Source organism: Cryobacterium sp. TMT1-19 (assembly GCF_004403055.1).
Classification (GTDB): Bacteria; Actinomycetota; Actinomycetes; order Actinomycetales; family Microbacteriaceae; genus Cryobacterium; species Cryobacterium sandaracinum.
In genome coordinates, this window is sequence record NZ_SOHB01000029.1 from 1 (window position 1) to 56,042 (window position 56,042).

A 56,042-nucleotide genomic window follows, 5' to 3' on the forward strand; every position below is an offset into this window, starting at 1 on the left:
GGCCGCGGCCGCGGTGCGCGCGGCATTGCCGGCGGCGGTGCCCGCGGTGGTGCCCGCCTTGCGTGCGCTGCGGGCATCCCCCGCCTGGCGCTTGGCGGAGGCCAGGTCGAGGCGCAGACTGCGCATCGCCGCGCTGACTCCCGACCGCACGTCGTCGGCCAGTCGCCTTACGGAGTCGGCGACCTCGGTCTCGAGGTCGTGCAGGTCACCCTGGCGGGCCTGGAGTTCGGCGCGGCCGGCGTCGGTGATCTCGTAGACGGTCTTGCGGCCATCCGTCGATTTGGTCACGAGTCCTTCCTCTTCAAGCTTGGCCAGGCGCGGGTAGATCGTGCCGGCGCTCGGGATGTACGTTCCGCCGAAGCGGTCGCTGAGCGCCTGGATCAGTTCGTAGCCGTGCCGCGGCTGATCGGCGAGCAGGCTGAGCAGGTAGAGGCGAAGGCTGCCGTGGGCGAAGACGGGGGTCATTCTCAGACCTCCCCGTTGGCGCGGGCGTCGCCCGGTTCGGTGTTTGTTCGTTCGCCGGCCGGGCCCGCGGACGCAGGCTCGGTGCTGCGACGCACCACCGTGATGTCGCCCGACACCGAGTTGGCCTGCAGCTCGAGCCAGCTGCCCTCGAGTGTGCCGGTGCTGGACTCGAAGCCCTTTCCGAAGGTGCCGCGAATCGTCTGGTCGTCCAGCTGCAGCGTGCCCGAGACGGTGTTCAGCCGGTAGCGCGTCGCCACATCGGCGCCGAGGCGCACGGTGAGGCTGCCGCTGATCGTGTTCGTGTTGATGGAATCGGGCGTGCCCTCGATGTCGAGGAACACCTCGCTGTTAACCCCGTCGAGACTGAAGCGACGGATGGCCCCGCTCGCCGTGCAATCGCCGGAGACCGTGTGGGCGATGATGCTGCCCTCGAGGCCGCGCACCGACAGCTCGCCGTTCACGGCGTTGAGCTCCAGGTCCCCGGTGACACCGTCAACCACGATGTCGCCCGACACAGTGCTCAGCCGGGCGCCGTTCGTAAGGCCCGAGATCAGGGCCTCGGCCGAGATCACGCCGAGCTTCAGGGCCACGGCGCGGGGGACCAGGATGCTGACGTCTGCCTTCGCGGTGCCGCGGAACGATGCGAAGACCTCGATGAAGTTGTCCCAGCGCAGCTGCGGGTGGTCGATCTCGAGGGTGTCGCCGTCGACCGAGATCTTGAGGTCCTTGCCGGTCACGCTGTGCACCTCGATGCGAGTGCCCGGCTCGTCGTGGCCGATCACGTCGATCTTGCCGCCGATCATGCCCACCTTGAGCGCCCGAACGACCTCGATGTCGATCACCGTGGTCTGCCCGGGGCTGACCAGCCATTTTTCCAAAGCCATGGAATTCTCCTTTTCGGGGGCGGCGTCCGCGCAACGGATGCTCACCACCTGTTCACGATATATCGCGTCTTGTTGAGATTCACGATATATCGCGAGTGGCGAGCGGACAAGCTTCGGCGGGAACTTTCAGCCGGGGTTCAGCTCTCGGTTCAGGCTCCGTACGGCGGTCAACTCTCCGGCTCGATGGTCAGGCCGAGGCGGGCGGCGCGCTCGGCCGATTCGATCGATTCGACCGGGGCGGCTCGCACGGTCAGCAGCGGGATCGGGGCTTTGTTGGCGATCTCCCGGGCCACGCTGCCAAGGAAACGCGAGCGGCGCTGCCGGTGGGAGCCGAGCGCGAAGAGGTCGTAGGCGCCGGAGCCCGCCCGGCGCAGGATCTGCTCGGCGGCGCCCCCGGTGGCCCGGGTGCTGAACGGGTGCACCGCAAGGTCGGCCAGCTGGCCGACGGCGGCGGACTGGATGCCGGCGGCGATGCGGTCGAGCCTGTCGGGGGAAACGTCGCGCGCGACGTCGTAGTCGAGCACCGTCAGCAGCGTCACGGTCTGCAGCCTCGCCCCAAGGAGCAGCACGACAGTGACGGCGGCGTGGTCCGCGGCCTCGGAGCCGTCGATGCAGACGAGCACCCGCACGTCTCCCTCGAGGGATTCCCCGGGAATCACGGCCGCCTCGGCCAATTCCTCCCGCTCGAGGTAGACGGCCAGGCCGGCCAGCGCGATGGCGAAAGGGCCGGCAGCCAGACCGAGAACCACCCAGATCGGGGCGTCGTGGCCGCGGCGGATCATCACGAACGCCGACGCAAGTCCCACCAGGACCCAGCCGACCGCCACCAGAAGCGGTGTCGCCCAGACGCCTTCTGCCCACATGCCCTCAGCATTGGCGGCCCGCGCCGAACTTGCAAGGGGGCGAGGTCCGGCGGCCGGGGCATCCGTCGACCGGCTCGCCGCCTGAGCTTCAGTACAGGAAGATCGGCAGCCAGTCGCGGGTGTGGGCGTGCACGATCACGAGGAAGACGACCGCGTCGAAGAGCAGGTGCACGATCACCACGTAGGTCAGTGATTTGGTGAGCGCGAAGGTGTAGCCCTGCAACAGCGCGAAGGGGAACGTCATCAGCGGCCCCCAGCTCTGGTAGCCCAGTTCCCACAGGAACGAGGTGAAGATCACGGCCTGCAGGAGATTGGCCTGCCAGTCGGGGAAATGACGCCTGAGCAGGGCGAACGCCGTGCAGATAAAGAAGAGTTCGTCCCAGATGCCGACGAAGCCGACGCCCACGAACAGGCGGGCGATCTCGTCGGGGGCGGTCACGGCCGGCCAGTTCTGGTAGGCGCCGGAACGGATGAAATAGGTCGGCAGAATCAGATAGCCCAGCAGCAGCACAAGCGGCAGGTACCAGCGTTCCAGGGAGGTCCAGCGCTGGCCGGTGCGGATCGGGAACCGGATCGCGTGGTCGCCGAACGCGTAGCGGGAGAGCAGGTAGGGCACGAGCACGGCGACGGTCAGCACGGTCCCCATCAGCGCCATATTCGGGTAGCTGATGTCAGCCTCGACCGAGATGGTGCTGATGATCAGCAGCCCGATCGCGATCAGGAGCAGATCCTTGAACAGGGCCCGGTCGATGGCGAAGGCGAGCCCGATGGCCGCGGCGAGTAGCGCGTAGCCGGGCAGCGGCTCGCGCACCCCGAACAGCAGCACGGCGGAGGCGGAGAGCAGCGCGGCGGGGACGAGTCCCCAGGAGGCGCGCGGGCGCATCCGTTCGCTCGACGTTGCCGGTCCGGCGCCGGTGCCGGCGCTCGTGCCGCCTGCGAGTGGGCTGCCCGTGCTCCCACTCGTGCCCGCTGCCCGTTTCGCTGACCCTGCCGCGCCATCGCCCATGAGATATGGTACCCAACTCGGGCGGGGAACGGCCGGTGCGTCTCGCCTCGCGACCGGGCATCGAGGCCCGGCGATGAACCAATTCGACGGAGATTTTGGGAGCAAGGAAGGTTTTCCAAGGTTTAAGGACCGATTCGGACGAAATCTCCGTCGTATTCGTTCGGGGGTGCGGGCGGAACGTGTCGCCGGCTGCCCGGTCGGCCGCCCGGCCGGCTGCCCGGTTGCGAGATCGGGTGAATCGTCGCCGTGCAGCCCTGAAACCGACGTTTCACCCGCTTTCGCGGTCTGCGGCGCCGCTAGGTTGAGGGTGTGAATTCAGAGAGCGAACCGGTGGGCGTGGTGCAGAGGCTCATCGGCATCGATTCCGTCAACTCCGACCTGGTGCCGGAGGCGGCAGGCGAACGGATGATCGCAGCTTGGTGCGCAGACTGGCTCACCGCGCGGGGGTTCGAGGTGCACCGCCTCGAGGAGCATCCTGGGCGGCCTACGATCGTCGGCATCCGGCGCGGCACCGGGGGAGGGCGCTCCCTGATGCTCAACGGGCACCTCGACACCGTCGGCGTCGGCGGTTACGCCGGGGATCCGTTCGGGGGCGAGCTCCGGGACGGGCGCGTCATCGGCCGGGGAGCCTTCGATATGAAGGGCGGCGTCGCGGCGATCCTGGTCGCGGCGGCGCGGGCGACGGGAGTCAGGGGAACCGGGGCCCATGCGGCCGGGCCGGCCGGGGCATCCGATCTCGCCGGAGACGTCATCGTCACCCTCGTGGCGGACGAGGAGTTCGGCAGCCTCGGCACCATGGAGGTGCTGCGCAGCTTCCGCGCCGACGCGGCGATCGTCGCCGAGCCGAGCGAGCTGTGCCTCACGCTCGCCCATCGCGGTTTCGCCTGGTTCGAGGTGGAGCTCACCGGGCTCGCCGCCCACGGATCCCAGCCGGAGCGCGGCATCGACGCCATCGTGCACGCCGGGCTGGTGCTGCGCGCCCTCGATGAGCTCCGGGCCGACATCGAGGCGGCGCCGGCGCATCCGCTGCTCGGCCACGGTACCGTGCGCGTGTCGACCATCGCCGGGGGTTCGGATGCCGCCACCGTCGCCGCCGCCTGCACGCTCACGATCGAGCGGCGCATGCTGCCCGGCCAGAGCCCCGACCGGGTCGAGGCCGAGCTCCGGGCGCTGCTGGAGCGGCTCGCCGACGTCGTCGTCGGGTTCCGCTTCCGGCTGACCCGGCTCGTGGCGCGTGCGGCGTTCGAGGCCGATCCGGAGTGGCCGATCGTGCGTCTGGTGACCGAACGGGCGACGGAGGTGCTCGGACGCCGGCCGGATGTCCGCGGCGAGCCGTTCTGGACCGACGCCGGGCTGCTGCACGAGGCCGGCATCCCCTGCCTCGTCGTGGGCGTGGACGGTGGCGGAGCGCACGCCGACGCGGAGTGGGCGGACGCGGCATCCGTCGACGCGCTCACCGAGATTCTTACCCGCACGATCGCCGATTTCTGCGGGTAGTCCGCGCGCCCGGCGATCCCGCCCGAACCCTGCCTCGGCCCCCATCACCGTCCCTGCCCCGCTGCACCCCGCCGGCCGGGGGGAGTCCATGTGGGCCTCATGGTTGTGCTGATTGTTGAACAATATGTAGGCTGGCTCGACATCAGTGACCGCCGGTGCTGACCTTCCGAGAAGTGAGCGCCCCATGGTTTTCAACGTCGTCCGCGCCAAGATTCGAGCGAAAACCGCAGGCGTGAAGAAGAAGCTGCGCGGCCCGCGCCGGGCGCAGCGCAGCGCGCTCCTCGGCGCCATGTTCCTGATGGCGACCAGCGCCGTCGGACCCGGCTTCATCGTGCAGACCACAAGCTTCACGGTGCAGCTCGGCGCAGCCTTCGCCTTCGCCATCCTGGTCTCGATCCTGGTCGACATCGCGGTGCAGCTGAACGTCTGGCGGGTGATCGGCGTCAGCGGTAAGCGAGCGCAGGAACTGGCCAACACCGTGCTGCCCGGCGCCGGCTGGTTCCTGGCCGCGCTGATCTGCCTCGGCGGGCTCGTGTTCAACATCGGCAACATCGCCGGTTCCGGCCTGGGTGTCAACGTGCTCTTCGGCTTGGACGCCAAGCTCGGCGGCATCCTCTCGGCGGCCGTCGCGATCGTGATCTTCCTCAGCAAACGGGCCGGGCTCGCGCTGGACAAGGTCGTCGTCGTACTCGGGGCCGTGATGATCGTGCTGATCGCCTACGTGGCGATCGTGTCGAATCCGCCCCTCGGCCTCGCGGTCAAGAACACGGTGCTGCCCGACGACATCGACGTCCTCATCATCACCACCCTGATCGGCGGCACGATCGGCGGCTACATCACCTACGCCGGCGCGCACCGGATGATTGACGGCGGCGTAACCGGACGGGCCCACATCACCGAGATCACCCGCAGTTCGGTGCTGGGCATCATCATCACCGGCGTGATCCGGGTGCTCCTGTTCCTCGCCATCCTCGGCGTGGTCGCCGGGGGCGTGGACCTGACCAGCGACAATCAGCCCGCGGAGGCCTTCCAGGCCGCGGCCGGCGAGATCGGGTTCAAACTTTTCGGCATCGTGCTCTGGGCCGCGGCCATCACCTCGGTGATCGGGGCGGCGTACACCTCGATCTCGTTCGTGACCACTTCACAGACCTCGCCCCGCACCCGCAGCATCGCCACCGTCGTCTTCATCGCCGTGTCAACGTTGGTCTACACGCTGCTCGGCCAGGCCCCGGCCACGCTTCTGATCATGGCCGGCGCGGTCAACGGGCTGATCCTCCCGTTCGGTTTCGCTGTCATCCTCTGGGTGGCCTGGCGCCGCCGCGACCTGCTCGGCGGCTACGTCTACCCGAAGTGGCTGCTGGGCATCGGCGTGCTGGCCTGGCTGCTGACGCTGTTCCTCGGCTATCAGTCCCTCGGCGGACTCGCGATGCTTTGGGGCTGACGGATGTCCCCGACCCCCACCCTGCACGGCCCGCCGCGCGCCCCCGCTCCGACGGCCCCCGAAGACCCCTTGAGACTCCCGAAGGCCCCCGAAGATCTCCGAAGATCTCCGAAGACCTCTTGAGACTCCCGAAAGCCCCCGAAGACCTCCGTTTCCCGCTGCTGTCCGCCGACCCGGCGCCCCCTTTCTCCGTCGCCGACATCCACCCCGCTGCCTGCTTGATCGCCCGCCTCTGTGGCTAACTCAGGAGTTTTGTTTGCGTGGTCACCGGCTGGTGCTGGCCGCCGCACTGGTCCGCGGCTGCGGTGCGCAGCCCGGCGGGATCTCCTGAGTTAGCCACAAACCAGCGCAGCGCGGAGGAACAGCGCGGAGGCGCAGCGGAGGAACAGCGCGGACGCGCAGCACAGCCGCACGCAGGCAGCTGAGGGGAGCGGGGCCGGGCAGCCGTGCCGGATACCGCCGGCTAGCGGACGGACTCGGCCACGATCGACAGCAGCTGGGCCTCGGCGCGCTGCAGGTAGCCGGTGAGCAGGGCCGCGGCATCCGTCGACCGGCCGGCCGCCAGCAGCTCGACGATGCGGGCGTTGTCGTCGACGTAGGGCGCGTGGAAGGTGGCCTCCTCGCCCATCGAATGGAAGACCAGGCGCATCTCGGCGAGCACCTGCGCCATCAGCAAATCGAGGCGGTCGCTGCCGGCCAGGGCCACGACGCCGGCGTGGAACTCCTGGTTGGCACCGGCCATGCCCGGGACCGATCCGGCCTCGCGGGCCTTCCGCGCGCTCGCGACGGCCTGGCGCAGTTCGTCCAGCCTCGCCGGGGTGAGCTCCTCGGCCGGTGTGAATGCCAGGGCACCCGGCTCGAGGTAGCGCCGCACCCGGTAGATCTCCCGAATGTCGTCTGCGTTGGGCCGGGCGACGAAGACGCCCTTGTTCGGGACGCGGGTGACCACCCGTTCGGCGCTGAGCGTCGCGAAGGCCTCGCGGAGCGTGTTGCGCGAGACGCCGAGCGCGTCGCAGAGCGGCTCCTCGGGGAGCTTCGTGCCGGGCGGCAGGTGGCCGGCCGCGATCCGCTCGCGTAGCACCCCCGACACCCACTGGCCGGTCTCGGCGTGACGCGCCGACGCGGTGCGGTGACGCAGGTCGGCGAGGGTCTCGGCGAGGGTCATGGTGCCCACGATACCGCCCGGTCGGAGCGGCGGCCCGAGGACGGGCGGGGTGTTCCGGCGGTTCCGGCGGGCAGCCGGAACCGGACGACGGATACGCTCAGTCCCCGATCGAGGCGACCGCGCTGTCCACCGCCACCGTGTCGCCGGGCTGAACCAGCTGGTCCCGCAGGGTTCCGCTGCGGTGCGCCACCACGATCGACTCCATCTTCATGGCCTCGAGTACGAGCACCGGGTCGCCTACGGCCACGAGCGCACCGGATGGGGCCATCCACTTCACGACCGAGCCGCCCATGCTGGCCCGGAGGGTGTCCGGGTCTGCGGCGGGGGCCGAGTGGCCCCCGGTGGGAAGGCCGTCGGCAGCGGTGACAGCGGCCGCACCGCTTCCCGCACCGTTCCCCGTACCGCCCGCACCGCTTCCCGCACCGTTCCCCGTACCGGCCGCACCGGCCGCGCCGCCCAGCCCGCGAAGGAGACTGTCGAGCAGGGCGGCAGGCAGGCCGAGCGCCATCCGTCGCCCGTCGACCTCGATGCTGATGGTGTGGCGGGCGGCCTCCGGCGGCACGGGATTGAACTGGGGGTCGCTGGGCAGTTCTTCGGCGAAGTCGGCCTGGATCCAGCCGGTGTGCACGCCGAGGTGGTCGGGCGCGGTGAATGCCGTCGAAGTGACCACGGCACGGTGGAACGGCAGAACGGTGGGCAGGCCGGTGATCTCGAACTCGGCAAGGGCTCGGCGGGCGCGGCGCAGGGCCTGCTGCCGGTCGGCGCCGGTGACGATCAGCTTGGCGAGCAGGGAGTCGAACCGGTCCGGTACGATGCCGCCTGCCCTGACCCCGGAATCGACCCGGATGCCCGGCCCGGTCGGCACGGTAAAGGTCGCCACGGTCCCGGGGCACGGCAGGAACCCGCGCCCCACGTCTTCGGCGTTGATGCGGAACTCGAACGAGTGCCCGCGCGGTTCGGGGTCGGTGAAGATGGGAACGGGCCCGCCGGATGCGATCTGCAGCTGCGCCAGTACCAGGTCGATGCCGCTGGTCTCCTCGGTGATCGGATGCTCGACCTGCAGCCGGGTGTTCACCTCGAGGAACGTGATGGTGCCGTCCTGCGCGAGCAGGTACTCCACGGTGCCCGCGCCGGTGTAGCCGGCGGCCCGGCAGATGGCCTTGGCCGAGGAATAGATCTGGTTTTTCTGCTCAGGGGTGAGGAACGGCGCGGGCGCCTCTTCGACGAGCTTCTGGTTGCGGCGCTGCAGCGAGCAGTCGCGGGTGCCCACGACGATCACGTTGCCGTGGGTGTCGGCGAGGATCTGCGCCTCCACGTGGCGGGGCTTGTGCAGGAACCTCTCGACGAAGCACTCGCCGCGGCCGAAGGCGGCCGTCGACTCGCGCACGGCCGAATCGAAGGACTCCTCGATCGCATCCATGTCCCAGACGACCTTGAGGCCGCGGCCGCCGCCGCCGAACGCCGCCTTGATGGCCACCGGCAGGCCGTGCTCCATGGCGAAGGCGCGCACCTCGGCGGCGGTCTCCACGGTGCCCTCGGACCCGGCGACCAGGGGAGCTCCCACCCGGATGGCGATCTCACGGGCGGAGACTTTGTTGCCCAGCACCCGGATCGCGGCGGGCGTCGGACCGATCCAGAGCAGTCCCGCGTCGATCACGGCCTGAGCAAAGTCGGCGTTCTCCGAGAGGAAGCCGTAGCCCGGGTGCACGGCGTCGGCGCCGGAGTCCTGGGCGATGCGCAGCAGCTTGGCCACGTTGAGGTAGCTGTCGGTCGGGCTGTCGCCGCCGAGTGCCCAGGCCTCCGTGGCGGCCGAGACGTGCATGCCGTCGGCGTCGACGTCCGCGTAGACGGCCACGGAGTCGAGGCCGGCGTCGTCGCAGGCGCGAGCGATGCGCACGGCGATCTCGCCGCGGTTGGCGATCAGAACTTTCTGCATGGTTCAGCTCTCATTCGGGGCGTGTGTTCGGGGGGTGTTTGGGGCACGCGCGGGGGCTGCGCCGCTCAGCGCGTGGCGTGCCGGCAGCGCAGCGGCGCAGCACCCGCGTAGCGCGTGAGGGTGGGCATCAGGGGGAGGCGGGGACGGGCTCGGCTGGAAGGGGCTCGGCAGGCACGGGCGTGAAACGGATGCGCGCACCCGTCGGCAGCTGCGCCGCGAGGTCGAGGTCCTCGGCGAGCACGACGCCGATCACGGGGTAGCCGCCGGTGACCGGGTGGTCCGCGAGGAACAAAACCGGCAGGCCCGACGGCGGCACCTGGATGGCCCCGCGGGCCGTACCCTCGCTGGCCAGCTCGCCCGGGCGCGACCGGGCGAGCGGCTCACCGGCCAGCCGCAGGCCGATCCGGTTCGACTGATGGGTGACGGTCCACTCCGCGTCGCTGAACCGGTCGACGGATGCCGGCTCGAACCAGTCCGCGCGGGGTCCCGGCACGAAGCGCAGCACGGTGACCTCGGCCGGGGCCGGCGGCGGGGTCTCGGGGTGGTGCACGGCGCTGCCGGGGGCGGGCGGCAGCATCCGGAGCACGGTGCCCGAGGTCAGCGGGGCCGGACCGATGCCGCTGAGGGTGTCGGTGGACCGGCTGCCGAGCACCGGGTCCACGTCGATTCCGCCGCGGAAGGCCAGGTAGCTGCGCACGCCCGAGCGGGGGGCTCCGAGCGACAGGGTCTGCCCGGCGAGGAGGGAGACGGCGGAATCCATCGGCAGCTCGCGGTGGCGGCCGACGGCGTCCGTCACCGTGAGCGGCAGAACGGCACCGGTGACGGCGAGCACCTGGTCTGCCAGCGCGGTCAGGGACAGGCCGCCGAGGGCGTTCTCGAGCACGGCGGCCGTGGCCGGATTTCCAACGACCCGGTTGGCGCGCCGCAGGGCGCCACGGTCGAGTGCGCCGGACGCGGTCACGCCCTGGTCGGCGTAGCCGGGGCGGCCGAGGTCCTGCACGGTCGTCTGCGCGCCGGGGGAGAGCACGCGGATGCCGGTGGCGGGGGTGGGGGCCGCGGTTGCCGCGACATCGGGAGTGGCCGCCGCTGCCGGAGTCCCAACCGCGACTGCGGTCTCCGGTACGAGGACCCCCGCGGCGGCGACCTGCTCGCGCACCGCGCGGAACCGCACCCGGTCACCCGGGCGGATCAGGGCCGGCTGCGAACGCTTCAGGTCCCAGAGCCGGGCGTCCGTGCGGCCGAGCAGCTGCCAGCCGCCGGGGGAGGCGCGGGGGTAGACGGCGGAGTAGTCGCCGGCCACGGCCACGGAGCCGGTGGACACCGAGCTGCGCGGCGAACTGCGCCGGGGCACGGTCAGCACGGCGCTCGCGCCGGTGAGGTAGAGGAAGCCGGGGGCGAAGCCGCCGAACGCGGCGGTCCAGTCCTGGCCGGTGTGCGCGGCGATGACGCCCTCGATGCTGAGGCCGGTGTGCGCGGCGACGTCGGCGAGGTCTTCCCCGTCGTAGACGGTGTCGATCTGCACGAGCGCGGCGTTTGCGGGGGCGGCCGGCAGCACCTGCAGCTGCCGCAGTGCGTCGGCGAATCCCCGTGCGGCGGAGGCGGAGACGCCGGTGATCAGCACGGTTTCCGCGGCGGCGAGCACGTCGAGCTGCCCGGGCAACGGATGCCGCTGCAGGTGTGCCTGCAGGTCGAGCACGTCGGTCAGGGTGGGCAGTCCGACCAGCACGGCGCGGTCGCCGACGGCTCGGATGATGCGAACGGGACCGGACACGGGGCTAGACGAAGCTTCGGATCGGGATGCCGGCATCCTGCAGCGCGGAGCGCACCGCACCGGCCAGCGCGACCGCGCCGGGGGTGTCGCCGTGCAGGCAGATGCTCTCGGCCGTCACCGTGAGGAGGCTGCCGTCGACCGTGCGCACCTGGCGGTCGCCGGCCAGGCGGAGCGCCTGCTCGGTGACAGCGTCGGGGTGCAGCAGCACGGCGCCGGGCCGGGACCGCGAGACCAAGGAGCCGTCGAAGTTGTAGGCGCGGTCGGCGAAGGCCTCCACGACCGTGCGCAGTCCGGCCCGGTCGGCGAGGCGCTGGATCTCGGAATCGGGCAGCACCATCACGGGCAGGCTCGGGTCGACGGCGCGGATCGCGTCGACGACGGCCTGCGCCTGCACCTCGTCGTGCGCGATGGTGTTGTAGAGGGCGCCGTGCGGTTTGACGTAGCTGACCCGGGTTCCGGCGACCGCGGCCAGGGCCTGCAGCGCGCCGATCTGGTAGATCACCTCGTCGGTGAGGTGGCCGGGCTCCATGTCTATGAACCGGCGGCCGAAGCCGGCCAGGTCCCGGTAGCCCGGGTGCGCGCCGACCGTCACGCCGGCTGCGGCGGCGGCCGTGCAGGTGGCGCGGATCGTGCTCGGATCCCCGGCGTGGAAGGCGCAGGCCACGTTCACGCTGGAGACGGAGGAGATGATCGCGGCGTCGTCGCCGAAGGACCAGTTGCCGAAGGATTCCCCGACATCACTGTTTAGATCGACGCTGTCTGAATCGATGCTGGACATCCGGGTCTCCGTCCGTGGAAGTTTGGTTAAGGATGCACCACTTCCGCAGATTGTTCAACAATGTATTGGCGGGTGGAAGCCCGATTCAGCGCCGGAGTCAGTTCGCGGGGCTGTCGATCGAGGGCTCGGAGGGCAGCACGGAACCCTCGAGGGTCTCCTCGAGCCGGGCGTCGTCGTTCTGGGGCAGGGTGATCGCGAAGAACGGGATCGTCCAGTGGCAGAGCGGGCCGACGAGCACGGCGAAGAGCACCGTGCCGATGCCCACGTTGCCGCCGAGCGCCCAGCCGATGCTGAGCACGGTCACCTCGATGCCCGTGCGCACGATCCAGATGCGCCAGCCGGTGCGCTGGTGCAGGCCCGTCATCAGCCCGTCGCGCGGGCCGGGGCCGAAATGCGCGCCGATATAGAGGCCGGTGGCGATCGCCAGCACCAGAAGCCCGGCCGCGAACAGCAGGATGCGCACCCACAAATCCTGCCCCGTCGGGATCAGCCAGAGGCCGACATCCGCCGCCGGCCCGACGAGCAGGGCGTTCAGCACGGTGCCCACGCCCGGCTTCTGGCGCAGTGGGATCCAGAGCAGCAGCACGACGCCGCTGATCAGGATGGTGACCAACCCAAAACCGAGGCCGGTGCGGCCGGAGATGCCCTGGGTGAGTACGTCCCACGGGGCCACGCCGATCTCGCCGCGCACAATCAGCGCGATCCCCAAGCCGTAGAGGAAGAGGCCGATGAGGAGCTGGGCGAGGCGACGGGTCATGGAAGTCCATCCAATTGCACTATCGGCCCGTTATCAAGTTGCCAGGCCGACCCGGCCCGGCGTCGCGGATGCCGCCTTCCGCGCCGCCGGCGACCTGTCGGGCCGGTCGCTCGTGCGCGGACCGTGTCTAGTCGTCGAGAACGAAGGTGACTTCGATCACGACGTCGTACGAGGTGATCTCGCCGTCTGTCACCTCCACCTTCTGTTCCTTGACCCAGGCGCCGGAGACCCCGCGCAGGGTCTTGCTCGCCCGGGCGATGCCGACGGCGACGGCATCCTCGAAGGATCTGTCGGACCGGATGCTGAGTGTTGTTACGCGTGCCACAGACATAATTGCTCCTTGTCGTTCGGGTTGATGGTGCGTCTTGCGGCCGAGGGTACGCCCCTCCGCCTGCCTCGGCCCGACGGATGCCCCGGGCAGGGAAGTCTGCACACCCTGCAATGAGATACTGAACGGGTGCATTTTCTCGCTGTCTTGAGCATGAAGAACCGGGCGCTGATCGCGCTGATCACCATCGTCGTCGCCGTTTTCGGCAGCCTCGCCCTGACCAGCCTCAAGCAGGAGCTGATCCCTTCCCTGCAGCTGCCGCAACTGGTGGTCTCGACGAGCTACCCGGGCGCCTCGCCCGAGGTCGTCAACGACGACGTGTCGACGCCGATCGAGACGGCGATCCAGGGCATCCCCGGGCTCGAATCCACCTCGACGACCAGCAGCACCAACGCGTCGCTGGTCAGCGCCACGTTCACCTACGGCACCGACCTGGTCAAGGCCGAATCGCGCATCAGCCAGGCCATCAACCGCATCAAGTCGACCATGCCTGAGAACCTCGACCCGCAGGTGCTCTCCGGCAGCATCGACGACTTCCCGGTGCTCTCCCTCGCCGTGTCCGGCGGCGACCGCGACACCCTCGCCGACGACCTCAAGCGCAGCGTACTCGGCGACATCCGTGATGTGCAGGGCGTGCGCGAGGCAGCCCTGGTCGGCGACGTCGGCCGCCGCGTGACCATCACGCCGGATGCCGCGAAGCTGGCCGAACGCGGCCTGACCAGCCAGGGCATCCGCAGTGCGTTGGAGCAGAACGGGTCGCTGATCCCGGCCGGTTCGCTGACCGAAGACGACACCACCCTCTCGGTGCAGACCGGCTCGAAGCTCGGCGAGGCCGAGGACATCGCGGCGCTTCCGATCCTCGCCCCGGTGCCCGGCGCGGGCCTGACCACCATCGGCGACGTCGCCAACGTCGCCCTCGCCGAGAACCCGGTCGCGAGCATCTCCCGTGTCGACGGCCAGCCGGCCCTGACCATCGCGGTCACCAAGGTGCCCGCAGCGAACACGGTCGACGTGTCCGAGGCCGTGCGCGCGATCCTGCCCCGGCTGGAGGCGGCGGTCCCCGGCGCGACCTTCACGGTCGTCTTCGACCAGGCGCCGTTCATCCAGGAATCGATCGACGCGCTCACCGAAGAGGGCCTGCTCGGACTGATCTTCGCCGTTCTCGTGATCCTCGTGTTCCTGCTCTCGGTGCGGGCGACCCTGGTCACGGCCATCTCGATCCCGACCTCGGTGCTGATCACCTTCATCGGTCTGCAGGGCGTGGGCTATTCGCTGAACATCCTCACCCTCGGCGCCCTCACCATCGCGATCGGGCGCGTCGTAGACGACTCCATCGTGGTGATCGAGAACATCACCCGCAACCTGGTCGAGGGCGCCGACCGCGCCGCGACCATCGTGCGCGCGGTGCGCGAGGTGGCCGGGGCGATCACGGCATCCACCATCACCACCGTCACCGTGTTCCTGCCGATCGCGTTCGTCGGCGGCTCGACCGGGGAACTGTTCCGGCCGTTCGCGCTGACCGTCTCGATCGCCCTGCTCGCGTCGCTGCTGGTGTCTCTGACCATCGTGCCCGTGCTCGCATACTGGTTCCTGCGGCCGGCCAGGGCGGTCGCGCCCGCCCCGGTGGTTGAGCTCGTCGAAACCCCCCTGGCCCTTACTGCGGAGGTCTCGACAGGCTCGCCGATCTCGACAGGCTCGCCCACCGTCAGCGTCGAGCCCACCACCTCGCGCCGCACCCGCCACAACGGCAGCGCGGACGCCCCGCCCGAGGAGCGCCCGAGCCGCCTTCAGACCGGCTACCTCCCGGTCATCCGCTGGACCCTGAACCACGCCGTCGCGACACTCCTGGTCGCGGTGCTCGTTCTGGGCGGCACGGTGGCCCTGGTTCCCTATATGAAGATCAACTTCCTCGGCTCGACCGGGCAGACCACCTTCCAAGTCACCCAGACACTGCCGGTGGGCACCAGCCTCGCAGCTCAGGACGACGCCTCCACGGTCGCCGAGAAGTCCCTTCGCGGCACCGACGGCGTCGAAATCGTGCAGGTCTCCATCGGTGGCGGCAACGCCCTGGCCGCATTCGGCGGCGGCGTGTCGTCAAACACCGTGACCTACTCGATCACCACCGACGGGGAGGCCAACCCCGACGAGGTTCAGGATGTCGTGCGAGACCAGCTCACGGCCCTGAACGGAAGCGGAGAATTCTCGGTCTCGTCCGGCGGAGGGTTCGGCGGGACATCCGATATCGCCGTGGATGTGACCGCGGCCACGAACGCCGACCTGCAGAGGGCCACCGACGCGGTGCTCGCCTCCGTGGAGGACCTCGACGCGATCAAGGAGAGCTCAAGCAATCTGGCGGCCTCACGCCCCTACATCGCGGTGACCGTCGACCGGGATGCCGCGGGTGCCGTGGGCCTGAGCGAGCTCGCCCTGGGCGCGCTGGTGTCGCAGGCCATGCAGCCGAGCGTGATCGGATCCATCGTGATCGACGAGACGACCCTGTCGGTCTACCTGCAGTCCGAGGCGCCGCCGACGACGACGGCCGAGCTCGCGGCCCTGAGTATCCCGACCCTGGCCGGACCGGTTGCCCTGGACACCCTGGCCACGGTCGAGCAGGTCGAGGGTCCGTCCACCCTCACCACGACGAAGGGGCTGCGCACGGCGACCGTGTCCGCCACCCCCAGCATCGACGACCTGGGTGCGGCCAACGCGCAGATGACGGCAGCCCTGGCCGACACCGCTTTGCCGGAGGGCGCGACGGCGACGCTCGGCGGGGTCACCGCCGACCAGACCGAGGCGTTCGCGCAGCTCGGGCTCGCGCTGCTGATCGCCATCCTGATCGTCTATATCGTGATGGTGGCGACCTTCCGGTCGCTGCTGCAGCCACTGCTGCTGCTGGTGTCGGTGCCGTTCGCGGCGACCGGCGCGATCGCCCTGCAGGTGATCACCGGCATCCCGCTGGGTGTGCCCTCGCTGATCGGCGTGCTGATGCTGATCGGCATCGTCGTGACCAACGCCATCGTGCTGATCGACCTGGTCAACCAGTACCGGCGTCGCGGGCAGTCGGTGCGGGAGGCGCTGGTCAACGGTGCTTCCCGTCGTCTGCGCCCGATCCTGATGACCGCGCTCGCCACGATATTCGCGCTGCTGCCGATGGCGGTCGGCCTCACCGGAACGGGCGGCTTCATCTCGCAGCCGCTGGCCCTCGTTGTCATCGGCGGGCTGGTCTCCTCGACCGTGCTGACCCTGGTGGTGCTGCCCGTGCTGTACTTCCTGGTCGAGGGCGGCCGGGAGCGCCGGGCCGAGCGGCGCGAGCGGCGCGCATCCGCCGGCGCCATCTCCGACGTGTCCCGTGCCTGACTTCTGCACAGTGTGAGCCGCGCGGCGAATGGCCGCATGTTTCCGCGCATCCGCCGGGGTTATGCACGCAACGCTGCGGCTAACTCAGGAAAACCGGTGTCGGCTGCAGCCCCTGCCCCCGGAATCAGGCAACGGATGCCGCGGCCTGGCCCGGATCTCCTGAGTTGGCCACCGTGCGGCCGAAGCCGGCCCGGCTCTAGAAGCTGACCGGGGCCGGGGCCAGCGGGCCGGTGCGCACGAGCACGGTGCTGTCGTCGTCACAGCCCTCGATCGGGTTCGGCGTGGCCACCCGGCTCGCGGTGTCCCAGCCGGGCAGCGTCACGTCGAGGGCGCCGACCGGCACGAGGGGACAGCCGTACGCGCCGGCTTGGCCGAGGTGCAGCAGGCTGTACGCGGATGTCCCGGGCGCCAACGCGAGGACCGCCACCGGGTACCAGCGTCCCGGCTCGGTGTCGGAAACGGACCCGACCGGCACATTCGGGGCCGCGCCGACCAGAGTCGTCACCGGGTAGCCCTCGACCGTGCACGCCGCCGGGCCGGTGTTCGTGAGGCGCAGGTCCCAGTAGAAGTTGCCCATGCCGCTGTCCTGAGGCCGCGACTGCAGCGACAGCGCCAGTTGGTTCGGACCGCAGGTGCCGGCGGAGGCCGAATCGGCGGGAGCGGGCGTCGAGGACTGCGTGGATGGGGAGGTCGGGGTCGAAGTTGCCGTCGGGGTCGAAGTTGCCGTCGGGGTCGAACCGGGCGGCGAGACACCGCCGGTCGGGGGGGAACCCGGCCCCGCGCATCCGGCCAGCACCAACGCCGCCGCGCACCCCAGTCCAACTGCCATTGACCACCCTCGACCCCGCATCACCGTCATAGCCCCAGTTTCACACTGCCTGGGCGTTGTCGCCCAGGGACACGGGCGCGGGCCAAAGATGTGAAACATCCCCCGCGAAGCTGACCTAGACTCATTCCCAAAAAAAGGGGGGGTCCGATGACCACGCAATTTCCGAAGTTCCTGAACGCACGCTACCGGGTTGAGGACCTGATCGGCCGCGGCGGAATGGCCTCGGTCTACCGGGCCACCGACGAGCGTCTGGGTCGGGACGTGGCGATCAAGATCTCGAACTTCGCGCCACCGACGTGCCCAATATTCAGCGCCAGCAAGCCGAGATCAACGTGCTGGCAAGCCTGAACCACCACAGCATTGTCACCCTGTTCGACGTCGGTGTGGACCGGACCGAGGCGGACCACCCGCAGATCTTCCTTGTGATGGAGCTCGTGGACGGCGTCAACCTGCGTCAGCGACTCGACCGGGATCCGATGTCGACGCGGCACATCGCCCAGATCGGTTACGACCTGGCGGAGGGGCTCGACTACATCCACGGGCGCGGCATCATCCACCGTGATATCAAACCGGCGAATATCCTCCTCGCGGAATACAGCTCGGATTCCCGAGCGCGCGCGGCTGACCGATTTCGGCATCGCCCTGTTCCCGGACAGCGCGCGGGTGACCACCCAGGGGATGACGACGGGCACGGCCACCTATCTCAGTCCCGAGCAGGCCCGGGGAGAGAACCTCGGCCCGGCGAGAGACATCTATGCGTTGGGGCTCGTGCTCCTGGAATGCTTCACCGGTGAGACGGCGTTCCCCGGGGAGCCGATCCCGTCGGCCCTGGCCAGACTCCAGCGCGACCCTGCCATCCCGGAGGAGCTCGCCCCGGAGTGGCGGCACCTTCTGTCGACCATGATGCCCCGCAAGCCGGGGCAGCGCCCGCCGACCGCGGAGGTGGTGCTCGCTCTGCACCAGGCTGTTATCGCGGAAACCGGCCGCCATCGTAGTGCCGTGGATCACCACCTCGTCAGCGACGAATCCGTACGGCTGCACGAGGTCGCGCGCCTCGACATTCTCGACACTCCCGCCGACGGCGCCTTCGACCGGATTGCCGCGCTCGCCCCCCCCCCGGTTGTACGATATGCCGATCGCGATCGTCAGTATCGTCGACACCGACCGTATCTGGATCAAATCGCATCACGGCCTCGACCTCGAGGAGATCCCCCGCGATCCGGGCCTNTCCCCCGCGATCCGGGCCTCTGTGCCTCGGCCATCATGTCCGAGGGACCCTGGGTGGTAGAGGATGCCCGCACCGACCCGCGCTCGCTCGCAAACCCACTCGTGGCCGAGGAATTCGGCCTGCAGTTTTATGCCGGAGTACCCCTGACGACCCGGAACGGTTACAACCTCGGCACCCTGTGCGTTATCGACTTCCGACCGCGCGCCATCACCGCGCCCGAGCTCCGCACCCTCACCGACCTTGCCGCTCTGGTGATGAGCGAACTCGAACTGCGGCTGGAAAGCCGGCGCGCCGCTCTCTCCTGAAGGGAAGCGGCCCCGTGGAGTGATCAGGCGGTGTGGCCAGGCGCAGTGGTTACGCGGAGTCCTCGCTCAGCCGGCACCGACCTCGATGACGCTGACGCGCAGCCCGTCGAGAGCGGCGACCCGCAACTGGTAGTCCCCGGCCGAGACGGTGTCGCCCACCTGGGGCATGCGTCCGAGCCGGTACGTCACGAAGCCGGCCGCGGTCTCGTAGGGGCCGTCCTCGAGTTCGACTCCTGTGGCATCCGTGAAGTCTTCGATATTCAGGCCGCCATCCGCCAGCCGGGCCTGGCCGTTCTCGTCGGAGTGTCCCTCGGGCACAGGCAGGTCGTACTCGTCGTGGATCTCACCCACGAGCTCCTCAACGAGATCCTCGAGAGTCACGATACCGTCGGTGCCGCCGTATTCGTCGACGACGATCGCGATGTGCACGCCGGCACGGCGCAGCTGGGTCATGGCCGGCAGGATGCGATTGGTACCGGGAAGGAAGACGATGGCCCGCACCACCTCGGCTACGGTCGTCGCGCCGGGGTGGGCGTCGGGGTCCAGGAGATCGCGCACGTGTACGAAGCCCAGCACCTCGTCGATTGAGCGGCCGATCACCGGGTAGCGCGAGTGCGGCAGCGACCGGATCTCCTCCAGGGCGGCGGGGATCGTCTGCGTGCCGACCAGGAAGTCGACGTCTCCGCGATGGCGCATCACCTCCTTGACCAGCCGGTTGGTGGCGTCGAGCACTTCACTCAGGATGTGCCGTTCCTCGACCTCGAGGCCCTCGTGTGCGTCGACGAGGTCGCGCAACTCCTCATCAGACACGAGCTCGCTCCGGGCGTGCGGGTCTCCGCCCAGGAGCCGCACAACGGCGTTCGTCGAGACGGACAGCAGCCAGATCACGGGGCGCATCAGGGTCGCGAAGACCTGGAGCGGCGGCGCGAGCGCGAGCGCGAAGCTGCTGGCCTTCTGCAGCGCGAATCGCTTCGGCACGAGTTCCCCCAACACCAGGGAGAGGTAGGCGACGAGGAGCGTCAGACCGACCAGGGCAAGCGTGTCCGCGGCCCCTTTCGACAGCCCGAGTCCCACCAGCAGCGGGGCGAGGTCGGGCGCCAGCGTGGAGGCACCGTAGGCGGCGGACAGGAACCCGGCGACGGTGACGCCGATCTGCACGGCCGCCAGAAACCGGTTCGGGTCCCGGGCCAGGTGGGCGACCGTTTTGCCACGGGTGCTTTCGCGTTCCAGCGCGTGCAGCTGGCTCTCGCGCAGGGACACCAACGCCAATTCGGTCGCTGCGAACACGCCGCCGATGAGCACGAACAGCAGCACGAGCGCCAGGTTGAGCCAGGTATAAACGTCCATGCCGGTCATTATAAAGCCGTTCGGGGACGCCACCCGGGCCGCGCCGCTGCTTCGGCTCCTCCGGCGTGTGGCTAACTCAGGAGATCCGGCGAGTCGGCTGCTCATCGGGTCGCGGTGCCGCGGAATTGCAGAGGGCGCGGTGACGAAGCCGGCGATTCTCCTGAGTTGGCCACGGGCGGGCGGGCTCCTGCCCGGCCGGCGACCTGCCTGGACGTCGGCTGGCTGTCCGGCGACGGAGTGTCCTGGCCCGGGAGGTGGTCTTCGGTGCCTCGCGTGCATAACTCCCGCGATTTCTCGAGACCGGCGCCGGACATGCGCGGACATCCGCGGAATTCCGAGGGGGGGTCGATGAGTGATTGTGCAATGTGCAGGAGTCATGCACGACGGGGCGGGGTGGGTTGGAGGGGGACGGCGCGGGAGAGGGGACAGTGAGGGCGCGAGGCGGGAATCCCTCGGTCAGGCCGGGAGCGGTGATGGGCCGCGGCGGCCGGCCCGCACACCCTGCCGCCAGACCGCCCAGGTCAGCGGCACGCCGGGGCGGTAGGCGAGATGAGCGACGGATGGCGCGTCAAGCACCTGCAGGTCGGCCCGCCCGCCCACGCGCAGGACTCCGACCGCGTCCGTTCCCGTGTCGCGGCCGAGAGCCCGGGCTCCGCCGCGGGTCGCCGCCCACACCGCCTCCTCGATCGTCAGACCCATTTGCAGCACCGCGGTGGCCACGCAGAACGCCATCGACGTCGTGTAGGAGCTGCCCGGATTGCAGTTGGTGGCCAGGGCGATGCTCGCGCCGGCGTCGAGCAGCCGCCGGGCCGGCGGGAACGGCTGCCGCGTGGAGAGGTCGCAGGCCGGCAGTAGGGTGGCCACGGTGGCTGAGGCGGCAAGGGCGTCGAGGTCCGCCGGCTTGAGGTGGTTGCAGTGGTCGACGCTCGCCGCGCCGAGCTCCACCGCGAGGCGCACCCCGCCGCTGAATCCCAGCTGGTTGCCGTGCAGACGCAGGCCGAGGCCGGCGGCGCGGCCGGCCAGCAGCACCTCCCGGCTCTCCGCCACATCGAACGCCCCGACCTCGCAGAACACGTCGACGAACTGTGCGTGCGGAGCCACCAGGGCGAGCATCGGCCCGGTGACCAGGTCCAGGTAGTCGCGCCGGTCGATGCCCGGCGGCACGATATGCGCGCCGAGGAATGTGACGACATCGGCGACGGATGCCGCCACCCTAGCCGACCGCGCCTCGCTCGCCAGGTCGAGGCCGTAGCCGGTCTTGCTCTCGAGGAACGTGGTGCCCTGCGCCTCCGCCTCTCGCCGCAGCCGGGCCGCCGCGGCCGTGAGCTGCGCCTCGGTTGCGGCGCGAGTGGCAGCCACGGTGGTCAGGATTCCCCCCGCCGCGTAGGGCTGCCCGCCCATCCGGGCCTCGAATTCCGCGGCCCGGTCGCCCGCGAACACCAGGTGGGTGTGGCTGTCGACCCAGCCGGGCAGAGCGGCCCGGCCGCCGGCATCCGTGCGGACATCGGCCGCCGGTGCCGCGGACGCCGGGCCGATCCACGCGATGCGGCCGCCCTCGATCACGAGGGCGGCGTCGGCGAGGCGCGGGGCGCCGTCCGCCTGCGTGGTCAGTTCCCGGATACCGGTGATCAGCTCGGTCGGTTCGGGGGTCATGGTCGTTCTCCTGACGCGAGGGCGGCGGTGCCGTCGAGCGCGGCGAGGGCGTCGCGCAGCAGGATCTCGGGTCGCAGCTCGGGTCGCAGCCCGGGTTGCAGCGTGCTCGACGGGCGCCCGCCAGGCCCGCCCGCGCCACCCACCAGCACCCCGGAGTCGGCGACGACGCGTCCGCCCACGATCACCCGGCGCACGTCGGCGGCCGTCGCGGTCAGCGGCAGCTGCTCCGGCAACGATCCGGCTGTGCGGATGCTGTCGCTCGCCACCTCCACGAGGTCGCACAGGTCACCGGGGATGAGGCGCTGCCGCCCGAGTCCGAGCGCGGCATAGCCGTGGTCCGAAGCGGCCACGAGCAGTTCGGCGGGCGTGAACCGGCCGCGCCGGCCCGATGCCAGGCGCTCGCCGGCCTCCAGGCCGCGCATCTCGAGCAGCGGGTCGATGACGGCGTTCTGGTCCGAGCCGAGGGCTATCCGCGCGCCGGCCCGCTGCAACGCCAGGGCCGGCCCGATCCCGTCGCCGAGGTCGGCTTCCGTGGTCGGGCACATCACAACCGAGGCCCCGGATGTCCCGATCAGCGCCACATCCTCGTCGGTGAGGTGCGTGGCGTGCACGACGCTCAGCCGCGGAGCGAGCGCCCCGATCCCGGCCAGCACCTCGGTTGGGGTCCGGCCGTAGGCGGCCCGGCAGTCCGCGTTCTCCTGAGGCTGCTCCGACAGGTGGATGTGCAGTGGAACGGCATCGGGCAGCCCGGCGAGCGCCTCCCGGATCGCGGTCGGGGACACCGCCCGCACCGAATGGATCGCCGCGCCCAGGGTGACGCGGGCATCCGTGTCGGCCTGGATGTCGGCCTGGCTGTCAGCCGGGGAGCCGTCGCCGTCATCGGCCGTGGCAGCACGGCCGAGCGCCGCGCGCAGCGAGTGCCACCGGGCCAGCCAGACAGCCGCCGATCCGTCGCCGAAGGCGCGCTGAGCGGGGGTGAGGGGCATCCCGATCCCGCCGTCGAGGTAGAGCGTGTCGAGCAGCACCAGACGGATGCCCACCTCCCGTGCCGCGGCCGCCAACGCCAGTTCCATGGCGTGTTCGGCGGGGTAGCGGGAGCCGCCCGGCCGGTGATGCAGATAGTGGAACTCGCCGACTGCCGTGAAACCGGAGGCCAGCATCTCGGCGAACACCGCCCGTGCCAGCAGGAAGTACCGCTTGGGGTCGAGGCCGGCGGCCACCTGGTACATGGCCTCCCGCCACTGCCAGAAGTCGCCGCCGGCGTCGTGGGTGCGGCCCCGCAACGCCCGGTGGAAGGCGTGCGAGTGCGCGTTGGCCAGCCCCGGCAGCACGGTGCCGAGCCGCACGTCGTCGGGCCGCGGCTCGGAGCGCGGTGTGACGGCCTGAAGGCGCCCGTCCGTGCCCACCTCCAGCCGCACGCCGGGCAGGGCAGCCCCGTCGACCAGCGCCAGCTCGCACCAGTAGGCGGCCACCGGTGTCCTCGACTGTCCAGCCCCAGCCCCAGCCCCGACCCCGCGCGCGCTCACAGCAGGCTCCGCAGCAGGGTCTCCAGGGCGTCGATCCCGGCGACGCAGTCGCCCACCTCGGCGAATTCCTCGGGGGAGTGCGAGACGCCGTTGGGATTGCGCACGAAGAGCATGGCGCTCGGCACGCTCGCTGCGAGCACGCCTGCATCGTGCCCGGCGCCCGTCGGCAGGGCCGGAACGAGGGGGTCACCGCCGAGCACCGACCGGAATCGTCCCACGAGCTCGGGGTCGAACGTCACCGTTCCGGTCCAGGACTCCTCGGTGACGGCCACGGAGCATCCGTTCACCTGGGCGGCCTCGCCGACGGCCGCCTCGATTGCGGCGACCAGGTCGCGGGTCTCGGCGTCGGTGGGCGCGCGGGCGTCGAGCCAGGCGTGCACGGATGACGCGATCACGTTGGTCCCGCCCGGCACCACCTCCAGGCGGCCGACCGTGGCGCGCGCGCCGGGGTGGCCCCCGGCGGCATCCTGCACGGCGACGATCGCGCGGGCAGCGGCCACGAGCGGGTCGCGGCGGTCTTCCATCGGGGTGGCGCCGGCGTGGTTGCCCTGGCCGGTCACGGTGAGGCGCCAGCGCCCGTGCGCGAGGATCGACGACGCCACCGCCACGGGCCGGCCGAGGTCGACCAGGCCGCGGCCCTGCTCCACGTGCAGCTCGATGAAGAGGCCGATTCGGGCCAGGGCGTCCCGGTCGGCGCCGAGGTGCGCAGGGTCGAGCCCGGCGCGGCGGGCAGCCTGGGCCAGGGTGATCCCGTCGGCGTCGATGAGCGCGCGGGCCCGGTCGGCGTCGATGCCGCCGGTCAGCAGCCGGGAGCCCAGGCAGGCGATCCCGAATCGAGAGCCCTCCTCCTCGGCGCAGACGAGCACAGCGCAGGGGCGGGACGGCGTGAACCCGGATGCCCGCAGCCGCGCCACGGCCTCGAGCGCACTGACCACGCCGAGGGGGCCGTCGTAGGCGCCGCCGCCGGGAACGGAATCCAGGTGGCTGCCCGTGACCACGGCATCCGGCCCCGGCTCTCCCCACCAGGCCCAGAGGTTGCCGTTACGGTCGGTCTCGACGCTGAGCCCGAGGCGCTCGGCGCGCAGGGCGAACCAGGTCCGCAGCTCGAGGTCGGCACCCTGCCAGAGGTGCCGGGAATAGCCGCCGCGGCGGGAGTCCCGCCCGGTGTCGGCGATCTCGGCGAGTCCGGCGAGCATTCCGTGGGCGATCTCGCTCATGCGCACACCCCACTCACTCCGACTCCCACATCGGCACGCGCAGGCCGCGCTCCCGGGCCACCTCCGCGGCCCGCTGATACCCGGCGTCGACGTGCCGCATCACGCCGGTGCCGGGGTCGTTGGTGAGCACCCGGGCGATCTTCTCTGCGGCCAAGGGGGTGCCGTCGGCCACGATCACCTGGCCGGCGTGGATGCTGCGGCCGATCCCGACGCCGCCGCCGTGGTGGATCGACACCCAGGTGGCGCCCGACGCCGTGTTCAGCAGCGCGTTCAGCAGCGGCCAGTCGGCGATCGCATCCGACCCGTCCAGCATGGCCTCGGTCTCCCGGTAGGGCGAGGCGACCGAGCCGGAGTCGAGGTGGTCGCGGCCGATCACGATCGGCGCGCTCAGCTCGCCCGACGCCACCATCTCGTTGAACTTCAGGCCGGCCCGGTGCCGTTCCTGGTAGCCGAGCCAGCAGATCCGGGCGGGCAGGCCCTCGAAGTGCACGGTGTTCTGCGCCTTCGTGATCCAGCGGCGCAGGTGCTCGTCCTCGGGGAACAGCTCCACGATGGCCCGGTCGGTCGCCGCGATGTCGGCCGGGTCGCCCGAGAGCGCCACCCAGCGGAACGGGCCTTTGCCCTCGGCGAACAGCGGGCGGATGTATGCGGGCACGAACCCGGGAAAATCGAACGCCCGCGCGCAGCCCCCGAGCTCCGCCTCCGCCCGGATCGAGTTGCCGTAGTCGAAGACCTCGGCACCGGCATCCTGGAAGCCCACCATCGCGGTGACTTGTTTGGCCATGGACGCCCGGGCGCGCTCGGTGAACTCCTCGGGCTTCGCGGCCGCGTAGTCGTGCCACTCCTCCGCAGTGACACCCTCCGGCAGGTAGGCCAGCGGGTCGTGCGCGCTGGTCTGGTCGGTGACGATGTCGATCGGCACCCGCCGCTCCAGCAGCTCGGCGAACACGGTCGCCGCGTTGCCGACCACGCCCACGGAGAGGGCGCGCTTCTCGTTCTTCGCCGCGAGTACCCGGGCGATGGCGTCGTCGAGGGTGGGTGCCAGTTCGTCGAGATAGCCATGCTCGACCCGGCGCAGTAGCCGGGACTCGTCCACGTCGACGATCAGCACGGCGCCGCCGTTCATGGTCACGGCCAGCGGTTGCGCGCCGCCCATGCCGCCGGCCCCACCGGTGAGGGTGAGCGTGCCGGCCAGGGTGCCGCCACTGTGTTTGTGAGGCCCGCCCTCACGGGCGGCGATCTTCGCGGCCACGGCGGCGAAGGTCTCATACGTGCCCTGCAGGATGCCCTGGGTGCCGATGTAGATCCACGAACCCGCCGTCATCTGGCCGTACATCGTCAAGCCGAGGGCCTCGAGGCGGCGGAACTCCGGCCAGGTCGCCCAATCGCCGACCAGGTTGGAGTTGGCGATCAGCACCCGCGGCGCCCACTCGTGCGTGCGGAACACGCCGACCGGCTTGCCGGACTGCACCAGCAGCGTCTCGTCCTTTTCCAGCGTGGTGAGCGTGCGAACGATGGCGTCGTAGGCCTCCCAGTTGCGGGCGGCCTTGCCCGTGCCGCCGTAGACCACCAGGTTCTCCGGGTGCTCGGCCACCTCGGGGTCGAGATTGTTCATCAGCATCCGCAGCGGGCCCTCGGTCTGCCAGCTCTTCGCGGTCAACTTGGTGCCGCGGGCGGCGCGCACGGGGCGGGATTCGGACATCACTGTCTCCTAGGGGGTTCGGGGGTTCGGGCGATTCGGGGTCGATCAGTCCGTAGGGAGGTTGGGGACGGCACGGCTGAGACCGGCGGACACGTGCCCGGCAGCCTGGGCCAGCAGCGGGCCGTAGCGACGGATGTCCGCGGTCTCCACCCGGTAGCTCGGGATGACCAGGCTCAGGGCGGCGATTGTTCTGGCCTCCGAACGGATCGGCGCGGCCAGGGCCGTGACATCCGTTTCGACGCCGCGTTCGACGACCACGTAGCCGGTTTCCGGGGTATGCCCGGTGAGCACCTGCCCGGCCGCGGAGCGTTCGAGCGGCACGGTGCGGCCGACCCAGCTCGTGTGCCGCACCGAGTGGGTGCCCTCGACGATGGCGATGTAGAGCCCGGTGGCGTTGTGGCCCTCGACGCTGAGGTAGACGGACTCGCCGGTCTCGGCGACGAGCCGCTCCATGGCCGGGCGGGAGAGGGTGACCAGCGACTCGCTGCTGAGCGACTGCGCGCCGAGCTGGATGATGCGGCTGCCCGGCAGGTAGGCGCCGTCGTCGGTCTTGTGCACGAAGCCGCGGGTCTCGAGCGTGCGCAGCAGGCGCAGGGCGGTGCTCGGTGCGAGGGCGACGGCGCGTGAGCTCTCCGAGAGCGTGAGCCCGTCGGCGTCGCAGATCACGGCAAGCAGGTCGAGGGCTCGTTCCACGGTTCGGGTGGACGACTCGGCCATGGGTGCTCTCCCGGTACTCGTGCGGATGCTGATGTCATCCAGTAAAACTCAAGTGCCACTCTATGGCAAGAGGCGGATGGGGGACCCGTTCCCATTCACCGGGTCCAGGGCATGACCGCGGACACCGCCCACGTCCTCGCCGACTCCTCCACCTCCCGCGAACTTGTCTACGCCGCGGCGGGGAGTCGACGACGGATGCTGCTCAGCCGGTGGGGTCAGTGACCTCCGCCGAGGTTGCCGGCGAGGCGGGCGTGGATATTGGTGCTGGCATCGTTCATACCCACGATCACGGCGCGTTTGCCGAGACGTTCATATTTGTTCGTGATGGAGTCGAGGGCTGCGACGGTGGAGGCGTCCCAGATGTGGGAGGCGGCCATGTCGATGACGATGCGGTCCGGGTCTTCTGCGTACTCGAACTGGGTGGTGAGGTCGTTGCTTGACGCGAAAAAGAGCGCGCCGGTCACGGTGTAGTACGCAGTCGGGACAGACTCATCATTGGACAAGCTGCGTTCAACGTCTACGAGGTGCGCCACCCGGCGGGCGAAGGCGACCATTGCCACGAGAACCCCGACGACTACGCCGATGGCGAGGTTGTGGGTAATTACGACCACGGCGACTGTGGCGACCATGACCGTAGTTTCGCTTTTTGGCATCCTCTGAAGTGTGGACAGACGGATGCTGTGCCAGTCGAAGGTCAGCACCGAGACGATGATCATCACGGCCACCAGGGCGGCCATGGGGATGATGGCGACGACATCGCCGAGAGCGACGACCAGGATCAGCAGGAATACGCCGGCAAGGAACGTGGAGATGCGGGTTCGGGCACCGGAGGCCTTCACATTGATCATGGTCTGGCCGATCATGGCGCACCCGCCCATGCCGCCGAAGAAGCCGGAGAGCATGTTGGAGACGCCTTGACCCCAGGTTTCGCGGGTCTTGTGGGAGTGGGTGTCGGTGACCTCGTCGACGAGTTTGGCCGTCATGAGGGACTCGAGGATGCCGACCATGGCCATGGCCAGCGCGTAGGGGGCGATGATCGTGAGCGTCTCTGCGTTGAGGGGAACGTTTGGGATGAAGAGTTCGGGGAGGCTCCTTGGCAGTTCGCCCTGGTCGCCGACGGTGGGCACGTTGATTGCGATGGTGACGGTTGCGATGGTCAGCACCACGATGGCGACCAACGGGGCGGGGATAATCTTGGTGAACCGGGGCATGACGACCATGATGATGATCCCGATCGCCACCAGCGGGTACACCATGAGCGGCACCCCGAGCAGTTGCGGCAACTGTGCGATGAAGATGAGGATGGCCAAGGCGTTCACGAATCCGACCATGACGCTGCGCGGGATGAAACGCATGAGCTTGGCCACACCCAGCACGCCCAGGATCACCTGCAGGAGCCCGGCCAGGATGACCGTGGCGATGAAATAATCCATGCCGTACTCGCGTGCTACCGGGGCGATCACTAGGGCGATGGCTCCCGTTGCGGCGGTGATCATCGCGGGGCGGCCGCCGAGGAACGCAATGGATACGGCCATCACGAAGGACGAAAACAGTCCAACCCGTGGGTCGACGCCAGCGATGATGGAGAACGAGATCGCTTCCGGGATCAGCGCCATCGCGACGACGAGGCCGGCGAGAACTTCTCGGGTGAGGAGCCGCGGAGTCCGAAGTGCTGTCATCACCGATGGTTCGGCTTTGTAACGGTCGGGCGTGGGGGTTTTTTGAGCGAGTGCCATGGGGCCTCCAGGGACGGGGCTCGCGGTGGCGGGCCAGAATAGGGCGAAGGGGAAGGGGAAGGGGTGCGCCCGGTGCGCACAATCATCCGCCGATACGGCGAGGATGGATGGTGGGCTGTCACACATTGTCAGCCGACGATCACAACTCTACCCTAACGTTAGGGTTATGTTCGAGTCCACGCATGAGAGGTCCCGCCATGTCACCGACTGAGCCAACGGCAACTATGCATATCGGCGAACTGGCCGAACGCACCGGACTGTCACTGCGAACCATCCGCCACTACGACGAAATCGGTTTGCTCAGGGCCTCCGGCCGGACCGATGGCGGCTTCCGCCTCTACACGGACGAAGACCTGGCCCGGTTGATCCTGATCCGGCGCATGAAGCCGCTGGGCTTCTCGCTTGAAGAAATGATGTCGCTCCTCAAGACCATCGACACACTGGACGGCGCCATCGAGGGCGCCGACATTGCCGCCGTGAGGTCAGACCTGGAGTCCTTCATCGCACAGGCCGAGGAGCGGCGCCAGGGGCTGCGGGATCAGCTCGCAATGGCCGACGAATTCCTTGCTCTCCTGCGCCAGCAGTGAGCGAGTGCCCTGCGGTGGACTCAGGTGGCTGAAGGTTTAGAACAGCTCACTTCTGCGAATTCACGGGACTCTTTGAAGTGTGACCCGCTGTCGCCCTGACGACCGCCGCTCGAACGAAAACGGCATCGCTGACGGTGACGACAGCTTTGCGAAGAATGTCCTTGCCGTCGAATCCGCTGCAACATTTGAAGCCCGCGGACTCGGCAAGGCCGTGCTGTCCGTGAGCCTAAGCGTCTCTGACGACGAGCGGCTCAATGAAGTGCCGGGCCAGCGAGCCCCGCCGATCGAGATCGATGCCCCTCTGGCGCTGGAGCCGGGCACACTCACGATCCCGTTCGACACGGCGGACCTGGACCCGGGAGCCAACCTGGCGGTACTCCGGTTCAACAATGACACCCAAACATTCGAGTTCCCGGCCGATCAGGCCGTCGACCTTGAGAGGGGAATCGCGACAGTTCAGACCCCCGACGGCGGGATCATTTCGGCGCAACGCTCCGCTCAGACGCGTCCGGCCGACTGGGCCGAGCTCGATAGCGGAGCCGGGAACCCCGAAGGCGAAGCTGTTTTGGGCTCCCGCTTCTCTCAGACGTTGGCGACTGCTGGTCCAGCGACACCGACTTCACAATTCGTCATTGTCGATGTCGACGAGTTCGACGCCATCCGGGCCAGCGAGATAGCGACCCCACGCGGAGGCAATGCGTCAGCGAATATCGACGTAGTCCTCACACTCGACTCCTCGGGATCGATGTCGTGGAATGACCCCTGGTGGGGCCCGCAAGACGGCCTCGAAGTCCTTCGTCGATTCTCTGCGGACCGGGGATCAGGCTGCTGTTGTGGACTTCGACCATTCAGCGTCGGTGTATCGATCGATGACCATAGACTTCGAACTCGGGCCGCGGCCAGCGACACCACCGTCTACACGGTGGGCCTCGGGTACGGGACCAACACCGCCCTTCTGAGCTCGATCGCGGCCTCGACCGGCGGAACATAAGAACAGGCGCTGAGGGAAGCCAGAACCACTACAGCCACCCACATCGACAACCAGTTTCTGTGCGCCATGCATTCAGGATGGCCTAATTCACCAAAGACCTCCCAACGAACACGGCCCGAGACATCGAACGTCCCGTTCACGCTCAGGTAACGAGACACTTCAGTAATTTCTGCTGTCCAGCCCACGGCCACGTGATTGACGATTCGGGCACCGCATGACTCCACGCGGCATCAGATCCAACGCCGCTTCCAGCGGGTCAATTTCAGCCGAGTGCGACAGAGCCAAGTGCCGGGTAATCGGGCGGGAGATAGGCCCCGACCGTGAGTGTGTACATTGCCGGCATGTCCCACGCGCCGGGGACCTCAATCTCCTGGGTCGATGCTCCTGGACCAATCGAGGCAATCTCGTAACCGTCCTCGGAGGAGCCCCAGTGGCCCTCTGCATCCTGAACCAGTGCGTCCTGCTTCAGGTACAGACGAAGGTCCGTCTCGTCTCCGGTCCGGAAGTTCTCGAGCACGATCCAAACCGAACCGCCCTCCCGGCGCTGGATATCGACGGTGCCGGTGGTTTCTGCTGCCTGCGAGACGAACTCCCCGCTGAGAGGCAGTTGCTGCTCGAACTCGCTCAGCTCAGGCGTTTCGGCGGGGGCGGATGTAATCGGCGAGCTTGAGGTGGGCATCGGTGGCGACGAAACAGGATTGGACGAAAACGCGCATCCGCCCAACAAAGCGACCGGAATCCCGACCGCGCCAATCCATCGAAATGCCCGTATCCGCCCCATGCCGTCCACCCTAGATGCACGCACCGCATCAAACAGCGATTCGACGCAAGCGAGGCAGCATCACTTGTTGGCAGAGGTTATGAAGGCCCCGCCTGCAGCCCCGGCGAACAGCAAACATCAACGCGCCGTGCTGCACGTCCTGGACGGCAAATCCTCGGCAGTTCGGCTCTCCGCCAGCAAGGGCAGGCACCCACTGGGAGAGCCAGTCACACACGCCCTCCTAAATCGTCCGACGCAGACTTACGTGCTCAACCTAGATTCCGGTGTCCATTACCCGGACGAGCAATGGCAGTGGTTTGGCGTCGCTGACGGAGATTCGCAGTGGGTGCCAGTGTCCCTGATCGATATCGACCGGGACGAATCCGGCAAAGCGGCAGGCGAGATCGGCGTCGAGAATAGTTGGAACGCTCGTTCACCTCATATCTCGTACGGAGCCACGACTTTGGGTATCGGGGGCAAAGAGTTCGTCCTCGAACGGATCGAACCGTTTGAGGGATTGACGCAAGCCCTACTCGCCAACATTCGTGCAGACGGGTTCGGAAATTGAATGTGTGGGTCGACACTACTTCGTGAAAGTTGAGATCACACGCGAAGCCTGAACGGCCCTTGTTGCCGCGCATCATCACCGCAATGATTGATGTATGGCAGATAAGCAGAACGATGTCGATGAGATCTGGGATGACTGGAAAGACGCGGTCACGATGACCGCCAGTGAGATCAAATCGTGGCTCGACACGGACGAATCCAAGGAGGTCGGACAAAAAATCGATGGCAGCGGAGAGTCCATCGGGCACAAGTCCGGTCGCAGGATCGTGACAATTCTCGGAACGAAGAAAGCCGATCTGACTGCGTCCGATGTCGAACACATGCATAAGGTGGTCAGCTACGTGAAGCGGCACAGGGCACAGGGACCGGATTCTGATATCGAGCACTCACGATGGCGATACTCGCTGATGAACTGGGGAAATGATCCACTGAAGAAGGTATGACGTAATAGAAAGGTGCGGAGTACACCAGGCGCGCCGCTGCAGGAGCGCCTGTTTCATTATGGTGCGGGTTCGGGAGGTGCGACGATTTCGGTGAATCCGGCTCGGTGGAACATGGAGACGGGGTGCCGACAAACCTCACAAGCAGCGTTTTGGCGCACCTGTATTTAGGCGTGTTCAGCGCCAACGCAGCATGGCTCGTCCTGCCCGTCATGGCGTTTGGGACTGCCCCGCCGACGCAACGATCGCTGAAAATGGTCTCGCACGAGCGACCACCGCACCGATCCCCCGGAAACTGGTCAGCGTCCCCGCCTGGATCTTCTCCTCCCCGCGGCGCACTACAGTGCACCTGCCCGAGCACTGGCTCTGTGAGAAACCCTGGACGGCCCCGTTCGACCAGAACTTCCGCCCACGACAACCCGCCTAATCTGACCAACCAACCAACCAGTCAGCATCGGCATCAACTGGAGTGCCAGGGATCACCTCGGGCCGCGAGACCCAGACCTCACCCGCACTTGAATCTCCCCAAGCCCGATAGACCTCAGAGCCGCGTTCACGCGGAGGGCTGTCCGGGCGCGGGCACGGGGTCCAGGTGCTGCGTGTTCACGGGCTTCAAGTTCGACCACGTCTGCCCTCTATCGCATCTGCGCGGCGCATATCCGCCTTGTCACGCTTGCGGCGCTCCTGATCACAACGGCGCACGACGTAGAAAACCAAGCTGACGACCATCAAAACAACAACGATCACGGCGACGATCCACAACACATCGGCGGTATTCATTCGTGTTCCGCCCTTGGTAACGCAAGCGTTGGCGGTCTAGATGGCTTTCCTGTAAATGCGCTTCGCATGCTAGCCCCCCCCCCCCGGGCGCACTCCCCGCAGGTGTGTACAAACGAGTTGGTGCATATGATTGTCGTGGAAACGAAAGGAATGAAACTTGAGCGGCACTGACAAATTCAAGAATGACGGAGAAAAAGTCATCGGTATGGCTAAAGAAGCGGTGGGTGATGCCACGGACAACGACAAACTCCAAGCCGAAGGCAGGGCCGATCAAACAAAAGCCGACCTGAAGCAGGCGGGCGAAGACATCAAAGACGCCTTTCGAGGTTGAGCATCATCGCGCCCGAACGGCAGCGCCAGAACCGAGAGACTCCTCGGAGGATCGCGCGGCGCGCCGTCACGCTTATCGTTCGCCGTTACCGACAAAACGCGGAGATTAGAGGATCAGCATGAATGGCAATGGCAGCACCCAGAATGAACCGATTGAGGCCCAGCACTCTCAATCGGATGACGACAAGGTCGGGGGGATTCTCGCACAGGAGGAGGCAGACCTCGCTGGCCACAGCAAGCCCCAAGTTCTCGACGCGTTGCGTGAACGATTCGCAAATATTGGTTACACCATGAGCGAGGCAGCTCTCCAGGACCATGCACGTCGAATTGCCGGACTCGACCCAAATGATTTCTCAAGCAAGTGACCGTGACTAAGTAGCGGCGCGCGGCGGCAAATTTTTTTGGATGCCCATAGGAGCCAGCGAAACCAGGCGGCGATGCAAATGTCTCGTACCCTCAGGACGCGGCCAGTATTCGACTTTAACGACACTCCGAAGTGCGCCTCGACGCTGCCCGCATTCCCCGGGTGAACTACTTCCTCGAGAGGCTTCGCCCCTCGGACAGCGACTTCCCCGCAGGCTAAACATGTCGATACAACGTGTGACGGTTGATCCCGAGCTCCTTGTGGAGGGCGCCCACCTTCGTTTCTCTGCCCGTCGCAGCTATGGCCTGGAGAATCTTGGCCCGGCGTCATCTTGAAATGGTGCCCACCGGTCCTGCCTCTCGCTCGCGCCACTGCGAGCCCGGTAACGGTGCGCTCCGAAATGAGTGGTCGCTCCGATTCGGCCAGGCCGCGAAGATCCCGGATACGATCTTTCCGGGGTGACGTCCGTCTGATCTGACCGGTGTGTAACCGGCGCCTACGACTCGGTCAAGGGCAGTGACGGGGACGAAATTATCGAACTCACATGCGACGTTGTCCTCGTCACTGGCGTGCTGATGAGCCATCCGGGGACCGGGACTCATCCGAGCAGAGTGGTATCCGTTTCTCGGGCCAGGCACTCGGTCTGAGCGTGAAACTCGGCGTGGTGTTCCGCTGTCCTAATAATGATGGACCAAGGCGACCCGTCCAGCCCCGACAGCATCGCCGCATTTTGCCAGACGTACAGCCACAGGCCGAGCATGGCCTCGTCGACCGCGGCCGGGGTCTTTAAATGGTGGTTGCAGATCGCAAACGTCGTGACACTTAAGTGATCGTAGATCAGGCCGAACGCGGCCTGATTACCGGAAGCCATGCTGAGCATCAGCGTCTGCTGATCGGATGCCTCAGACATCGGCGTCACTGCACTGGTCCGCTTCGATAGCTGGCGTCCGTTGACATTGTTCTGCACATAGGATCTCCACTGCTGAAAGGCCGAGGCTCGTGACATGTGGTGAAACTTGACTATGACCAGGCAATCTACGTGCGATACCGGTTGAGGTCATCGCGACAATAGCACTCGCTGCGGTCTAGGGCTGTCTCCTGACCGGTTGAGTCGTGATTCGAGAAGATATCAGTGCCGGACACCGACGCCTCACCGGAATTGACAACGCCTGTGGAAGCGAACACGAACTTTCCACATTTCTGCTGACTACCGCAGAAGTCGCAGGCCATATTGGCCAACTCCTCTCGGCCGACGACGACTGGTCGGCCGGACACAATGTCAACTACTGGGTTGGTCCGCGCTCCATGCCGATGTGGCTACCCGCAAGCGATGCTGCCTTGCCCGCCGCAGAATTGCTCGCGGGCGAATGAACACGCGGACTCGATATGGAGCGCCGATCAGGCCTCACCCAAGAGGAAGTGGTCCTCCTCCTCGGCGAAATCAGCAGTTAGGGAGCCTACGACGCACGGCTATTGGTCATGCCACCGGACGCCTCGGTTCCGAACACCGTAAGGGGTTCGGCTACCGTATCTCTGCCAGCGCGGGGCTGCTAAGGGGGTTCAACCGACTTACGGTCCAGATGACGGCGGCGAAAATGACGGTGGCAACAGCGATAGCAAGGGCATAGAGCGCGACGATGCCGTATCCCTGTGCCGGGTTCAAGAAGGGGTAGGGCACCCATCCGTCGGTTGCCCCGCGGAGGAGCACGACCATGATCCACACGATGGGGTAGATGAGGGCAATCCATAGTTCGTTCCATCGGAGTGGGCTGCGGTCGTTGTAGATCAGCCAATCGAGGGCTGCGTAGAGGGGCAGGACGACGTGCAGCACGGTGTTGGCCCAGGCCAGAGAGACGCCTCCTTCGAGCCCGGCGAGCAGCAAGTTGTAAACGAATCCGGTGATCACTATGTAGGTTGTGGCACACCCGCGCGCTAATACCAAACGCAGGGATTGGTGTCTCCCGGAGAAGGAAACGAAGGCGGAGACTGCCAGCACGATGACCACAATGATGTTGCTCTGCATCGTGAAAAACCCGAAAAAGTTGAAGGGGTTGATCGTGGCGCGGGTGGCTGTGTCGAAGAATGTCGACACGATCGCCGCTATGCCGAGGAGCACGATGGCCAGGCGAAGTGAAGGAGCAAGGAGTTTCATATTTCGTCTCTGATCGGTGGTACGGGTGCTGTGCACTTCTGTGTCACGAATCCTAAGGGCTGCGACTTACACGGCAGATGCCAGTGCTGGGGAACTGATGCCCCTGACTTTGATTCCACGGCCCGGGGTGCATGCGCGAAGGATCGATGGGGCCATTAGCTCCCAGGCCTTCCGGTCGCTGGCGCACGAGCCACGACCGCGGTTCCCTGCGGGACCTGGACGGGTCGGCCAGGCATTCGCCCGGCTCGCGCGGCGTGACTATGTCAGTCGCGAAGCAGCGCATCGCAGCGAACGCATCCGAGAGCGCGCTCCTTTTCCTGCCCAAGGGCGCAGTGGTGTTGACCATGACGCGGACAGCGTTTGAGAACTCCGGCCGTGCAGTCGAGTTCGGGCAGCGCTGCTACGCGCCCGACTTCTATAGCTTCGAAAACACCCTCGTCGACAAATGATCGGGCACCTGACCCGGAATCTGAGGGGTGCAACAACCTAAGTATCGAGACTGTCGCTGCGGTGCGTCCCGCTAGAGTTCCACGCCGTTAGGCGGCATCAACGCGGGCACGATCCTGGGGGTTGTGCCCTTGCGGCGGTAGAGGTGTCCTTGCTCAGGGTCGCCGTCCATGACGCTGGCGTCGGCTTAAATGATGGCGTGCCAGAGGGCCTTGAACCGGGCGACTTCTCCCGGGTGGAGCCACCACTGGGCGCACCACGGTGTGGGTTTAGTTCCGACGACCTCGACAATGGCGAGGTGGCTGGTGAGCCAGTCGAGGAACATTTGGCGGACGTCGACCATGTCCTCGTCAATGCCCGGTCGAGTCGCAATCGTCGTGCTCCGCCATGTGCTGCCACCTCCGCTGCAACGGTGTCGTCGGGCACCGCGACCGGTGCCGGCGCGGGGGCCGGTGTCCTGGTCGTGGCGCGGTTGATGGTGGTGGTGAGGGTTGTGTCGAGGGACCAGAAGACGGTGTTGACCATTACGGGTCGGCATTTGGAGCTGAAGACGATGGCGCGCCATTCGGGGAGGGAGCCGAGGGCGGCGATATCGCGGGTGTTGACCTTGCGGTTGTCGGTGCAGCTGGAGTGGTGGCCGTCTTTGCCGGTGGAGGTGCCGTAGGTGATTTCGCCGTGTTCACCGATGAGGGCCGCCAGGGACCGGAGGGAAACGCCGTCGCCGGATCCTCCGCCGAAGACCCGGGTCGCGCTGCATCCCCAGTTTGGCGCGCTCACGAGGCACTCAGCCGAACTGCACGCCGCGCTGCACCAGGAACGGCCGCGGGTCGACGGCGGTGCCGTCCGTTCGCACCTCGAAGTGCAGGTGGCAGCCGGTGGAGGCCCCGGTGCTGCCGACGCTCGCGATGACCTGCCCAGCGATGACCGTCTCGCCGACGCTCACGAGGGTCTGGCCCTCGGCGAGATGCGCGTAGCCGGTGGCGATACCGTTGCTGTGGTTGATCAGGATCCAGTTGCCGTAGGTACCCAGAGGTGCTGCCGTGGCCACGACCCCCGCGCTCGCCGCATAGACGGCCGCCCCGCACGCCGCGCCGATGTCGGTGCCGCCGTGGAAGTCGTTCACCTCAGGCAGCGGTTTATCGTGCCGGGGACCGAAGGCATCCGTCAGGGAGCCGACCGCCGGCGCGGCCCAGCCCGCACTGCTCGGCTGGCCTCGGAGCCGGCCGCCGAAGTCGTCGGTGCCGGCCGCGGGAACCAGGTTGGGCAGCGGTGTCAGAACCAGGGCGACCGGCGTGCTCGCCGCGAGATCGGCCACCCTAGCGGAGGCCGCATCGAGCTCCTGCTGGGCGCCCTCCATGGCGAGGCGGGTGTCGGCGAGCGGGATGGCCTCGATCGCTGCCCGAAGTGCGGCGTCCTGGTCCTGCAGCGCATTCTCACGCTTCGTGTCGGCGTCGACCTGGGCCTGCACCTCGTCGAAGCTGTTCGTGAGCCGGTCCAGGCTTTCGAGCGTGGCGAGCCGGGCGAGCAAATCATTGCCGTCGCTGCTGCCCGCGAGCAGCACGTCCACGGCCTCGGGCCCCGATCGCTGCAGGGTGGCGCGAACGAGCGTCGCCAGCGCCCGCCGGGATGCCTCGGCACTGGCGGCGGCGTCGGCGCCGTGGTCGCGCACCAGATCGGCCTGCACGACAGTGGCGTCATAGTCGGCCTTGGCCCCGGCGTAGGCCAGTTTCGCTGCGTCGTAGGCGGCCTGAGTGCCGGCGGCGGCCGTTCGGGCGTCTGCTGCTGCTGCCCGGGCGGCGGATGCCTGGGCCTCGGCCGTGCGGGCGGCCGCGGCCGCTTGCTGGGCTGAGAAGGCGGCGGCCTGCGCTACTACTGCTGCTGCAGCTCGATCGGCTGAGGCTGATCCGGCATCCGCGGTCAGCTCTGCCGGTGCCGGTACCTGTGCAGTCGGCTCGGCGGCCGTTTCAGGCTCCGTGGGTGCGGACGGCTCTTCGCCGGACGCTGGGGGAGTGGTGGGTGTTGGTGTCGGGGTCGGCTCACCCGTCGGCTCCGTGGTGGGGGCTGGAGCCGGTGCCGGTTCGAGCGTGGGGGTAGGGGTGATTGTTGGCTCGGGCTCGGGCTCGGGCAAGGGCTCGGGGACGGGTGTCGGGATGAGCGTCGGCACCGAGGAAGAAGTCGGCGCATTGATGGGGCAGGGCGCGGCGGCCGAGTCGACCGGATCCGCGGCCGGCGGGGCATTCGTCGGGAGGAGCGTGGGACATGTCTCAGGGACAGCGGGCACCGCGGCAGCCGGATCCTCCGTTGCAGCAATAGGGGCGTCGTCGGCGAGGGACCGTGTGGGTGTCCCGAAAATCGTGAGGGCGACGATGACGGCGGCGGCGAGCGGCGTCGCGAGGTACCGCGGCGGGACCGGGGGCAGGGAAAGGCGGAGACGAGATCGGGGGGAGAGGTTCATGAGTCTCCGCAGTTCACTGTTTCAGGGCATCGATTCAGGGCATCGATTCAGGGTATCGACGGGCAATCCCGGGGCGGTTGCAACGGGTTAGTGGGTCACATCATGACATGGGCCCGAGGGGCCGACAAGCGATTGACGCAGCCCGGATGCCGTGCTGCCCTGCGACGCCTGCGGGGCCTCAGGCCAGCGGCCCGACCACGCCCGCCGCGGCATCCCGCACCGCGCCCGACGCCACGAGGCCCACGATCGCCTCGATCTCGGGGGAGAGAAACCGGTCGTGGCCGGGGCCGTCGGCCACCGTGCGTACGAGGGCCCGCACCGCGCCGGTGGCCGCGCCGGGAGTGAGCGGCGCGCGCAGGTCGAGCGACCGCGACGCCGTCATCACCTCGATCGCGAGCACCCGGCCGAGGCCGTCGATCGAGTGCCGCAGCTTGCGGGCGGCCGCCCAGCCCATCGACACATGGTCCTCCTGCATGGCCGACGACGGGATCGAGTCGACGGATGCCGGCACCGCCAGCCGCTTCAAAACCGACACGATCCCGGCGGCGGTGTACTGGGCGATCATCAGCCCCGAGTCGACGCCGACCTCTTGCGCCAGGAACGGCGGCAGTCCCTTGTTGCGGTTCGCGTCGAGGTGGCGGTCGGTGCGCCGCTCGCTCATGCTCGCGACGTCCGCGGCGGCGATCGCGAGGAAGTCGAGCACGTAGCCCACCGGGGCGCCGTGGAAGTTGCCGTTGGACTGCACCCGGCCGTCAAGGGTGACCACGGGATTGTCAACCGCGCTGGCCAACTCGCGGCCGGCGATCAGGGCGGCGTGGTCCATCGTGTCCCGGGCGGCGCCGTGCACCTGCGGGGCGCAGCGGATGGAGTAGGCGTCCTGCACGGTGGGGTCGTCGGGACCGGAATGGCTGGCGAGCAGCGGGGAACCGGCCAGCAGCGCGCGCAGATTGGCCGCGCTCGTGGCCTGGCCGAGCTGGGGGCGGAGGGCCTGCAGGTCGGCGGCGAAGGCGGCATCCGTGCCGAGGAGGGCCTCGACACTCATGGCCGCAGCGATGTCGGCGGTCGTGAGCAGGCGGGACAGGTCGGCGAGGGCGAGCACGAGCATCCCGAGCATGCCGTCGGTGCCGTTGATCAGGGCGAGCCCCTCCTTCTCGGCCAGCACGACCGGGGTGATGCCGGCCGCGGCCAGGGCCAGACCGCCATCCATCAGGGTGCCGGACGCATCCCGCACCAGCCCCTCGCCCATCACCGCGAGCGCGCAGTGCGCGAGCGGTGCGAGGTCGCCCGAGCAGCCGAGCGAGCCGTATTCGTGTACGACGGGCGTGATCCCGGCGTTGAGCAGGGCCGCGTAGGTCTCGGCGACCACGGGCCGCACGCCGGTGCGCCCGGTCATCAGAGTCGACAGGCGTAGCAGCATCAGCGCGCGCACGACCTCGCGCTCGACCTCGGGACCGCTGCCCGCGGCGTGCGAGCGCACCAGGCTCGCCTGCAGCTGGGCGCGGCGGGCGCTCTCGATGAACGTCGTCGCAAGAGCCCCGAAGCCGGTAGAAATCCCGTAGTGCGGGTTCACGTCCTGCGCGAGTCCCTCGATGATGCGGCGGGTCGAGGCGACGCCCTCACGCGCCGCCACGGGCAGCAGGACGGGCGCATCGTGGCGGGCCACCGCGGTGACGTCGGCGAACGAGATCGGGCCGGTACCCACGGTGACGGATGCGCTAGCGAGGTTCATACTCCGATTCGACACCAGCCGGGCCGCCCGCACGACGGGATTAGAGTGGATGCTGTCCGGGATACCGGACATTCAGCGGTGCCGTTCACGCACACCGTTCACGGGAGGCAGGCGCATGACCCCGTCGAAGGTTCCGGCGGCGCAAAGCACGCTGCGCATCCTCTCCCATCTGGCCACGCAGCGTGGCCCGGTGCCGGCGTCCCAGATCGCCACGGCCCTCGGCCTGCCCCGCTCGAGCGTTTACGACCTGCTCGCGGTGCTCGCCGACCAGGGCTTCGTGGTGCACCTGCCCGAGGAACAGCGATACGGCCTCGGACTGGCCGCCTTCGAGCTGAGCTCGGGCTTCTCCCGGCAGCAGCCCCTCTCACACCTTGGCCGTCCGCTCGTCGCTGCGCTGGTCGACCGGCTCAGTGAGAGCGCCCACCTCGTCGTGCTGCACGGGCGCGACGTGATCTACCTCGTCGAGGAGCGCGCCCCCCGTCGCCCGTCGCTGGTGACGGATGTCGGCGTGCGCCTCCCGAGCCACCTCACCGCGAGCGGGCGTGCGCTCCTCGCCGCGCTGCCGGCAGCCCAGCTGCGGGCGCTGTACCCCAACGCCGCCGCCTTCGCCACGCGCCACGGCCGGGGACCACGCACCACGGCGGAGCTGCGCACCCTGCTTGAACAGGTGCGCCGGGACGGGTATGCCCTGGAGGACGGGGAGATCACGGAGGGGATGGCATCCGTCGCCGTCGCCGTGCGCGACCACGCGGGCTGGCCCGCCGCGGGCATCGCCGTCACCTTCCCACGCGAGCGCATCGCCGAGGCGGACTGGCCGGCGCTCGCCGCGCAGCTCGGCGGCACCGCCGCGCAGCTCTCCCGGCGCATCCGCGGCACGTAGCCCTGCGGCGCATGTGTTGCCTGCCCTCGGCTCCCCGCCTCCGCGCTGCCTGCCGTGGCTCGCGGCCTCCACAACGCTCGCGGCGCACCCTGTGGAGGCGGGCGCACGTTAGAACATGTGCCCGCTTCCCTACCCTGCGCCGCGAGGACGCGCCGCACCGCCGGCCCGCCGCCGCCAGACGGCCTCGCGGCTACTCACCGAGCGTCGTGTGCAGGAAGGCAGCCACCTTCTCGCGCATGGTTGCGTCGAGGATGCCGATCGAGTGCAGCGTTCCCGGCACCGTCACGAGCTCGTGGGCGACGCCCGAGCGTTCGAGTGCCGCCGCATACCCGGTGGCCTGCGACAGCGGAATGTACTCGTCGGTCGACGAGCCGAGGAATACGGGCGGATCGCTGCGGTCAAGGGTGCTCGCCGGCGACGCGGCCGTGGCATTGGCGCAGTCGCGCAGGGTTTCGCAGCCGACGTAGTCGCGCACAATGTTCTGCAGCCCCGCGGGGGCCCGGCCCGTGACGAGCGCCTTGTGGCTGAGGTCGAGCGGCGCGGAGAGTTCGGCGACCGCGGCGACCCGGGCCCCCGTGGTCAGCGACCCGGAACCGCGGGTGCCGAGCAGGGCGGCGAGGTTGCCGCCGGCCGAGCCGCCGAACACGCCGATCCGGTCGGGGTCGATGCCGTAGGTCTGCGCATTGACGGGGTTGCGGGCCCACTCCACGGCCAGGGCGACGTCGTCGAGCGCGGCGGGGAACACTGCATCCGGTACCATCCGGTAGTTCACCGAGTAGGCGACGAATCCCTCGGAGGCGAGCCAGGCGCAGACTGCGCGCCAGTCGCTGTTGCCCTTGTCGCCTCGAGCCCAACTGCCGCCGTGGATGGAGATGACGGCCGGACGCAGCGCGGCCGCCGCGTCCTCCGATGACAGCACGACCGGCGGCGCCGCCTCGAGGGTCGTTTCCCCAGCGGGGGTGATCGCCGGCGAGCACACGTCGAGAGTGAGCACGGCACCGTCCGCCTGGGTGCCGTACTCAACATTTTCGTCGACCGTGATGCCACCTGGCCGCTCGAACGTTCGGATGCCGACGATCTGGGTCGTGACGAGCTCGCTGCGCTGGTCGCCGGGTTCGTCGGGCGTCACGGAATACAGCTGGGGGCGGAAGCCGCCGAGGAGGGCCGTCGCAGCCACGGCGATGCTCACCGCGCCGGCAATCGTCAGAAAACGGATGCGACGCGAGCCGAATCGGGGATGGCGTGGGCCGGTGTTCACGTGTGCTCCGAGCTGCGGGGTAGTGCATTGAGACTAATTCGTCTCTCGCGCCGCACCGAATCCCGTTCGGGGGGGCGGGGCGGGGCGTCCTCGCCTGGATTAGCGCGTCGGCGTCGGGTCCGGGGCCTCGTCGGCCTCGTCGGCCTCGTCGGCCTCGTCGGCCTCTGGCAGGATATGCGGCCGTAGGGCGGTGAGAATGCGGGTGACGTCCATCGCGACCGTCGCCGCGACCCCCAGCGACATCACCGGGGCAGAGTTTCGCCGCTCGTCCAGCTCGGTCATCAGGTCCGTCAGAGCGGCACCCGCCTCGGCGAATGCCGCCTGCTCGTCATCATCCGTGTCCCAGTCCCGCAGCACGGCGGCCGCGGCGTGTAAGGTCCGGCCGAGCGCCGGCCGCAACTCGGGGTGCAACTCGAGCTGGACCGGCTGACCCCAGACCGCCGCGGCTAGCACCTCCGTCAAGTCGCGCACGTGGAAGGTCACGTCCTCAAGGGCCGACAGCTCGTCGTAGTCCGAGCGAAGATCCCGCTGATGCACGCGGGCGCGCGGGTTGCCCTTGCGACTGTCATCGGCGTGACTGACCGCCACGCGCACCGCGCGGCCAACCGCCACGAGCTCCTGACTGCGGAAGGCCCAACCGTCCCGTTCAGGCGGCCAGCTGTCGGCCAGGGCGTCGGCCACCTCCGAGAGCTGGTCGGCCAGGGTGCGGCGAAAGCGGATCAGCTGCTGGCCGACGGCTTCGAAGGCCAACGGCGGAAAGAAGAGGAGGTTCACGGCGAGGCCGATCACGATTCCCAGCGTCATCTGCACCAGATACCCGATGGAATAACCGTCGGCATTCGGCCCGCCGACGATCAGCACGAACAGCGCCGTCACCGGAATGTACTCCCGGCTGGCGCCGAACCAGCCGGTGGCCGAGATCGCGGCGCCGACGCCGACCGCGAGCGAGATGGTGAGAACGTTCGGCTCGCTCAAAACGATGACCGCCCCCGCGAGCAGGATTCCGACGGTGAGGCCGCCCAGGGTCTGCAGGGCGTTTCGCACCGAACTCATCAGCGTCGGGTACATGCTCACTAGCGCGCCCAGCGGGGCGTAGTAGGGGTAGTCATCCGCCACACCAGGCAGCAACGGCGCGATCGACCAGGCGATGGCGACGGCGATGGCGGCCTTGACCGCCTGCACGATTCTCGGGCTGGTCGCGGCCACTCCCAGCCAGGACACCGTCCTCCGTGCGCGATGCACACTCACCTGCGCCGAAGTGCCGGCGGCTGCCCGATCCCGGGTCATGGCCGGGTTCCCGGGATCGTCTTGGCGAAGCAGACGCTGAAGGCTTCGCCCACGTACTGACCGAACAGGGGAACCTCCCGGTAGCCGACGCTCCGATAGAAGGAGAGCGCCGCATAGCTCTCCGGCCCGGTCTCCAGCACGATTTCTCGGATGCCGCGGGCCGCGGCATCCGTCTCGATCCCCGCCAGCAGGCGGGCGGCCACGCCGCGGCCCCGGGCGTCGGGGTGCACGAACATGCGCTTCAGCTCCGCCGCGCTGGTCGTGCCGGCCCCACCCACCAGCGCGGCGATCCCCAGGGCGCGGGCCGTCGCATCCCGCACGACGTACACGGCGACACCCGGCTGCTCGAGCTCGTCGACGTCGAGCAGAAAGTTGCTCTCCGGTGGGTACAGCGAGTGGGCGCAATCGCCACTCAGTCGCAGCAACTCGGCGATCTCCGGCTGCCGCGGGGACTCAATGTTGATGGTCGTCAGCATGTGAACAGAGTAAACGGTGAAGGTGATCCGTGACATTGCGGCATCGATCAGGTAACGTAGACAGGTCGGCTCTTGACACCGTGTGTTTCTTTGTGTGCGCGGATGGGTTTGTAAGTCAGGATGGGCCGGTTTCCCAGTAATCCGCTGGTGAAAAATCACTGTATGTGAACGGCCCCGGCCATAGACTGCCCGGGATCTCAGGTTGCGTCGCGTGTGCGGCGTTGTTCTGCCATGTACCCAATACAACCCAGGAACATTTTCCATGCCTAAGAACTTCGATCCCAAGTACTCCGCCAAGGGTGGACCGTCCAAGGGCGGCAGCAAGAGCCCCGGACACCGCGGCCACAACGCCGCCGAGGGTGCACCCAAGAAAGCCCGGTGGAACGCCGGCGAGCGGGCCGACCGTGCCGCCGGCCGCCCCGCAGGCAATGACCGTCCGGCCTACGGCAACGGCCGCCCTGCCGGCAACGACCGTCCGGCCTACGGCCAGCGCTCCGAGCGCCCCACCTACGGCGACCGCCCGAACCGCAGCGACCGTCCTTCTTCTGGTGGTGCCCCGCGCGGAGACCGCCCCTCGTACAACAGCGACCGTCCCCGCAGCGACCGTCCCGCGTACAACACCGACCGTCCCCGCAGCGACCGTCCCGCGTACAACACCGACCGTCCGTCCTACGGCGATCGCGCCCCGCGCACGGATCGTCCGGCGTACAACAACGACCGTCCGCGCACGGATCGTCCGGCGTACAACAACGACCGTCCGCGCACGGATCGTCCGGCGTACAACAACGACCGTCCGCGCACGGACCGTCCCGCGTACAACAACGACCGTTCCCGCACGGACCGTCCGTCCTACGGCAACGACCGACCCTCCTACGGCGACCGTGCCCCGCGCACGGATCGTCCGGCGTACAACAACGACCGTCCGCGCACGGACCGTCCGTCCTACAACAACGACCGACCCTCCTACGGCGACCGTGCCCCACGCACGGATCGTCCGGCGTACAACAACGACCGTCCGTCCTACGGCGACCGTCCGGCCCGCACCGAGCGTGGCGGCTACGACCGTTCCGAGCGTTCGAACTCCGACCGTCCGGCGCGTCCGGCCCGCTCGGCGTCCGATGGCGGCCACTCCAGCAACTTCTACCCCGACCGCGACACCAAGGCGCACTTCGCCGCTGGTGACGACGTCGTGCTTGAGCGCCTCGAAGCCATCGCGACGACGGCTGCCGAAGTCATCGGCGTGACCTTCGGCGACCTGGGCCTCGGTGAGAACATCGTGCGCGAGCTTGCCACCCTCGGTGCCGCAGCGCCGTTCCCGATCCAGGCCGCGACCATCCCGGACGTACTCGCCGGGCGCGACGTGCTCGGACGTGGCAAGACCGGTTCCGGCAAGACCATCGCCTTCGGCGCTCCCCTCGTGGAGAAGCTGCTGGAGAACAACGGCGCCAAGGACCGCAAGATGGCCCGCAAGCCCCGCGCGCTCATTCTGGCCCCGACCCGTGAGCTGGCCCTGCAGATCGACCGCACCATCCAGCCCATCGCCCGCAGCGTCGGCCTCTTCACCACCCAGATCTACGGCGGCGTTCCGCAGTACCGCCAGGTCAGCGCCCTCCAGCGCGGCGTGGACATCATCATCGGCACCGCCGGTCGCATCGAAGACCTCATCGAGCAGGGTCGCCTCGACCTCCGCGAGGTCGTCGTCACCGTCCTTGACGAGGCCGACTACATGTGCGACCTGGGTTTTCTCGAGCCGGTTCAGCGCATCCTGCGTCAGACCAAGAAGGGCGGCCAGAAGCTGCTCTTCTCGGCCACCCTCGACAAGGGCGTCGCCTCGCTGGTCAAGGAATTCCTGGTCAACCCGGCCGTGCACGAGGTTGCCGGCGAAGATCAGGCCTCCTCCACCATCGACCACCGCGTGCTCGTCATCGAGCACCGCGACAAGAGCGCCATCATCGGCCAGCTCGTCGACCGCCAGGGCAAGACGCTGATCTTCTCGCGCACCCGTGCCTACGCCGAACAGCTCGCCGAGCAGCTCGAAGACGCCGGCGTGAAGGCCACGAGCCTGCACGGCGACCTGAACCAGGCTCGACGCACCCGCAACCTGCAGATGCTGACCAGCGGTCGCGTCAACGTGCTGGTGGCAACGGATGTCGCGGCTCGCGGCATCCACGTGGACGACATCGACCTGGTCATCCAGGCCGACGCTCCCGACGAGTACAAGACCTACCTGCACCGCTCCGGTCGTACCGGGCGCGCCGGCAAGTCCGGTACCGTCGTCACGCTCATCCCGAAGCAGCGTCGCCGCCGCATGGATGAGCTGCTTGGCCGCGCCGAGATCGAGGCCTCCTTCACGAACGCGGCCCCCGGCGACACGTCGGTGCGTGACCTCGCCGGAATGTAGTCGCCAGCAACTCCAGCACCTCCTGAAATAACGCGAGAAGGGGCATCCGCCGTCACGGTAGGTGCCCCTTCTCGCGTTGCGGGTCGGGCAGGCCTCAGCGGCGAGCTGCGCGATGCCCGGCTGCCCGCACGATGGCTTTTCGGACCTCCTCGATCCAGAGCACCGACGACCCGACCAGCACGCACAGACCCCATTGGCCCGACGTGAGGGAGGTCGTGTCGAAGAGTCCCTGGAGCACGTCCATCTGCACCACGAGGACCTGCAGGATGATCACGGCGGTGAGTGCCAGCCAGATGCTGCGGTTGGTGAACGTCTGGAGTGAGAAGACGGAGTGGGTGTCCGAGCGCACGTTGAGCAGGTTGAACACCTGGTAGAAGACGAAGGTCGTGAACGCGAGGGTGGTGGCGAAGGCCGCGTTGCCCGCACTGTCCGGGAACAGGGCGGACGCCTGGGTCAACACGGTCAGGGTTCCCGTGGCCATGACGAGGCCGAGCCCGAGAATACGCAGCATCCTGTCCCGAGTGAGCAGAGGTTCGTCGGACGGGCGCGGAGGCCAGCTCATCGTTCCGGGTTCGGCCGGATCCAAGCCGAGCGCCAGTGCGGGTGGGCCGTCCATGATGATGTTGACCCAGAGGATCTGAAGCGCCGTGAACGGCGCGCCCGCGGCCCACCCGGTGACGCCCGCGATCAGGAAGATGAGCACGAATCCCCACGCCGTGGTCAGCTGGAACCTGACGAACTTCAGGATGTTGGCGTAGATGCCGCGTCCCTCCTGCACCGCGGCGACGATCGTGGAGAAGTTGTCGTCGGTGAGGATCATGTTTGCGGCGCCTTTGGAGACATCCGTGCCGGTGATACCCATGGCGATGCCGATGTCGGCCTGCTTCAGGGCCGGCGCGTCGTTGACGCCGTCACCGGTCATTGCAACGACATTGCCGCCGGCCTGCAACGCCCTGACCACCCGAATCTTGTGGGCCGGGGTGACACGGGCGAGCACCCCGTAGTCAGCGGCCCGGGCGGCGAGCGCGTGGTCGTCGAGGTCGTCCAGCGTAGGACCGGCAGCAGCCTCTCCGGGCAGGCCCAGGTTGCGGGCGATGGCCGAGGCCGTCACGAGATGGTCGCCCGTGATCATGTGCACGCGGATGCCGGCGCCGAGCGCCACCGCGATGGCCTTGGCCGCCTCAACCCGGGGTGGATCGACGATTCCGACGATGGCGTAGAGGGTCAGACCGGTGACCAGGGAGCGACCCGCGTCGTCGCCCGGAACGGTGCCGGCGTCGAGGGTGCGTCCGGCGACCATGATCGTGCGCAGGCCCTCACCGGCCAGTTCCTGGATGGTGTCGTGGATTCGTTGCTGCATGGTGGCATCGAGAGGGCGGATGCCGTCGTCGGTGAGCACCGAGTCGGTCAGGGGCAGCAGTGCGCCCGGTGCGCCCTTGGCGAAGCAGCGGTGTCCGGGCGGTCGCGGCAGTCCGGTCGTCGGCTCTGCCGGCCGGTGGAATGTGGCCATGAATTTGTAGTCGGAATCGAAGGGCACTTCGGCTACCCGGGGGTGGGTCCGCCTCGCAGCTGCGACGTCGATGCCGCCCTTCTCGGCGAGTACGGCCAGGGCTCCTTCGGTGGGGTCGCCGACCAGCACGCCGTCGTTCAGTACGGCGTCATTGCACAGGGCCATGGTTAGGAACGCCTCGGTGAGGTCAGGCAGGGGACGGTCATCGCCGGTGAGGATCCGGCCGTCGGTGGAGTAGCCCTCGCCGGTGATGCGGAAATCGCGGCCATGGGTGTGCAGTCGGCGGGCCGTCATCTCGTTCATGGTCAGCGTGCCGGTCTTATCGGTGGCGATATGGCTGACGCTGCCGAGGGTTTCCACCGCCGAGAGCTGCTTGATGATGGCGCCTCGGGCGGCCAGCCGGGAAGCGCCCATCGCCAGGGTGAACGCGACGACCGCGGTGAGACCCTCAGGAATGGTCGCCACGGCCAGCGAGACGGCGGTGATCAGCAGCTCGGTCCAGGACTCCCCGCGCAGGAGGCCCAGCACGAAGACGATCGCCACCACGACCAGCGCCGCAACGGTGAGCAGCTGGGCCAGCTGGTCGATCCTCCGCTGCAACGGTGTTTTGTCGTTCTTCACCTCGTTCAACAGCACCGCGATGCCGCCGACGGCCGTGCCCATGCCGATGTCGGTGACCACCATGGTGGCGCGGCCGCGAGTGACCAAGGTGTTCATGAAAAGCATGTTGGTGCGGTCTGCGAGCGGCAGTTCCGCATCGTCCAGAGCGGGAATCGTCTTCCCGACCGGCTCGGATTCCCCGGTCAGGGTCGCCTCGGCCACCTGCAAGCCGGCATTCTCGATGATGCGACCGTCCGCCGGAACGGAGTCCCCGGCATCGAGGAGCACGATGTCGCCCGGCACAAGATCGGAGAATTGCACCTCGAGTTCGGTTCCGTCCCGCCGAGCGACGGCCTTGCCTTCCGACAGCTGCTGCAGCGCCTGGAGGCTGCTCTCGGCCCTCCGCTCCTGCACATAATTCAGAACGGTGTTGAGGATGATCACGACCAGGATTACGATCGGTGTCTCGAGTTCCCGCGAGACGACGGCGCTGACGACCGCGGCCACCAGAAGCACGATCGTCATCTTCTCTCCGAGAAGGCGCAGGATCTTGCGCCAGGTCGGCACGCGGTCCGGCTTACGCAGCAGGTTCGGTCCGTATCGCCGACGGCGGTCGTCGACCTCGGATGCGGCGAGCCCGGCGCGGGCGTCGACGTCCTGCGCCGCCGTGGTTTCAGCGGCCGAGAGGGTGTGCCAGGCGGCGTGCTCGGTGGCCGCCGCTGCGGGAGAGGTGGTGGGCATCCGTCTGGGTCAGCGATTCGGCCGTTTGCGCGTCACCAGCACCGGGCAGACCGAGAGCCGGGTGCACTGGTCGCTGACCGAGCCCAACAACAGTCCGGCCAGGTTGCCGCGCCCGCGGGAACCGACCACGAGCATCCGCGCCTCACGCGACACCTCGATCAGGCTGCGGGCAGGCCCCGCATGCACGGCCCGGTAGTCGACGGTCATGTGCGGGAAGGCATGCACCAGCGCAGCGGTGTCCTCGATCAGTGCGGCCCGAACCGCCTCCGAGTATTCGGCGAACGTCGACACGTAGCCGAACTCCCAGTTCGCGGGCCTGGGGGCGGTGTCGATTGACCAGGCGCGCACGATCACGACCGGGGCGTGCAACTGATCGGCGAGCCCGAGCGCCGTGCTGAGCGCGTGGTCTGCGAAGGCCGAGCCGTCGTGGCCGACGACGATGCTGCCGGCCGGTGACGGCGCCGGCGTGGACGCCTCGGCGGTTTCCGGTGTGCCTGCAGGGGTGGTGCCTTCGGTGCTCACGGCGGACTCTCCGAACTGGGGGATGAATGAGGAAGAACGATCAGAACACTTCCAGATTAGCGAACTGCCGTTCAGGTGTCCAACTTGGGGGGTGGGACCGGCACGAGCACGGCGAGCAGCTCGTCGAGTTCGTGGCCTTCGGACACCGGATGCCGGAACGGTCGCCCGGGGGCGATCTGGTAGCTGTTGCGCCGCCCGACCCGGGTTCTCGTGATGTAACCGCTCGCCACGAGATCGGCGATGATCTTCTGGGCGCCGCGCTCGGTGACGCCCACCCGGGAGGCCACTTCGCGCATCCGGCACTGCGGATCCCGCGCGATCGTGACGAGAACGTGCGCGTGGTTGGTCAGGAACGTCCAGCGGGCGTCGCTCCCGGGGGTGGGCCGGGGCTCCTGGTCAGGGTCCGATGCGTTCATGTAAGTGAGATTAGTCCACCGGTGTCGCGCCGTCTTGCGCCCGGGGCACGAACGGCGGCCGGTCGGGCGCGTCGACGATCAGGTTCGTGATGCGCGCGGTGCACAACCGACGGCCCTGGTCGTCGCTGATCACGATCTCGTGGCAGGCGATCGTGCGCCCGAGCCGGATGGCCGTCGCCACCCCGGTCACGATTCCAGACCGCGCCGCGAGGTGGTGGGTCGCGTTGATGTCGAGGCCCACCGCGCTCCGCCCCGGGCCCGCATGGATCACGGCAGCCCACGAGCCGAGAGCCTCGGCGAAGGCGACGGATGCCCCGCCGTGCAGCAGCCCGAAGGACTGCCGGTTGCCCTCCACCGGCATCGTCGCGACGACCCGCTCCGCGGACTGCTCGACAATGGTCACGCCCATCTTCTCGTCAAGTTCGCCGAGCGTGATCTTCCAGTTCTCGTTCACGTTTCTCCTCTATTCGGTGGTCGAGCTCGCCGAGACCCGCGAGCCCGGCGCCACCCGCAGCCCGTCGAGCGCCACCGCGAGCACATCGTTGGCGAGGTGACCGGCATCTTCCGGCCCCTCCGGCCGATACCACTCCACGATCGAGTTCACCATGCCGAACAGCAGCCGGGTCACGATCCGAGGGTCGATGTCGCCGCGCAGGGAACCCTCATCGCGGGCCTCCACCACGAGGGCGGATACGGCCCGGTCGAATGTGCGGCGGCGGGCGAGCGCGGCGCGCTCGACATCCGTGTTGCCGCGCACCCGCAGCAGCAGCGTCACGTAGGGCAGCCGGGAGGTGAGCACCTCCACGGCTCCGCGCAGCACCGCGGCGAGCCGGTCGATGGCCGGGCCGCATTGGGCGCTCTGCTTGAGCAGCACCCCTTCGAGTCCGTCGAGGGCCTCGCCGAGAGCCTGTTCCAGCAGCTCCTCCTTCGAGGTGAAGTGGTGGTAGATCGCCGATTTCGACAGGCCGAGGCGGGTCGCGAGCACGCCCATCGAGGTGGCGTCGTAACCGAACTCGTTGAAGGCGGCGACCGCCACCTCGAGAATGGCGGGCTGGTCGTATCCGGGGCGGCCACGTTTGGCCAGGGCTGGTTCAGACATAATCGAGAAGTCTGTCACGGGCCGGGTTTCCGGAGGAACGACCGGCCCGTGACTGCGCGGGTTGTGCGGCAGACTCAGCGCAGGTCGTAGACACGCTTGTGCTTGCCGGTGCTGCGCTCGAGCGTGCCGGGTTCGACGATCAACACGTTGACGCTGGACCCGATCAGGTCCTTGATCTTATGGATCAGCAGCGCTGAGGCGATGTCGGAGGCGACATCGCTGGCGTGCTCGTGCCGTTCGATCCGAACGGTCAGTTCGTCCATCCGGTTCGGCCGGGTCAGCTCGATCACGAAGTGCGGGGAGAGGCTCGGGATGCTGAGCACGATCTCCTCGATCTGGGTCGGGAACAGGTTGACGCCGCGCAGGATGATCATGTCGTCGTTGCGACCCGTGATCTTCTCCATCCGGCGCATGCCGGGGCGCGCCGATCCGGGCAGCAGGCGGGTCAGGTCGCGGGTTCGGTAACGGATGACCGGGAAAGCTTCCTTGGTCAGCGACGTGAACACGAGCTCACCCTGGGTGCCGTCAGGCAGCACGAGTCCGCTGTCGCCGTCGATGACCTCGGGCAGGAAGTTGTCCTCCCAGAGGTGCGGCCCGTCTTTCGTCTCGATGCACTCGTTGCCCACGCCCGGGCCCATCACCTCGCTGAGCCCGTAGATGTCGAGCGCGTCGAAGTCGAGGCGGTCTTCCAGCTCGAGCCGCATCTGATTGGTCCACGGCTCCGCGCCGAGCACGCCCGCCTTCAGGCTGGACGAGCGAGGGTCCATGCCGGCCGCGACCATCGCATCCGTGATCGTCAGCAGGTAGCTGGGCGTGGCCATGATGACGTCCGGTTCGAAGTCCTGGATCATCTTGACCTGCTTGTTGGTCTGGCCGCCGGACATCGGGATGGCGGTGGCGCCCAGCGCTTCGATGCCCGCGTGCGCGCCGAGACCGCCGGTGAAGAGGCCGTAACCGTACGCGTTGTGCACGCGCATGCCGGGCCGCACGCCGGAGGCGCGAAGGCTGCGCGCCACAAGGCCCGCCCACATCCTGAGGTCCTTCTTCGTGTAGCCGACGACGGTCGGCAGCCCGGTGGTCCCGGAGGAGGTGTGGATGCGCGCGACCTGGTCCATCGGCACCGCGAACATGCCGAACGGGTAGGAGACGCGCAGGTCGTCCTTGGTCGTGAAGGGCAGCATGGCCACATCGTCCAGGGTGCGGATGTCGTCCGGGTGCACTCCGGCCTCGTCGAACTTGCGGGTATAGAGAGGAACGTTCTGGTAGGCGAGCCGTACGGTCTTCTGCAGCCGGGTCAGCTGTAACGCCTGCAGTTCGTCACGGGACATCCGCTCCTCGGGATCGAGTTCATCCTGGGCCGGGGCGTGCAAGCGGGTCTTGGTCATCGTTGACATGAGGCCTCCTGGTGGAATGCGGATTTAAAGTAGGGGAGCGACGGAACCAGGCACGGGAAAGTTGGTGGTGCGGCTGCGCCCGCGAAACTCCGCCACCGGCACGTTGTGCTCGTTGGCAACGCGCACGTCATAAAGTCCGGAGCGACCGCTCTTGGTGCGCAGCACGGCGGTCGCGGTGAGGGTCTGCCCGGCGGCGGTGGGCTTCAGAAAGGTGATGTCGGCGCCCGACGCGAGCGTGACGTGGTGGTCGTCGTTGCAGGCGATCGCGAACGCCGTGTCGGCCAGAGCGAAGACGATCCCGCCGTGCGTCACGTCGAAGCCGTTCATCATGTCGTCCCGCAAGAGCATCGAGACGACCGCGCGGCCGGGCTCTGAGGCGTGCACGACCATGCCGAGTGCGGCCGATGCCCGGTCGTTCTCCATCATGGCCCCGTTGGAGGGCGGTAAAACTTCCGTCATGTGGTTCTCCTCATTGAGTTCCGCGGGCCGCAACGCATGGTTGTGGGGGTCGTAGGGAAACCATATACTAACTGAACGATCGGTTGGTAAAAGTTCGCCAAACCCAGGAGTCAACGATGACAATCCCGCCAGTTCCCTACGCTATCGCCCCGGACAGCGCCGCCACGGTGTCTGCCGAGGAACAGCAGTTCAACGACCTGATTGCCGCCGATTCGCGAATCGAGCCGCGTGATTGGATGCCGGACGGCTACCGCAAGACCCTCATCCGCCAGATTTCCCAGCACGCGCACTCCGAGATCATCGGGATGCAGCCGGAGGGCAATTGGATCACCCGGGCGCCCAGCCTGAAGCGCAAGGCGATCCTACTGGCCAAGGTGCAGGACGAGGCCGGCCACGGTCTCTACCTCTACTCCGCCGCGCAGACTCTCGGCATCAGCCGCGACCTGATGACGGACCAGCTCATCGCGGGCAAGGCGCGCTACTCCTCGATCTTCAACTACCCGAGTCCCACCTGGGCCGACATGGGCGCCATCGGCTGGCTCGTCGACGGCGCCGCGATCTGCAACCAGGTGCCGCTCTGCCGCGCGTCCTACGGTCCGTACGGGCGCGCCATGGTGCGCATCTGCAAGGAGGAGTCCTTCCACCAGCGGCAGGGCTTCGAGATCCTGCTCGAGCTGATGAACGGCACGCCCGCCCAGCGCGAGATGGCCCAGGAATCGGTCAACCGCTGGTACTGGCCGGCCCTGCAGATGTTCGGGCCGCCCGATGACGACTCGCCCAACTCGGCGCAGTCGATGGCCTGGAACATCAAGCGGTTCTCCAACGACGACCTGCGCCAGCGCTTCGTCGGAATGCTCGTGCCGCAGGCCGAGGTGCTCGGTGTGACGCTGCCGGACCCGGACCTGCGCTGGAACGAAGAAAAGGGTGCGTACGACATGGGCGAAATTGACTGGACCGAATTCCACGAGGTGCTCGCGGGCCGCGGACCGGCGAACGCCAGGCGCCTCCAGCGCCGCCGCGACGCCCACGACGAGGGTCAGTGGGTGCGTGAGGCTGCTGCCGCGTACGCCGCCAAGCAGGCCGTGAAGGCGGTCGCATAATGAGCGCTCCCGGTGCATCCGAGAAGGAGATCTGGCCCCTTTGGGAGGTTTTTGTGCGCTCCAGCCGCGGAATCAGCCACACCCACGTGGGTTCCCTGCACGCCCCCGACGCCACCCTCGCGGTGCGCAACGCGCGTGACCTCTACACCCGCCGCAATGAGGGCGTCTCGATCTGGGTCGTGCCTGCCGACGCGATCACCACGAGCGATCCGGATGCGAAGGGTGCCTTCTTCGAATCGCCCGCCGGCAAGAACTACCGCCACGCGAGCTACTACACGAAGAGCGAAGGGGTGAAGCACCTGTGAGCGACACCATCGAGCAGGACGGCCACGGCCACGTCGACGTCGACACGGTCCAGCTCTCCGCGGAACTGGTCGAAGCGGCATCCGTCGCCTCGCACGACGTGGCGGAATACGCGCTTTGGCTCGGCGACGACTCGCTCGTGCTGGCCCAGAACCTGGGCTGGTGGATCTCCCGCGCCCCGGAGCTGGAAGAGGACATCGCCCTCGGCAACATCGCCCTCGACCTGATCGGGCACGCCCGTTCCCTGTTGCACTACGCCGGGGCCGAATCCGGCCGAACCGAGGACGACCTGGCGTACTGGCGTGACGAACCCCAGTGGCGCTCGGCGCACCTGTTCGAGCAGCCCAACGGCGACTTCGCGCACACGATCGCCCGTCAGTTCATCGCGGCGCACTACCTGTTCGAGCTCTACAGCGCGCTGATGCAGTCGACGGATGCGACGCTCGCCGCGATAGCGGCCAAGGCCGTCAAGGAGGTCGACTACCACCGCGACCATTCCATCCAGTGGGTGCTGCGCCTCGCTCAGGGCACCGAGGAATCCCGCCGGCGCATGATCACCGGTCTCTCCGACCTATGGCCGTTCGTGGAGGAGCTCTTCGTCGACGAGCCGCTGATCGGCCGGCTCGAGGGCGTCGCCGTGCGGCCGTCCTCCCTCCAGGCCTCAGTCCTGAGCGCCATGTTCCCCGTGCTCGCCGAAGCCGAGCTCGAGGTTCCCCGCGGCTTCATCTCCTCCGGGGGCGGGCGCCGCGGCGACCACTCCGAGAACCTCGGTCCGCTGCTCGCCGAGATGCAGGTGCTGGCGCGGGCGCACCCCGGCGCGAAATGGTGACCGTGGCCTCCCTCGCCCGTCCGCGTCCGGGCGACGCGGCGTCGCAGAAGGCCTGGGATATCGCCGCCGAGGTCTGCGACCCGGAGGTCCCCGTGCTCACGATTGAAGACCTGGGAGTGCTCCGGTCGGTCGCCGTTTCGGCCGACGGAACCCACGTCATCCTAACGCCGACCTACAGCGGATGCCCCGCGATGGAGGCCATGCGCGACGACGTCCGGGCGGCCCTCACCAATGCCCACTACCAGAACGTCACCGTGGAACTCGTGCTCGCCCCGGCCTGGACCACCGACTGGATGAGCGAGGAGGGCAAGGCGAAGCTGGTCAGTTATGGCATCGCCGCCCCGACCGGCCACTCCGGCGTGCGCCCGACCGGCGCCGTCCGGCTCCAACTCGCGGTCAAGTGCCCGCGCTGCTCCTCACTGAATACGCGGGAACTCGCCCGCTTCGGTTCGACGTCGTGCAAGGCGCTCTACGAGTGCCGGGACTGCCTCGAACCGTTCGACTACTTCAAGGTGTTGTAACCATGGCCGCACTCAATCTGGGCAGTACCGATTCAGCCGTTCTCGACCCTGCCACCGAGCCTACGAAGCGCCGCGCCCGGTTCCACACCCTCGCCGTCGGCGAGGTGCGTCAGCTCACCCAGGACAGCGTCGAGGT

General features: G+C 68.3%; 55 protein-coding genes and 1 pseudogene (1 of these 56 running past the window's edge). 21 read left to right on the forward strand and 35 right to left on the reverse strand.

Translation table 11 applies throughout. From position 1 onward, the window contains the following. From E3T40_RS07860 to E3T40_RS07875, 4 genes are all read right to left on the reverse strand, one after another. The coding region (locus E3T40_RS07860) for a PadR family transcriptional regulator (protein WP_134543074.1) at window positions 1-465 on the reverse strand (465 nt) is incomplete at its 3' end. 2 nt (window positions 466-467) lie between these two features. Next, the gene (locus tag E3T40_RS07865; protein ID WP_233193954.1) at window positions 468-1,349 is read right to left on the reverse strand and encodes a hypothetical protein; all 882 of its coding nucleotides are present in this window, start codon (window positions 1,347-1,349) and stop codon (window positions 468-470) included. 167 nt (window positions 1,350-1,516) lie between these two features. After that, window positions 1,517-2,212, reverse strand: a complete 696-nt coding sequence (locus E3T40_RS07870; protein ID WP_134543075.1) for a universal stress protein — start codon at window positions 2,210-2,212, stop codon at window positions 1,517-1,519. Window positions 2,213-2,300: 88 nt separating this feature from the next. Then, complete coding sequence (locus E3T40_RS07875; RefSeq protein WP_134543103.1) at window positions 2,301-3,095, reverse strand: CPBP family intramembrane glutamic endopeptidase; 795 nt, start codon at window positions 3,093-3,095, stop codon at window positions 2,301-2,303. A gap of 432 nt (window positions 3,096-3,527) precedes the next feature. Here E3T40_RS07875 and E3T40_RS07880 point away from each other — a divergent pair, with 432 nt between their 5' ends. Both E3T40_RS07880 and E3T40_RS07885 read left to right on the forward strand, forming a co-directional pair. Then, complete coding sequence (locus tag E3T40_RS07880; RefSeq protein WP_134543076.1) at window positions 3,528-4,715, forward strand: M20/M25/M40 family metallo-hydrolase; 1,188 nt, start codon at window positions 3,528-3,530, stop codon at window positions 4,713-4,715. Between the two features lie 184 nt (window positions 4,716-4,899). Beyond that, a complete protein-coding gene (locus tag E3T40_RS07885; protein WP_241981711.1) occupies window positions 4,900-6,156 on the forward strand; it encodes an NRAMP family divalent metal transporter in 1,257 nt (418 codons plus the stop codon). Between the two features lie 463 nt (window positions 6,157-6,619). On the opposite strand, the gene E3T40_RS07890 is transcribed toward E3T40_RS07885, so the two are convergent. From E3T40_RS07890 to E3T40_RS07915, 6 genes are all read right to left on the reverse strand, one after another. Continuing rightward, window positions 6,620-7,321 (reverse strand): GntR family transcriptional regulator, encoded by a 702-nt coding sequence (locus E3T40_RS07890; RefSeq protein WP_104193953.1) that lies wholly within the window; start codon window positions 7,319-7,321, stop codon window positions 6,620-6,622. A 97-nt stretch (window positions 7,322-7,418) separates the two neighbouring features. Continuing rightward, window positions 7,419-9,257, reverse strand: coding sequence for a biotin carboxylase N-terminal domain-containing protein (locus tag E3T40_RS07895; protein ID WP_134543077.1), 1,839 nt, complete (start codon window positions 9,255-9,257; stop codon window positions 7,419-7,421). Window positions 9,258-9,384: 127 nt separating this feature from the next. Beyond that, the gene (locus E3T40_RS07900; protein WP_370287897.1) at window positions 9,385-11,028 is read right to left on the reverse strand and encodes a 5-oxoprolinase/urea amidolyase family protein; all 1,644 of its coding nucleotides are present in this window, start codon (window positions 11,026-11,028) and stop codon (window positions 9,385-9,387) included. A gap of 4 nt (window positions 11,029-11,032) precedes the next feature. Then, window positions 11,033-11,806 carry a LamB/YcsF family protein gene (locus E3T40_RS07905; protein WP_134543079.1) on the reverse strand — a complete coding sequence of 258 codons (774 nt, stop codon included), beginning with the start codon at window positions 11,804-11,806 and terminating at the stop codon, window positions 11,033-11,035. Between the two features lie 97 nt (window positions 11,807-11,903). Continuing rightward, window positions 11,904-12,563: a YitT family protein gene (locus tag E3T40_RS07910; protein WP_198411957.1), complete on the reverse strand. Its 660-nt coding sequence runs from the start codon at window positions 12,561-12,563 to the stop codon at window positions 11,904-11,906. 127 nt (window positions 12,564-12,690) lie between these two features. Then, entirely contained in the window at window positions 12,691-12,894 is a 204-nt protein-coding gene (locus E3T40_RS07915; protein WP_104102676.1) for a dodecin family protein, read from the reverse strand. A gap of 126 nt (window positions 12,895-13,020) precedes the next feature. Here E3T40_RS07915 and E3T40_RS07920 point away from each other — a divergent pair, with 126 nt between their 5' ends. Then, window positions 13,021-16,248 carry an efflux RND transporter permease subunit gene (locus E3T40_RS07920; protein ID WP_134543080.1) on the forward strand — a complete coding sequence of 1,076 codons (3,228 nt, stop codon included), beginning with the start codon at window positions 13,021-13,023 and terminating at the stop codon, window positions 16,246-16,248. Window positions 16,249-16,444: 196 nt separating this feature from the next. On the opposite strand, the gene E3T40_RS17315 is transcribed toward E3T40_RS07920, so the two are convergent. Continuing rightward, entirely contained in the window at window positions 16,445-17,176 is a 732-nt protein-coding gene (locus E3T40_RS17315) for a DUF4232 domain-containing protein (protein WP_134543081.1), read from the reverse strand. Between the two features lie 48 nt (window positions 17,177-17,224). On the opposite strand from E3T40_RS17315, the gene E3T40_RS17005 reads away from it, so the two are divergent. From E3T40_RS17005 to E3T40_RS17015, 3 genes and pseudogenes are all read left to right on the forward strand, one after another. Further along, window positions 17,225-17,425 (forward strand): hypothetical protein, encoded by a 201-nt coding sequence (locus E3T40_RS17005; protein WP_134543082.1) that lies wholly within the window; start codon window positions 17,225-17,227, stop codon window positions 17,423-17,425. Beyond that, window positions 17,410-17,610: pseudogene (locus E3T40_RS17320) on the forward strand (protein kinase); the annotation flags it as partial. The gene E3T40_RS17005 and the pseudogene E3T40_RS17320, both read left to right, overlap by 16 nt. 130 nt (window positions 17,611-17,740) lie before the next feature. Beyond that, entirely contained in the window at window positions 17,741-18,610 is an 870-nt protein-coding gene (locus E3T40_RS17015; RefSeq protein ID WP_255453811.1) for a GAF domain-containing protein, read from the forward strand. A gap of 66 nt (window positions 18,611-18,676) precedes the next feature. On the opposite strand, the gene E3T40_RS07945 is transcribed toward E3T40_RS17015, so the two are convergent. The 7 genes from E3T40_RS07945 to E3T40_RS07975 form a co-directional block, all read right to left on the reverse strand. Beyond that, window positions 18,677-19,957: a hemolysin family protein gene (locus tag E3T40_RS07945; protein WP_104169487.1), complete on the reverse strand. Its 1,281-nt coding sequence runs from the start codon at window positions 19,955-19,957 to the stop codon at window positions 18,677-18,679. A 456-nt stretch (window positions 19,958-20,413) separates the two neighbouring features. Continuing rightward, window positions 20,414-21,610 (reverse strand): imidazolonepropionase, encoded by a 1,197-nt coding sequence (gene hutI / locus E3T40_RS07950; protein WP_134543084.1) that lies wholly within the window; start codon window positions 21,608-21,610, stop codon window positions 20,414-20,416. Next, on the reverse strand, window positions 21,607-23,082 hold the full coding sequence (locus tag E3T40_RS07955) for an amidohydrolase family protein (protein WP_134543085.1): 1,476 nt from the start codon (window positions 23,080-23,082) through the stop codon (window positions 21,607-21,609). Before E3T40_RS07955 ends, hutI begins: the two co-directional genes overlap by 4 nt. A gap of 50 nt (window positions 23,083-23,132) precedes the next feature. Next, the gene (locus E3T40_RS07960) at window positions 23,133-24,353 is read right to left on the reverse strand and encodes an allantoate amidohydrolase (protein WP_198411958.1); all 1,221 of its coding nucleotides are present in this window, start codon (window positions 24,351-24,353) and stop codon (window positions 23,133-23,135) included. Between the two features lie 13 nt (window positions 24,354-24,366). Then, on the reverse strand, window positions 24,367-26,055 hold the full coding sequence (hutU, locus tag E3T40_RS07965; protein WP_104193945.1) for a urocanate hydratase: 1,689 nt from the start codon (window positions 26,053-26,055) through the stop codon (window positions 24,367-24,369). A 45-nt stretch (window positions 26,056-26,100) separates the two neighbouring features. Continuing rightward, window positions 26,101-26,772, reverse strand: a complete 672-nt coding sequence (locus E3T40_RS07970; RefSeq protein WP_134543086.1) for an IclR family transcriptional regulator — start codon at window positions 26,770-26,772, stop codon at window positions 26,101-26,103. Window positions 26,773-26,987: 215 nt separating this feature from the next. Beyond that, window positions 26,988-28,508: a SulP family inorganic anion transporter gene (locus tag E3T40_RS07975; RefSeq protein WP_134543087.1), complete on the reverse strand. Its 1,521-nt coding sequence runs from the start codon at window positions 28,506-28,508 to the stop codon at window positions 26,988-26,990. Between the two features lie 224 nt (window positions 28,509-28,732). Between E3T40_RS07975 and E3T40_RS07980 the strand changes: the two genes are divergently transcribed. Together E3T40_RS07980 and E3T40_RS07985 are read left to right on the forward strand one after the other, a co-directional pair. After that, entirely contained in the window at window positions 28,733-29,095 is a 363-nt protein-coding gene (locus E3T40_RS07980) for a MerR family transcriptional regulator (protein WP_233191505.1), read from the forward strand. Window positions 29,096-29,174: 79 nt separating this feature from the next. Further along, entirely contained in the window at window positions 29,175-30,086 is a 912-nt protein-coding gene (locus E3T40_RS07985; RefSeq protein ID WP_134543088.1) for a hypothetical protein, read from the forward strand. Between the two features lie 262 nt (window positions 30,087-30,348). Here the strand turns inward: E3T40_RS07985 and E3T40_RS07990 are convergent, their stop codons facing one another. Further along, on the reverse strand, window positions 30,349-30,765 hold the full coding sequence (locus E3T40_RS07990) for a hypothetical protein (protein ID WP_134543089.1): 417 nt from the start codon (window positions 30,763-30,765) through the stop codon (window positions 30,349-30,351). On the opposite strand from E3T40_RS07990, the gene E3T40_RS07995 reads away from it, so the two are divergent. Both E3T40_RS07995 and E3T40_RS08000 read left to right on the forward strand, forming a co-directional pair. Continuing rightward, a complete protein-coding gene (locus E3T40_RS07995) occupies window positions 30,758-31,414 on the forward strand; it encodes a hypothetical protein (RefSeq protein ID WP_134543090.1) in 657 nt (218 codons plus the stop codon). The genes E3T40_RS07990 and E3T40_RS07995 overlap by 8 nt on opposite strands. Window positions 31,415-31,508: 94 nt before the next feature. Further along, entirely contained in the window at window positions 31,509-31,856 is a 348-nt protein-coding gene (locus tag E3T40_RS08000; protein ID WP_104102610.1) for a DUF3140 domain-containing protein, read from the forward strand. Between the two features lie 609 nt (window positions 31,857-32,465). On the opposite strand, the gene E3T40_RS16325 is transcribed toward E3T40_RS08000, so the two are convergent. Further along, entirely contained in the window at window positions 32,466-32,633 is a 168-nt protein-coding gene (locus E3T40_RS16325; RefSeq protein ID WP_158252110.1) for a hypothetical protein, read from the reverse strand. Between the two features lie 157 nt (window positions 32,634-32,790). Here E3T40_RS16325 and E3T40_RS08005 point away from each other — a divergent pair, with 157 nt between their 5' ends. Together E3T40_RS08005 and E3T40_RS08010 are read left to right on the forward strand one after the other, a co-directional pair. After that, on the forward strand, window positions 32,791-32,964 hold the full coding sequence (locus E3T40_RS08005) for a CsbD family protein (RefSeq protein WP_104169477.1): 174 nt from the start codon (window positions 32,791-32,793) through the stop codon (window positions 32,962-32,964). A gap of 118 nt (window positions 32,965-33,082) precedes the next feature. Next, entirely contained in the window at window positions 33,083-33,328 is a 246-nt protein-coding gene (locus E3T40_RS08010; protein ID WP_134543091.1) for a hypothetical protein, read from the forward strand. A 597-nt stretch (window positions 33,329-33,925) separates the two neighbouring features. On the opposite strand, the gene E3T40_RS08020 is transcribed toward E3T40_RS08010, so the two are convergent. After that, on the reverse strand, window positions 33,926-34,294 hold the full coding sequence (locus E3T40_RS08020) for a hypothetical protein (RefSeq protein ID WP_134543092.1): 369 nt from the start codon (window positions 34,292-34,294) through the stop codon (window positions 33,926-33,928). Window positions 34,295-34,440: 146 nt separating this feature from the next. Between E3T40_RS08020 and E3T40_RS08025 the strand changes: the two genes are divergently transcribed. Further along, window positions 34,441-34,698: a hypothetical protein gene (locus E3T40_RS08025; RefSeq protein WP_134543093.1), complete on the forward strand. Its 258-nt coding sequence runs from the start codon at window positions 34,441-34,443 to the stop codon at window positions 34,696-34,698. Window positions 34,699-34,849: 151 nt separating this feature from the next. On the opposite strand, the gene E3T40_RS08030 is transcribed toward E3T40_RS08025, so the two are convergent. Continuing rightward, a complete protein-coding gene (locus E3T40_RS08030; protein WP_104169480.1) occupies window positions 34,850-35,479 on the reverse strand; it encodes a Pr6Pr family membrane protein in 630 nt (209 codons plus the stop codon). Window positions 35,480-35,739: 260 nt separating this feature from the next. On the opposite strand from E3T40_RS08030, the gene E3T40_RS17025 reads away from it, so the two are divergent. Continuing rightward, window positions 35,740-35,928, forward strand: a complete 189-nt coding sequence (locus tag E3T40_RS17025) for a UTRA domain-containing protein (protein WP_241981713.1) — start codon at window positions 35,740-35,742, stop codon at window positions 35,926-35,928. Window positions 35,929-36,113: 185 nt separating this feature from the next. Here the strand turns inward: E3T40_RS17025 and E3T40_RS16330 are convergent, their stop codons facing one another. The 3 genes from E3T40_RS16330 to hutH form a co-directional block, all read right to left on the reverse strand. After that, window positions 36,114-36,269: a DUF4913 domain-containing protein gene (locus E3T40_RS16330; RefSeq protein ID WP_166786603.1), complete on the reverse strand. Its 156-nt coding sequence runs from the start codon at window positions 36,267-36,269 to the stop codon at window positions 36,114-36,116. Window positions 36,270-36,710: 441 nt separating this feature from the next. After that, window positions 36,711-38,381: a M23 family metallopeptidase gene (locus E3T40_RS08045; RefSeq protein WP_134543096.1), complete on the reverse strand. Its 1,671-nt coding sequence runs from the start codon at window positions 38,379-38,381 to the stop codon at window positions 36,711-36,713. A gap of 178 nt (window positions 38,382-38,559) precedes the next feature. Then, complete coding sequence (gene hutH / locus E3T40_RS08050; protein ID WP_134543097.1) at window positions 38,560-40,110, reverse strand: histidine ammonia-lyase; 1,551 nt, start codon at window positions 40,108-40,110, stop codon at window positions 38,560-38,562. A gap of 115 nt (window positions 40,111-40,225) precedes the next feature. Here hutH and E3T40_RS08055 point away from each other — a divergent pair, with 115 nt between their 5' ends. Beyond that, window positions 40,226-40,990: an IclR family transcriptional regulator gene (locus E3T40_RS08055; protein WP_134543098.1), complete on the forward strand. Its 765-nt coding sequence runs from the start codon at window positions 40,226-40,228 to the stop codon at window positions 40,988-40,990. A 190-nt stretch (window positions 40,991-41,180) separates the two neighbouring features. On the opposite strand, the gene E3T40_RS08060 is transcribed toward E3T40_RS08055, so the two are convergent. The 3 genes from E3T40_RS08060 to E3T40_RS08070 all read right to left on the reverse strand — a co-directional run bounded on the left by E3T40_RS08060 (window position 41,181) and on the right by E3T40_RS08070 (window position 44,011). Continuing rightward, entirely contained in the window at window positions 41,181-42,248 is a 1,068-nt protein-coding gene (locus E3T40_RS08060) for an alpha/beta hydrolase (RefSeq protein ID WP_134543099.1), read from the reverse strand. 99 nt (window positions 42,249-42,347) lie between these two features. After that, window positions 42,348-43,469: an aromatic acid exporter family protein gene (locus E3T40_RS08065; protein ID WP_134543100.1), complete on the reverse strand. Its 1,122-nt coding sequence runs from the start codon at window positions 43,467-43,469 to the stop codon at window positions 42,348-42,350. Between the two features lie 62 nt (window positions 43,470-43,531). Continuing rightward, window positions 43,532-44,011, reverse strand: a complete 480-nt coding sequence (locus E3T40_RS08070; protein WP_104170568.1) for a GNAT family N-acetyltransferase — start codon at window positions 44,009-44,011, stop codon at window positions 43,532-43,534. Between the two features lie 262 nt (window positions 44,012-44,273). On the opposite strand from E3T40_RS08070, the gene E3T40_RS08075 reads away from it, so the two are divergent. Beyond that, entirely contained in the window at window positions 44,274-46,412 is a 2,139-nt protein-coding gene (locus E3T40_RS08075) for a DEAD/DEAH box helicase (RefSeq protein WP_134543101.1), read from the forward strand. 94 nt (window positions 46,413-46,506) lie between these two features. Here the strand turns inward: E3T40_RS08075 and E3T40_RS08080 are convergent, their stop codons facing one another. The 7 genes from E3T40_RS08080 to paaI all read right to left on the reverse strand — a co-directional run bounded on the left by E3T40_RS08080 (window position 46,507) and on the right by paaI (window position 53,153). Further along, complete coding sequence (locus E3T40_RS08080) at window positions 46,507-49,263, reverse strand: HAD-IC family P-type ATPase (protein WP_134543102.1); 2,757 nt, start codon at window positions 49,261-49,263, stop codon at window positions 46,507-46,509. A gap of 9 nt (window positions 49,264-49,272) precedes the next feature. After that, window positions 49,273-49,785, reverse strand: a complete 513-nt coding sequence (locus E3T40_RS08085; RefSeq protein WP_233193990.1) for a universal stress protein — start codon at window positions 49,783-49,785, stop codon at window positions 49,273-49,275. Between the two features lie 71 nt (window positions 49,786-49,856). Further along, window positions 49,857-50,201, reverse strand: coding sequence for a winged helix-turn-helix domain-containing protein (locus tag E3T40_RS08090; protein WP_104102573.1), 345 nt, complete (start codon window positions 50,199-50,201; stop codon window positions 49,857-49,859). 10 nt (window positions 50,202-50,211) lie between these two features. Beyond that, window positions 50,212-50,610 carry a hotdog fold thioesterase gene (locus E3T40_RS08095; protein ID WP_134397657.1) on the reverse strand — a complete coding sequence of 133 codons (399 nt, stop codon included), beginning with the start codon at window positions 50,608-50,610 and terminating at the stop codon, window positions 50,212-50,214. A gap of 54 nt (window positions 50,611-50,664) precedes the next feature. Beyond that, on the reverse strand, window positions 50,665-51,300 hold the full coding sequence (locus E3T40_RS08100) for a TetR/AcrR family transcriptional regulator (RefSeq protein WP_104170553.1): 636 nt from the start codon (window positions 51,298-51,300) through the stop codon (window positions 50,665-50,667). A gap of 74 nt (window positions 51,301-51,374) precedes the next feature. Beyond that, window positions 51,375-52,685, reverse strand: coding sequence for a phenylacetate--CoA ligase PaaK (paaK, locus tag E3T40_RS08105; protein ID WP_104194150.1), 1,311 nt, complete (start codon window positions 52,683-52,685; stop codon window positions 51,375-51,377). A gap of 33 nt (window positions 52,686-52,718) precedes the next feature. Then, a complete protein-coding gene (gene paaI, locus E3T40_RS08110) occupies window positions 52,719-53,153 on the reverse strand; it encodes a hydroxyphenylacetyl-CoA thioesterase PaaI (protein ID WP_104102568.1) in 435 nt (144 codons plus the stop codon). Window positions 53,154-53,269: 116 nt separating this feature from the next. Between paaI and paaA the strand changes: the two genes are divergently transcribed. The 5 genes in view from paaA to paaE are tightly spaced (at most 2 nt apart) and all read left to right on the forward strand, a layout consistent with a single transcriptional unit that may run on beyond the window. Further along, the gene (paaA, locus tag E3T40_RS08115) at window positions 53,270-54,253 is read left to right on the forward strand and encodes a 1,2-phenylacetyl-CoA epoxidase subunit PaaA (RefSeq protein ID WP_104194141.1); all 984 of its coding nucleotides are present in this window, start codon (window positions 53,270-53,272) and stop codon (window positions 54,251-54,253) included. Further along, a complete protein-coding gene (paaB, locus tag E3T40_RS08120; RefSeq protein ID WP_104102564.1) occupies window positions 54,253-54,558 on the forward strand; it encodes a 1,2-phenylacetyl-CoA epoxidase subunit PaaB in 306 nt (101 codons plus the stop codon). The genes paaA and paaB overlap by 1 nt, the downstream gene beginning before the upstream one ends. Beyond that, a complete protein-coding gene (gene paaC / locus E3T40_RS08125; RefSeq protein WP_104194140.1) occupies window positions 54,555-55,385 on the forward strand; it encodes a 1,2-phenylacetyl-CoA epoxidase subunit PaaC in 831 nt (276 codons plus the stop codon). The genes paaB and paaC overlap by 4 nt, the downstream gene beginning before the upstream one ends. Further along, entirely contained in the window at window positions 55,379-55,906 is a 528-nt protein-coding gene (gene paaD, locus E3T40_RS08130; RefSeq protein ID WP_104170550.1) for a 1,2-phenylacetyl-CoA epoxidase subunit PaaD, read from the forward strand. The genes paaC and paaD overlap by 7 nt, the downstream gene beginning before the upstream one ends. A 2-nt stretch (window positions 55,907-55,908) precedes the next feature. Then, a protein-coding gene (gene paaE, locus E3T40_RS08135; protein ID WP_104194139.1) for a 1,2-phenylacetyl-CoA epoxidase subunit PaaE crosses the window boundary here: on the forward strand, window positions 55,909-56,042 show its start. Its footprint extends 1,018 nt past the window's final position; only the first 134 of its 1,152 coding nucleotides appear in the window; the start codon lies at window positions 55,909-55,911; its stop codon lies off the right edge, out of view.

Excerpts from the sequence above, each read along its gene's own strand:
- E3T40_RS07865 (WP_233193954.1), bottom strand. The coding sequence starts at position 1,349 with ATGGCTTTGGAAAAATGGCTGGTCAGCCCCGGGCAGACCACGGTGATC.
- E3T40_RS07870 (WP_134543075.1), bottom strand. The coding sequence starts at position 2,212 with ATGTGGGCAGAAGGCGTCTGGGCGACACCGCTTCTGGTGGCGGTCGGC.
- E3T40_RS07875 (WP_134543103.1), bottom strand. The coding sequence starts at position 3,095 with ATGCGCCCGCGCGCCTCCTGGGGACTCGTCCCCGCCGCGCTGCTCTCC.
- E3T40_RS07885 (WP_241981711.1), top strand. The coding sequence starts at position 4,900 with ATGGTTTTCAACGTCGTCCGCGCCAAGATTCGAGCGAAAACCGCAGGC.
- E3T40_RS07890 (WP_104193953.1), bottom strand. The coding sequence starts at position 7,321 with ATGACCCTCGCCGAGACCCTCGCCGACCTGCGTCACCGCACCGCGTCG.
- E3T40_RS07895 (WP_134543077.1), bottom strand. The coding sequence starts at position 9,257 with ATGCAGAAAGTTCTGATCGCCAACCGCGGCGAGATCGCCGTGCGCATC.
- E3T40_RS07905 (WP_134543079.1), bottom strand. The coding sequence starts at position 11,806 with ATGTCCAGCATCGATTCAGACAGCGTCGATCTAAACAGTGATGTCGGG.
- E3T40_RS07910 (WP_198411957.1), bottom strand. The coding sequence starts at position 12,563 with ATGACCCGTCGCCTCGCCCAGCTCCTCATCGGCCTCTTCCTCTACGGC.
- E3T40_RS07915 (WP_104102676.1), bottom strand. The coding sequence starts at position 12,894 with ATGTCTGTGGCACGCGTAACAACACTCAGCATCCGGTCCGACAGATCC.
- E3T40_RS17315 (WP_134543081.1), bottom strand. The coding sequence starts at position 17,176 with ATGTTTCACATCTTTGGCCCGCGCCCGTGTCCCTGGGCGACAACGCCC.
- E3T40_RS17005 (WP_134543082.1), top strand. The coding sequence starts at position 17,225 with ATGACCACGCAATTTCCGAAGTTCCTGAACGCACGCTACCGGGTTGAG.
- E3T40_RS07945 (WP_104169487.1), bottom strand. The coding sequence starts at position 19,957 with ATGGACGTTTATACCTGGCTCAACCTGGCGCTCGTGCTGCTGTTCGTG.
- hutI (WP_134543084.1), bottom strand. The coding sequence starts at position 21,610 with ATGACCCCCGAACCGACCGAGCTGATCACCGGTATCCGGGAACTGACC.
- E3T40_RS07960 (WP_198411958.1), bottom strand. The coding sequence starts at position 24,353 with ATGAGCGAGATCGCCCACGGAATGCTCGCCGGACTCGCCGAGATCGCC.
- hutU (WP_104193945.1), bottom strand. The coding sequence starts at position 26,055 with ATGTCCGAATCCCGCCCCGTGCGCGCCGCCCGCGGCACCAAGTTGACC.
- E3T40_RS07970 (WP_134543086.1), bottom strand. The coding sequence starts at position 26,772 with ATGGCCGAGTCGTCCACCCGAACCGTGGAACGAGCCCTCGACCTGCTT.
- E3T40_RS07975 (WP_134543087.1), bottom strand. The coding sequence starts at position 28,508 with ATGGCACTCGCTCAAAAAACCCCCACGCCCGACCGTTACAAAGCCGAA.
- E3T40_RS07980 (WP_233191505.1), top strand. The coding sequence starts at position 28,733 with ATGCATATCGGCGAACTGGCCGAACGCACCGGACTGTCACTGCGAACC.
- E3T40_RS07990 (WP_134543089.1), bottom strand. The coding sequence starts at position 30,765 with ATGCCCACCTCAAGCTCGCCGATTACATCCGCCCCCGCCGAAACGCCT.
- E3T40_RS08000 (WP_104102610.1), top strand. The coding sequence starts at position 31,509 with ATGGCAGATAAGCAGAACGATGTCGATGAGATCTGGGATGACTGGAAA.
- E3T40_RS16325 (WP_158252110.1), bottom strand. The coding sequence starts at position 32,633 with ATGAATACCGCCGATGTGTTGTGGATCGTCGCCGTGATCGTTGTTGTT.
- E3T40_RS08010 (WP_134543091.1), top strand. The coding sequence starts at position 33,083 with ATGAATGGCAATGGCAGCACCCAGAATGAACCGATTGAGGCCCAGCAC.
- E3T40_RS08030 (WP_104169480.1), bottom strand. The coding sequence starts at position 35,479 with ATGAAACTCCTTGCTCCTTCACTTCGCCTGGCCATCGTGCTCCTCGGC.
- E3T40_RS17025 (WP_241981713.1), top strand. The coding sequence starts at position 35,740 with ATGTCAGTCGCGAAGCAGCGCATCGCAGCGAACGCATCCGAGAGCGCG.
- E3T40_RS16330 (WP_166786603.1), bottom strand. The coding sequence starts at position 36,269 with ATGGTCGACGTCCGCCAAATGTTCCTCGACTGGCTCACCAGCCACCTC.
- E3T40_RS08045 (WP_134543096.1), bottom strand. The coding sequence starts at position 38,381 with ATGAACCTCTCCCCCCGATCTCGTCTCCGCCTTTCCCTGCCCCCGGTC.
- hutH (WP_134543097.1), bottom strand. The coding sequence starts at position 40,110 with ATGAACCTCGCTAGCGCATCCGTCACCGTGGGTACCGGCCCGATCTCG.
- E3T40_RS08055 (WP_134543098.1), top strand. The coding sequence starts at position 40,226 with ATGACCCCGTCGAAGGTTCCGGCGGCGCAAAGCACGCTGCGCATCCTC.
- E3T40_RS08070 (WP_104170568.1), bottom strand. The coding sequence starts at position 44,011 with ATGCTGACGACCATCAACATTGAGTCCCCGCGGCAGCCGGAGATCGCC.
- E3T40_RS08075 (WP_134543101.1), top strand. The coding sequence starts at position 44,274 with ATGCCTAAGAACTTCGATCCCAAGTACTCCGCCAAGGGTGGACCGTCC.
- E3T40_RS08080 (WP_134543102.1), bottom strand. The coding sequence starts at position 49,263 with ATGCCCACCACCTCTCCCGCAGCGGCGGCCACCGAGCACGCCGCCTGG.
- E3T40_RS08090 (WP_104102573.1), bottom strand. The coding sequence starts at position 50,201 with ATGAACGCATCGGACCCTGACCAGGAGCCCCGGCCCACCCCCGGGAGC.
- E3T40_RS08095 (WP_134397657.1), bottom strand. The coding sequence starts at position 50,610 with ATGGGCGTGACCATTGTCGAGCAGTCCGCGGAGCGGGTCGTCGCGACG.
- E3T40_RS08100 (WP_104170553.1), bottom strand. The coding sequence starts at position 51,300 with ATGTCTGAACCAGCCCTGGCCAAACGTGGCCGCCCCGGATACGACCAG.
- paaK (WP_104194150.1), bottom strand. The coding sequence starts at position 52,685 with ATGACCAAGACCCGCTTGCACGCCCCGGCCCAGGATGAACTCGATCCC.
- paaI (WP_104102568.1), bottom strand. The coding sequence starts at position 53,153 with ATGACGGAAGTTTTACCGCCCTCCAACGGGGCCATGATGGAGAACGAC.
- paaA (WP_104194141.1), top strand. The coding sequence starts at position 53,270 with ATGACAATCCCGCCAGTTCCCTACGCTATCGCCCCGGACAGCGCCGCC.
- paaB (WP_104102564.1), top strand. The coding sequence starts at position 54,253 with ATGAGCGCTCCCGGTGCATCCGAGAAGGAGATCTGGCCCCTTTGGGAG.
- paaD (WP_104170550.1), top strand. The coding sequence starts at position 55,379 with ATGGTGACCGTGGCCTCCCTCGCCCGTCCGCGTCCGGGCGACGCGGCG.